The sequence below is a fragment of the Acinetobacter sp. YH01010 genome, assembly GCF_013420775.1.
Taxonomy (GTDB): Bacteria; Pseudomonadota; Gammaproteobacteria; order Pseudomonadales; family Moraxellaceae; genus Acinetobacter; species Acinetobacter amyesii.
The window spans coordinates 1-56433 of record NZ_VOYF01000001.1 but is presented as its reverse complement, the minus strand read 5'-3'; the positions used below and the strand labels follow the sequence as shown (position 1 = coordinate 56433).

The window sequence follows — 56433 nt, the reverse complement described above, 5'->3', positions numbered from 1 at the left end:
AATTGGTAGACGCACTGGATTTAGGTTCCAGCGCCGCGAGGTGTGAGAGTTCGAGTCTCTCCGTCCCCACCATTAGATTAAGCAAGGTTTTATACCTTGCTTTTTTTGTTTTTGAAATTCGAAAAAATCAGTGTCTTAAACATGATCTTTTTTGAAGACTATTCTAATAAAAAAATCTAATGAAAGAATGATGAACGAAGAGATACAGCAAGATGTCTAATCTTGCTTTTTTATTGTCAGAAATTTCACTCCTTAAAAATGTGTCAGTAAAACAAAGGTGAAAAAAAGCCCGCATATACGGGCAAATTTTGAAATGCGGATTCGAATCAATCGAATTAAATCATTTATTTCAAATCGTTCGAATAAATTATAGAGAAGATTATGCCTTTAAATGATCTTCAAACTCTTCACCGAGCTGCATGGCCAAAGCATTACCAGACAAATCTACAGTCACTAGACCATATTCTTTTTTAAAACTGAATGTAAATCCACGATTATCTGCCAGTGTACGAACAGAATATCCTAACTTTTCTAACCAAAGACGGAAGGCAACTAAATTTTTTGCTTTAACCACTTTTTTCACGAGCGAACTCCTTATCAATCATTACAATATTAAATAGGGGTGTCAAAATATTTTTTAAAGGGGAAATGGAAAACTTTTATTTAAAATATGAAATTTTGATGGATAAATAAACAGATTATCGGCTTGTAAACGGTATAAACTCATTTAACTTGCTGTTTTATAAAAAGCTAAACTTAATGTAAGTAAATATAACGTATTTTAAAAATTAGGTTTTTGGCAGTTGGATTAAAATATATCCTATGTGCATAGAGAAGCTGTGCGCAAAATAAACGATTGCTTGGCTTAGAATGCACAGCTGTTTGGGCATGCAGTTGTGGATTGCAAATAACAGCTTGTTCAAAACCTAATTCGCTGGATAGGTGAGCTTGCAATGCTATTTCTCATCAAGATTTATCGAAAAGCTTTTATACTATGTTCTATTGGTATAAGTAGATTGAACGCATGCAGAACATTGAGCACGCTGTAAAAGCAAAAATTGAACAGATGCAACAAGCGGGACAGACGCCTGTTGCGGTGATGCTTGGACATGAAGATTGGTTGGTCTTTTCAGAGCAATCCAAAGTGGCATATACACCATTTGGTAGTGCACGACGTTATCAGCCGGCATTAGGTGGTTTATTGATGGTACGTATCGATGAAATGCAAGCCGTACGAGTTGTGACTCAAGCTGAATTGGATGAGTTTGCTGCAACCAATCAAATTTTATAAACATAAAATGAAAAATCGGCCCGAAACATTCATCACAAATAAAACAGTTTATTTGTGATGAAATCTAAAATGCTTATACCTCGCAATCCAATTAAAAATTGTCTTTGAGTTCTCTTAAGCGTTGAAATGCTTCAACACTTTCTGCGCGTAAAAATGGATTGGTTTCTAGTTCTAATTCAATGCTGCTTGGCAAAGTACATTGCCCGAGCATGCGTAGGGATTCAACCTCATCAAACCGCTGTTGTATGGCAAGGTTGTCGGGTTCAACATGCCGCGCAAATTGCGCATTCGATAGGGTGTACTCGTGAGTACAATACACTTGAGTTTCAGCAGGGAATGCGGCTATACGGTTCAAGGAATCGTACATTTGTTGAAAGGTGCCTTCAAATACACGTCCACAACCCATAGCAAATAATACATCGCCACAGAAAAGTGTATGAATGTCATCGATAAAATATACGATATGACCGAGGGTGTGGCCGGGAGTTGCTGTAATTTCAATTTCAAGACCATGAAATTCAAAACGGTCATTATGATCGAGAGGATAATTCACCCATGGAATACGGCTCAATTCTGCACGGGGACCGTAAACAGCAATGTTTTTATCCTGAATAAGTTCTGGTACGCCACCAACGTGATCTTTATGCCAATGCGTTAGCCAAATTTGCGTAAGATTGAGCTGATGTTCCTGACAATAGCGCTCGACCAAGGCAGCTTCAGTAGGATCTACTGCAATGACATCATAACTTTCGGTGTGCTCAAGCAGCCAAATATAATTTTGCAGTGAATTTTTGACATCCAATGTATGTATTTTAAACGCCATATCCATTCATTCAATATTTTAAATTAAGTTAAAGTTAGCATGAAAATGCTCAAAAGGTATGATTATCCATTTTCAACCCTAAATAAACGACAGAGTTCATAGCGCTATTTTAGTTTGGTGTCTCATCTACAGATACAGGATTACCAATGGTATAAAAGTGCCCGCCAGCAACATGATGTAGGCTTTTCCATTCATCTTCTACTTCATGATAATACCAATGTCCGTTACGGAAGACGCGGTCGTCTGCATAGGCAGCAATGACTTCGCCAATAAACAGATCGTGTGCTTGTTGATTGTGCGGCTCAGGAATAAGTTTGCACAGTAGCCAAGCAGCACAACCTTCAACCACAGGAATATCTGAGGCATTAAATTGAAATAATTCCACGCCACATTGGCGTAATTTTTCTGGCGCATCACGTTGGCTCATCATACCAAGTGCATAGACCAGTTTGAGTTGTTTCAGTGTCGGTACTTGTAAGGCGAAATAGCCTGAATTCTCAATAATCTCACGTGTTTTAGTTGATTTATCCAGTACTACCGTCACTTTTGCAGGATTGAACTCTAAGGCGCATGCCCATGCTGCAGTCATGACACCAGTATGGGTTTGATCCTGAGCAGAGACGAGCACAGTCGGCCCATGATTTAAAAGTCGGTATGATTTTTCTAAAGGAACGGGGTGAATATGCGTTTTCAAAATTGTGCCTATATTTAAGTTCATCTAAAACTTAGATGTTTTATTAAAAAGTGTTGCTACATAGCATATAACGCATGAAATATTTTCAAAAGCCTTTAATATAAATCACTAAATCAGGAGTTCTATCAATGAAAATGTATCAAGTTGACGCATTTACCCAAGTGTTATTTAAAGGCAACCCAGCGGCGGTTTTGGTGTTGGATGAATGGTTAGATGAACACTTGATGCAACAGATTGCTTTGGAAAATAATCTGTCTGAAACTGCATTTGTGAAAAAAATCGACAGCAGCAATTATGAAATTCGTTGGTTTACACCGACCACTGAAGTGGACTTTTGTGGACATGCGACATTGGCCAGTAGTTATGTGCTTTTTGAGTTTTATACGGCTGAAAAAAACATCCAATTTCATGTCAAAAATCTCGGTATTTTTAGTGTAAATAAAGCTGAAGATGGAAAAATTCTGATGAATTTCCCTGTGCGTCGGGCACAGGTCGTGAGCGAATATCCTGAAGAGCTACGTCTAGGGTTGAGTCAACCTTTTAAGCAGGTTTATCTGAATGCGCAGGCGTATATCGTGGAATACGAAACGGCTCAACAAGTCTTGGACGAACAACCGAATTTTGAAATCTTAAAACGTCTTGGCAAAATCCGCACCGCAATTACAGCGCCGGGTACGATTACTGATGTTGCAATCACTGCGGCAGCCCAGCAATATGACTGCATTTCACGCTATTTTGCACCGGGTAATGGCATCAATGAAGATCCTGTTACGGGTTCTATTCATACCGGAATCGTCCCTATTTGGGCAGAACGTCTACAAAGACGTCAGATCTTGGCATATCAAGCATCAAGTCGTGGTGGTGAACTACACTGTCAAATGCTTGAAAATGACCGGATAGAAATCTCAGGCTATGCGTGTTTATATATGCAGTCGGATATTTATATCTGAACATAAATCAAATACATGCTGTCGAAATCTGCGGCATGTATTTAATAAAAAGTAACTATTAATCCTGAAAAGCTCAGCATAAAATCAAAACCAATCTGATCGACAGCACTACGCTGATCGATGCTAAATATAAAGGACACTTGAATTACATGCGTATTAAACATTTAACGCTTTCACTTTTTTTTGCAGGTTTAAGTACAAGCCTCTTTGCTCAACCTGTATTGGTTAAAACTGAACAAACCATTGAAGAATATAAATTAGATAACGGTTTTCGTGTGGTTTTGGCGCAAAACGATAAAGAAAGCAAAGTGTTTATGAATACGGTGTATTTCACGGGTTCTTTAAATGACCCTGCGGGCAAAGGTGGTTTGGCACATTTGCTCGAACATTTGGCTTTTAAAGGCACTGAAAATGTCAAAGGTGATGAATTTCAGCGTCGCTTAGACCAATTCACGCTGATGACCAATGCCAGTACGGATTATTATTCAACGAAATACACCAATGTGATTCGTCCTGAACAAAGTTCAATCGATCAAGTTTTGCATTTAGAAGCAGAACGGATGGATAAATTGGTACTTCAGGAAAAATTTGTACCGACAGAAATTGATATCGTTAAGCGTGAACGTGAAATTCGTTTAGATCAGCCATTTTCAGTGTTAATCGACCAAGTTTTAAAAGAAGCCTATGGCAATCAATCTTTAGGCCGCTTACCGATAGGTGATTTGAAAGAACTTCAATCCATCAATATGAACGAATTAAACCAGTTCTATCGCCGTTGGTATGCGCCAAATAATGCAGTGATGGTGATTTCTGGTAAGTTTGATAAAGCGGCTGTATTAAAACAAATTGATCAACAATTTAGCCCAATTGCCGCACGCCAAATTCCTGAACAGGCCAAAGTCCCTAAATTAGATGGAACGAAATTAAAGCAACGCGAATTTACAGTTTATAAGGGCAGTGACTTTGGCAAATTTAATATTTATTTAAATGGTGCAGTCGAACCAATTAAAACTGCTTTGGCGGTATCTCCAACTTTGTATACCTTACAGCCAAGTGGGCATTTGTACCAAAGCATGGTGGAAACAGGGACAGCAACCGCAGTTCAATCCACCACATGGTTAGATAAAGATTTTAATTTGGTGTTTATGGGGGCGATATATGGCCCAAGTCATGATGCAAATAAAGTGGCAACCAGTCTTGCACAAGGTGTGGAGCAAACTAAAGCATTTAATGATGTCGAGCTAAGCCGTGTTAAAAGCCTGACTCGAAATATGGCTGACAATGTCAAAAATAGCGCAACAGCACTTGGCGAGCGTCTTAGTTCTTATACTGTGGCTTATAACGGGGACTGGTCTCAATATTTCCGAGACTTAGATAAAGTACAAAAGCTGAGTGTAAGCGACGTGAATCAAGTGTATAAGAATTTTCTAAAGCCTGAATACCGTGTGACAGGAAATATTCTACCAACACCTGAAGACCAGAAGAAAGCACAGCAACAGGCTGCGTCGAAACCTGCTGAAACTTTAGATCAGCAAGCGCCTGCAGAAGAGCCATTGAAAGATGCGAGTGTTTATCGTGCTGAAGTGAAGCAATATGTTGCAGAGTCTAAGCAATATTTAAATCAGAAAGAAAAGCAGATTCAGCGCGCTAAATTTAAAAACGGCATTCAGTATGCGTTGTTTCCAACTAAAACCCGTGATGACAAAACCTATGCCACGATTGCTTTGGATTTTGGTACAGCGCAAAGCTTAATGAATAAAGGTGAATTGCTAGATTTGACAGCTTATCTCATGTTCCGTGCATCTAAAGATCAAAGTTTGCAGCAAATTGCCGATAAAATTATTGATGTTGGTGGTGGTGCAACGGTCAGTGCAAATGATAATGGCCTGATGATTCAGGTGGTTGCACGTAAAGAAAAATTTGCTGATTTTTTGCAATATGTTATTGATGTTATTAAAGCTCCGGCCTTTGAGCAGTCACAATTTGATTTAATCAAAGCGCAAAGTTTATCGAGTTTAGATCGACCTTATACAGAGCCAGATACCGTTGCAGCAATGACACTGTCGCGTATTGTCGAGATCTATGAGCCGGGGGATATTCGTTATCACTTCGAACCTGAACTTGCGAAAAAACAAATTGAGTCGGCTACACGTGATCAAGTGCAGCAGTTACATCAAAAATTCTTTAAAACACAGCATGCACAAATTGCGGTAACAGGTGATTTTGATACCAAGCAAATAGAAAAAATTCTGAAAAAAGAATTTGCAGATTGGAAAACCAGCGAGCCATATCAACGCTTAGAGTCTACATTTACAGCGTATCCTGCACAGAAAGTGCATGCATTGTCTGAACAGCGTGAGTTTGGTAGTTACCAAGCCATTATGACTCTACCTGTAGGTGTAGAGCATACCGATTCTCCTGCGTTACAAGTATTACGCCACATACTCGGTGATTCACAGTTATCTTCACGTCTAGCTCAAGAGTTACGTGAAAAGAATGCACTGGTTTATGGTTTTAGTGCAGACATTAATTTTGATGAATGGGTGAATTCAGGTGTACTGAGTATTGATGCAAACTACACTGCGGGTAAATCAGCACAAGTTTCTCAGTCTGTTCATAAAGTTTTGCAAAACTTATTGAAAAATGGCGTGACGGAACAGGAAGTAGAAGCAGCCAAAGCCAGTATTTTGAAAAAGCGTTTAACTGCACTTGAAGATGACCGTCGCATTCATAGTATGTTGATTCCACAGTTAGAAAAAGGTCGTGATTTAAACTATCGTGAAAAGCGTGATCAACGCATTGCTAGTTTGACCAAAGCGGATGTTAATGCTGTCATCAAAAAATATATTCAACCTGAGCGTTTGGTTGAGGTGATGGCTGACCAATATGGTCAAGCTGTAAAATCTACTCAAAAATAAACCGAATAAAAAAATCCTCCAGATGGAGGATTTTTTTTGAGCCGCAATGGATAGCTTGATAGCAAAATAGCTTAATGAACTTATAGGCGGTAGAACTGACGCGCATTTTGTTGGAAGACTAAAGTCAGCGCATCAGGATCATAACTCGCGACCGCATCTGAAAAGGCGTCAATAATATTCACCAAGGATGCACTCACACTATCCATCGGGAAGTTAGAGCCAAACATCACACGGTATTTCCCAAAGCATTGTAGAGCATGAGAAATAAGCGGAAAGGCGCAATCGAAAATCTCTTGTTTGGATGCAAGGCGTTGTTCTTTATGAAACTGATGACCCAGCACCGGCATGAATAATCCAGACATTTTGGTATAAACATTTGGGCAACTTGCCAGTTCAGCTAAATCATCTTTCCAACGAAACAAGATATTGTCACGTGAAGTTTGGGTTAAGCCTGTATGTGAGCCGACAGGTCCAAAGGCACCGACAGGTGTCCCAAAATGATCCAGAACGATAGATGTTTCAGGGAAAGCACGTGCTAAAGCGGTTAAATCACGAATTTGGTCTGAATAAACCCATGCATCAAAACTTAAATTCATTTGAGCAAGAGCTTCAAAACCTTTCATAAATTTTTTATTGGTATAGAGATGGGGCTCATTGGTCCATGCATGAACTTTTGGGTCTTCATGTACAGCTGCCATTTTTCGTATGCCACGAAAATGTGGGGAAGCTTGTTTATGCATTTTAAGAATTTTCTTAAAACTACTGTCACATGGGTCTGCAGTGCCGACTATGGCGCCAAGTTTAATCTTTTGAGCATTAAAGTCTAAAGATTCAATAAACTTTGTTTCACCAACCACCCCTTTGCCTTTATGGTCATGCCAGCTCGCTTCTACATGTACGATTTGATCGACCAGATAATGTCCTGCATCTTGCTTATAATTTTCAGGCAAATACGGTGTCGTCACATGTTTGGTTAAACCAACTGTGTCAATTAACTCTTGCGGCTTAACTAAGCGCATCATTTTGTCGAGCAAGTAGGGATGTTTACCCAATAATTTCACGGCAAGTGAAGCGGCATGTGGGGTATTGTATGGATCCCATTGATGTATATGTGAATCCACGATGGCAAAATCGAGCGTCTGCATTGCTATCCTTGTCCTTAAAACCATGTCCATTTCTTGCGTATTTCATTGTATTTCCGAATACGCAAGGTACTGAAAATAGTTTGAATGATGAAAATACAACGTTATGACTGAATATTAAATCAAAGCTTTGTGAAAGAGAAGTTGTATAAAAAAAGCCCCGAAGGGCTTTTGATTAATGCTGATGATCGTGGTGGTCATCATGCTTATTTGCATGGAATTCTTCGTTATGACGGAAGCGAAGATAGTTTTCAAACTGTTCGCAATATTCATCATAATTATCTTCAAGCATCATTTGAAATTGTTGAAGAATATAAGACATCACTTGGTCTTTGGCATCACGCATTTCTTTGCCATCTTTGAAGCCATTTGCAGCAACCCAAGTATTAAAGCGAGCAGTACCAAATAACATGGCAGCACTCACTTGGCCGCGCATTTCTGCAGGTTTAACTTGAGAACCTTTTTCAACACGACAAAATTCATTGGCTTGTTTAATAAATTCATCCGCACGTTCAAAGAAAGCTGCATTCAACGCTTCTTCTTCGGTTACATCAGTAGCTTCAATCTTTTGAACCATGAATGTGTCCTAGCATAAAAATCTAATGCAGTATTATAGGCAAAGCCTTGCAGAAACTAAACCTTTGACTTAATCTAAAAAATAGCCTAAGTAAAATGGAATGCTTCATGCAAGACGCAATCGCAGTGCAAAGTCTGAAAAGTGATATTGCATTACTTCGACAAAATATTTGGCCGCCCTCAACCTTAGCCAATGTAGAAGGGCTGCCCATTTATTATGGTACACAGTCTGAAGTAGCCGAATATTATGCACAGTGGACAGGCTTAATTGAACGTGCTCAAGACTTATTTCAACCCTTTGTGGAAGATGAAGTCCTTGATGCAATCCATTTGCCGAGTCATTTGAATCTGCCGCTTTTTTATTTTCATGTGGATCGTATTCGAATCAACAAAACACGTGCGAAAGAATCTAAAACCTTTCGTGGTATTGCAAGTTTGGTTGAAAAATGTGGGCAGTTTGAAGCAGATCAAATTCAAGCGATGCGACATTGGCTAGACAGCGATGACACTGCAGCCTTGGTCGGACACCGTGAATTTATTGACCTCAGAACCTATGTATTTCAACATGGGCAAAGTGATTATACCCGTACTCGTTTTTATGTGAATGGCATTGTACTTAGTGTCGAAAACGAGTTTAAATTGGTGGATGCCCGTGACAAACCACGTAAAGCCCGTAGCGATAGCTATAGTGACCCTTTAGCAGATAACAATACGTGGAAAATCTTTGGGAAATATCGTTAATTAATAAATATCGTTAATTACTGATGTTACGCAGTAACATCAGAAGCGCCATTTGATTCAAATAAAAGAGCGATACGCGGCAACGTCATCCGCAAGTGTTTGAGACAGAACTACATCTATTTAAAGATGTTTTTGCGATACTTTGAATAAGTAGACGCTAGTGAACGAGTTTTGCGGATGACAATGGTTTTGGGTACTTTTGCCGAATGAGAAACAACGTTTCGTAAGAGTACCTCCAGCCGAAGGCTAATCCCTTTATTTAAACCCTAGATGTAAGACTCCGTCGAATAGACTTAAAAATCATTTTAAAAATGCGTAATTACTTTTACGCGCGTAACATCAGTTAATTAAATATGTTGACGATATTACTTAGAATGTGAATTTAGTTCGCTGCACAAGGATGCTTTGGATTATGTAATCCACGCCCTAATGTGAAAATAGCCACTATGGCAAATGCCGAAATTGAAAGTTTGGCTCATGCAGAGCAATTGACTGATTTTTATATGACCTTATTGCAAGGGATGACGATACAAGCACGTGATGGTATGGCCTTGACACAATTACAACGCATGGTGAGTAATGCCATGAAATCATGGGGGTTATTAGCACAAGGTTAAATCAGTATGGATTATGAATTAAACCCCCAATAGCAGTGTAGCCTTAAGGCAATTTTCTTAGTTTTTTTGAATGACTGATATGCAAATACTATATTGAAGTTTATTTGCAGGGATGAATTTTAATGTCGCCCAATTCCATCACACTGATATAACCGTCAACCGCAATTAAATTGTCACTTTGACTCGATAGAGTTAGACACTCTCCAGACTTGACGCTTGACAGTAACTGACCTTGTTGCGGATTCAAGTTCATACTGTAAATACTTAGTATGCCAGCATTGGTTTTGATTTGGTAAGACTCATCACCATAGTCCTCATTATTATTGCGCAGGACTTTAAAGGTTCTTCGTGTCTGATCAAAGTTTTGAGTTGGAGAAAGCGGCTTTTCGACTTGTAAGGATGCCGTGCGCCTTAATTCGGTGCTTTGCACAGGCTTATGTTGTTCACTACAAGCACTTAGTAATGGGAAAAAGATAAAAATAAGTGAAAATGAAAATAGGGGATAAATTACAGGTATGTGACTTTTCAACATAAAACCACCCTGAATCTAAGTTTTCAGATAGCTTATTTTAAAAGTTTTTATCCAGAAAACAAAAATAATAGGTTCTCAAAATATTTCAATGTAACTGAGTCAAACTAAGGAAATGATGAATTGAAAATAGCCGACTATGAACCTGAATGTTCAACAAATGAATATCTATATGACAATGTAGGATACAAATAAAAAAGGGAGACTCATTGAATCTCCCTTAGGTTTTATTTAATGAGTTTTCGACTGACAAGGAATTGCTCGGTCGCTTCTAATAGCTTATCTGCATAAACCTCTTGTTTTGCAGTCAACCAGCCGAGAACAAACCAATCACTAGCTTCCAGCTCTGTTTGCTGAATATATTGTGCAGAAGAGGAAAGGACTTGATATTCCTGAGCCGCGACTTGTGCATCATTGAGCGCTTTACTATATTTCTGCAAGTTTTTTACATCATAAATAGACGTCAAAATTGGGAAGCTAAATTTAAGCTCTTGTATGCGCTGAGAAAGCACATCTAAGCTTTCAAAATTGTTAATGTCGGCATCATTTAAAGCCTCTTGCAGGGCTTTATATTGGTTTTGAAGGGTAGTTTGAGCATACCATTTAAAATCATGTTGTTGCGGTGCTTCATCGACTTTCAAACTAAACATTAAAAGCTCAAGATAATGATGCACATTTTGAGTCGATTTAACCAAATTGCCTAACTTCTCTTTGGCATACAAAATATCTTTGGTTAAATTTTCTGAGGTCGTTGGGTTTTGTAAAAGGCCACCCAAGGTATTTTGCATGTGCTCAAAATGGTGTAATTGTTCAAACTGCTGTTTAAATGCGCCCAATTGCACAGCCCATTTTTCAACGATATCGCTGTTCCAATCTTTAAACAGCGAAATGGTTAATTGTAAATGATGGAGTGCTTTTTGAGCTTGTGTAATGTGCTCGGCCTGAGCAACACCTGCAGAAATTGCGGCAATATTAGGCAGAAGGTGCTGCATGTCCTGTGCAATTAAAAGTCGTAAGTTTTTTGCGGCAGTGTCTTTTTTACTGAGTTGAAATTCTTTAGCCTCAACTGCTGGACTCACAGTTTGATTAAACGCCAGCAAATTCCCGATTTCCGCTTTACTGCGAACGTCTAACCACAAATGGTACTTTTTAACCCATTCAAAACTAAAGGCAAGGAGTGATTGAATAGAGCCACTTTTAAGCTCAAATTCGACTTCGTGAACCTCTGTTTCTGTATTGTTGCTACGGATACAGCCGATATCTAAGCTAACTTCGATCTTGGCATCTTCAAACTCTATGACACGATAAGTTCTCAGAATGTCAGTTTCAAACTGAAGTTGTAGAGAATTTTGCTGATCGCCTAAAGTGGTTTTTAAAACCGATTGAACTTCAGCTTCATTGGCATAGACCGATAAATCTAAAGCAGGAGCTTGTTCAACTTCACCCAAATCTAAGTTATGTTCAAAGCGTTCAATGTGACTTTTACCTGCAGCTTTCAGGGTTTGAATCCAGCGCGTTCCTTCTAAACGTTGACGCAAGGCTGCATGCTGCTGTGCCATTTTTCGATCTGGGGTATCAAAATATTTAGCTTTAAGTTGAATTTGTTCCGATTTTTTTGGATCGAGTGCTTTTAATAATGCAGTTCGACGTGCTTCTGGAATCTGGAACTTTAATTCAACTTCAACCATGGTTTTCTGTCCTGATGTCACAACTTCATGATCTGGCATGAAGCGATCTTTAAATTTTTATAAAAATGAAAAACTAAAATGTGCGTAAATTTTCTATGAGTTAAACGCGTATCGATTGTAGCGAAAAACAGTTGAGAAGTAAGACTTGACGGATTTGAAAACTCTGCTTTTGGACTAAGAAAAGTTTTAAAAGATGGATATTCCATCAATTGTATAATTCACAATGGTTCGACTTTCATGGGATCAAAATAAAATTTTACGCCTTTAACGCGGACGAATTTTAAGCTATGTTGATTAAAATAAGTTCAGGATGAGCACAACATGAATTCACAAGTACAACCCGAGTTTAATCGAGATTTAAAGCCCGAATTTCAGTTGCCTATTCGTGACTACTCGCAATTTTATCGATTTTATTTGACTGAACATCGAAATATCATGAGCCGACGTTTACATGCCACAGGCAGCAGTATAGGACTCTATTTCTTCATGAAAGCAATTTTAAAAAAACAACCAAAGTATTTTGCTTATGGTCTGGTTTCAGGCTATGCCTGTGCATGGGTCGGACATTTTTTCTTTGAAAAAAATAAGCCGGCAAGTTTCAAGCAGCCTTTATACAGCTTTATTTCCGATTGGCGCATGCTGTCTGATATTGTGAAGGGGAACTTAAGCTTAAAAGACCGTAATTTAGATAAGATTGATAGTTAACTATTTATTAATCAAACGTTTAATTTTTATTGATTTTGGTGTAGTTTTTTGAGTAAATGACTTGTAAGTTTAGAGTGATTAGTCTAATAATGTTCATATTGTTTATTCACTGTTTATCTGAAAGATAAATAGACGATAAACCCCAGTTTTCCAAGCCTAGAGTGACCTTCTCTAGGCTTTTTTTATGGCCTTAGAAAAGGTCTATTGTTTGAAAGATTTAACCACAAAAATGTTCACAAAAAAAATAGGCTAGACTTTTTGATGCTCTGAACGCTCCCCAAAACGTTTCTTACCAAGCACCAAAAAGTCTAATAGGTTACTCATTATTATTTTTATAAAGTGTTGTGTTTTTATGCGCTGCGTTTTGTGTTCTTCTGTTGCAGTATTAAATAATTTGTATCAGTTTTGTTCTATACCTGAAAATAGGTATTTTTTGCCATTTTCTACAGAAAATTCAATTAAACATTTATATAAGCAGTCCTGTGAAAAGGAATATAACTTTCTCAGCGGCAAAGCATTAAAATTTTATGCCCCAAGCAACATTTCATAGACCTAATCGTTATAATATTCAAAAGTTTTAAGTTGTGATTGAACTATGCGTGGTTTATACCTCATTACCAATGATGATCCTATCGAATTGCTTTTAGCCAAACTCGAAGGCGCGATGGCAACTTATGAAGTTGCTGTTTTGCAATATCGCCGTAAAAAAGTGGCAAAGGAAGATCAGGCTTATGAAATTGAATACATGAAAAATATGTGTAATCAATACAAAGTGCCTTTTGTTATTAATGACGATTTAGAAACTGCAGTTCAATATGGTGTGGGTGTACATTTAGGGCAAGATGACGGTTCAATTGCTGAAGCTGTAGCACGTTTACCTAAAAATGTTTTGATCGGTCGAAGCTGTAATAATTCTTTAGAACTGGCTGAGCAGGCGATTGCAGACGGTGCAAACTATGTGGCTTTTGGCGCCATTTTTGCGACTGAAACTAAGCCTGAAGCAGGCAATATTGGCTTAGAAACGCTAAAACAAGCCAAAGCGAAACTAAATGTACCTATTTGTGCAATTGGTGGTTTAACTGTAGAAAATTCTGCTGAAGTGATTGAAGCGGGTGCTGATCTTTGTGCTGTGATTAGTGATGTATTAGGTCGTTCAATGTCTGCTGTAAGCAGTCGTGTTTATGAATGGTCTGAGCTTTTTGCTGAACAAGCTTAATTTTATTTTTTAGATTGAATAAGTAGAGAATTTTTATGAGCTTATCTGCTAAGCAAGAACAATTATTTAAACAAGCCAGCAAGCATATTCCTGGCGGCGTAAACTCTCCTGTACGCGCATTTAATGGTGTAGGCGGTACACCGGTATTTATCGAAAAAGCGCAAGGCGCATATCTCTATGACGTAGACGGAAAACGCTATGTCGACTATGTCGGCTCTTGGGGCCCAATGATTTTAGGTCATGCGCAGCCCGACATTATTAAAGCGGTTCAAGAAGCGGCTGTTGATGGTTTAAGTTTTGGTGCGCCAACCGTTCATGAAACGACTTTGGCGGATATTATTTGCGAAATTATGCCGTCTATTGAATTGGTTCGTATGACTAATTCAGGGACTGAAGCGACTATGACAGCCATTCGTCTTGCTCGTGGCTATACCGGCCGTGACAAGATTGTAAAATTTGAAGGTTGCTACCACGGTCACTCAGATTCACTCTTGGTTAAAGCGGGTTCAGGCTTGTTGACAAAGGGTGAGGGTGAAGCAACTTCTGCAGGTGTTCCAGCTGATTTCGCTAAACATACCTTAACACTGCCGTATAACGATATTGCGATGCTTAAAGAATGCTTTGCAAAATTCGGTTCAGAAATTGCAGGTGTAATTGTCGAGCCAGTTGCAGGCAACATGAACTTGGTGAAACCTATAGAGGGTTTCTTGCAAGCAATTCGCGATGTGTGTGATGAGCATGGTTCGGTCTTTATCATTGATGAAGTAATGACAGGTTTCCGTGTCGGTCTTGGCGGTGCGCAAGCACATTATGGCGTAACACCTGATTTAACCACGTTGGGTAAAATTATTGGTGCTGGCCTGCCAGTTGGCGCATTTGGGGGTAAACGCGAAGTGATGGAATGCATTGCACCACTGGGCAAGGTCTATCAAGCAGGTACATTGTCTGGTAACCCATTGGCTATGCGTGCCGGTATTGAGATGTTTAAACATTTGCGTCAGCCGGGCTTCTATGAAACTTTGACTGAAAAATTGGCAGGTTTGCTTGCTGGTTTACAGGCAGCTGCAGACGAAGCGGGCATTCCGTTCTTTACGCAGCAAGTGGGCGGCATGTTCGGTATTTATTTCACTGATCAAACTGAAATCACCGGTTTTGATTCAATTCTGAAATGTGATGTAGATGCTTTCCGTACTTTCTTCCACGGTATGTTACAGCGCGGTGTAAACTTAGCACCTTCAGCATTTGAAGCAGGTTTCTTCTCAAGCGCGCATAGCGATGAAGATATTGCATTTACCATTGAAATGGCGAAAGAAGTTTTTGCCAAAATGAAGTAATTTTCATTTAAATTGGTAAATTCTGCTTTAGAATAAAGCCCGCAGCCTGCTGTGGGCTTTTTTTGTTGTTTTAAGTTCAGTTTTTTAAGAGAAGGATTTTTAAATGAAAACCAAGCATTATTTAACTTTGGCAGATGCAGAATTTTTACTAAACACAGCACATGCTTATGCAGTCGAAAATGGTTTTAATGTCAGCATTGCGGTTACGGATGAGACAGGCAATTTGTTAGCGATGAAACGCATGGATGGTGCATCGCCAATGACAGCAAACCTATGCTTAGAAAAAGCCAAATGTTCTGCGATTAGCCGCCGTCCTTCAAAACTTTTTGAAGACATTATTAAAGGCGGTCAAATGGGCTTTCTGACCATGGATACCTTTTCAGGCATGCTGGAAGGCGGTGAGCCGATTATGTATGAAGGGCAGTTGGTTGGTGCAATGGGCGTGTCTGGCGTAAAGTCTTTTCAGGATGCTGAAATTGCACAGCAGGCGATTCAAGCTTTTTTAGCGCAGCAAAACTAAATATTGTGAGCGTAATAGATACTTCAGTCTTGTCGAAATCATTGGCCTTAATATATTTTGGTTTAGATGTCGATAAATCTCGGTCATAGCATTAAGTCGAAAAAAATCTAAGATTGAGCTGAAATATTAAGCATGTTAGTAACTTATGTATAACTTTGTTGAAGTAAGATTATATCTTACTCAATTAATAGACCTCTTTTATAAGTCATTTTTACGCAGTTCCAAATTATAGATTCCAGCAATTAAATAGAATCTCTATCCTAGTTTGTTACCCCGACAACGTTCAGCAATGGTTTTTAACGGGTTTCATAACCCAATACAGCTTAATCCTTTATTCTTCTTTCATGGATTTCCTAATTATTGAACAATGGATGTGTTGTTGCCCAATTTGGATATCACACCCAATCACAGAAAAAGAGTGCTTGCTAAAAACTGCAATAAACAACTCGTTTATTTACCACAAACTTGATAAGTTAAATTTTTATATTCAGAAATAGACATGATGAAAAATATATGGATTTTAGTTGCACTGACAGCACTTATGGCGGGTTGTAGCACAACACAGCAAACTGAAAATATGCCAGAAAAAATTGGTATAGCAAATCCAGCCAGCCAATATTGTGTAGAGCAAAAAGGTAAACTTGAGATTCGTGATGAAGCAAATGGTCAGGTGGGGTATTGCCATCTGCCAAACGGGCAAGTGGTTGAAGAATGGGCATTATTCCGTAGTAGTCAGACCCAATGTGTACCTGAAAAGGCCAACACTCTGATTGGTCAAGCAAAATTGACAGAAGATCAGATCAAGGCGATTAGCCAAGCTCAAATTGTCCGTCTAGTCAAACCTGGGCAGCCTGTGACAATGGATTATCGTGTAGAGCGCGTAACTGTTACTGTAAATCCAATCAATCAAAAGATTATTCAAGCAACTTGTGGTTAATGCAAACTTATAAAAAAGGCCCGAAAGGGCTTTTTTTGTTTGTTCGGTTGCGACTAATTTAAATGACAAATCCATTACGATCTTTTATATTGCCCCTCGTAAGGAGAAGTTCATGAAAAAGTTATTTGCTTTATCCGTTATGGTGGCTTTGGTCGGCTGTGCTGAAAAAAAACCATTAACCCCTGAAGAGCAGTGGCAGGGTTACTGCCGCAGTGTAGGTAATGCTGCACGTACGATTATGTTAGATCGTCAAAATGCAATTGAAAAAGACAAAGCAGTTGAGCATGCCAACAAAATTGAGGATGAAACCACCAAAGGATTTATCCTGAACATCATTGATGAAGTTTATGCCTTGCCGCAAGCTGAGATTAATACTGATGTTGAAACAGCACGTGAAAAAATTCGTGCTGAGTTTACTGAAAAATGTATCGCAACACCGCATACCGAAATGCCAGATTATAAACCGTTCTAAGGAACGGTTTTTTATGCGAGAAAGCGCGTAAAGCAAAACCTAAAGGCTCTATTCAGCAGTGAGTAGTTACAACAGGGCAACTATCCGTTGTTTAGCCATATGATGGAGTTCATGCTTATTTTGCGAATGCATATTTATCTTCGGGTTACTTTGAATATGAGATGCTTAAAGATTTTAAAATAGCCTAAGCAGAGCGGAATACAAATTGTGACAACTTGCTAAATCATAAATATAGAAAAGCAAATCTTTTTAATGAATAATGAAATGGAGAATAAAAAACAGTAGAGGAGCAGAATATGGACGTTATAGGTTATATGCATCACTCAGATCTACTCCTAGAAGATGAACAAGGCGTAGCAATTATCGGTGGTGGGAACTACGTGCTCAGCATTGGAGATAAAGTCACATTACGCCAAAAAATAGATGAATTTTCTCAACGCTATTTGGTCGATATCAGCTTTGCAAGTAATCAACATCAAACCACATGTCAGGACGAATGGTGCCTCAGATTTACAGGCGATCGAGCGGAACTTCAGCAATATATCACTGCAACCACTGTCCACTAAGGTGGAATATCCAATACTGATAAAAACAGGCAACATTTAGTTGCCTGTTTTTTGATGGTTAATTTTAGTCAAAAGTTAATATGCGCAAGAAAAGCGTGTTCTAAGTATTGATTTTGCTTAATGTATAAACGATATGAGGATCATTTATTTATAAAATAACGGGCATCACGAAGAAACACTTGTAGTGCATTAACTTTTAACTGGAATTTTAGTAAAATTTAGCAGTCCATATTATTTGCGTAGCTTTATTTAAAGCAGGAATGCGTAAATAATTTTTTAAAAAAGAGGAATAACACCGTGCTAGAAGCTTACCGCCAACACGTTGAAGAACGTGCCGCACTCGGAGTCCCACCGAAGCCACTTGACGATGCTCAAACAGCTGCATTAGTTGAATTATTAAAAAACCCACCAGCTGGCGAAGAAGCATTTTTAGTTGATTTACTAGAAAACCGTGTTCCAGCGGGTGTTGACCAAGCTGCATACGTTAAAGCTGCTTTCTTAGCTGCTTTGGCAAAAGGTGAAGCGACTTCTCCACTAGTAACTAAAGAACGTGCGGTTTACCTACTAGGTACTATGCTTGGTGGTTATAACGTTGCTCCTTTAGTTGCACTTCTTGATGATGCAGAGCTTGCTGAATTAGCTGCTGACGCACTTAAGAAAACTCTTCTTGTATTTGATGCGTTCCACGACGTTGCTGATAAAGCAAAAGCGGGCAATGCGAATGCACAAGCAGTTATGCAATCTTGGGCAGATGCTGAATGGTTCACTAGCCGTAAAGACGTTCCTGAAGAAATCAAACTTACAGTTTTCAAAGTAACTGGCGAAACGAACACAGACGACTTGTCACCTGCACAAGACGCGTGGAGCCGTCCAGACATTCCGTTACATGCTAACGCAATGCTTAAAAACGTACGTGACGGTATCAATCCAGAAGTTCCTGGCGAAGTTGGTCCACTTAGCCAAATCAAAGAGCTTATCGCGAAAGGCAACCAAGTTGCTTACGTAGGTGACGTTGTTGGTACTGGTTCTTCTCGTAAGTCAGCAACTAACTCTGTACTTTGGTTCTTTGGTGACGAAATTGCTCACATTCCGAACAAAAAAGACGGTGGTTATTGCTTAGGTTCTAAAATCGCTCCGATTTTCTTCAACACTATGGAAGATGCTGGTGCATTGCCAGTAGAAATCGATGTTCAAAACATGAACATGGGCGACGAAATCACGCTTAAAATCGACCACGCTGCTGCTAAAGTAACGGCGTTCAAAGACGGCGTTCAAATCGCTGAATCTGAACTTAAAACTCCAGTTCTTTTAGATGAAGTACGTGCTGGTGGCCGTATCAACCTTATCGTTGGTCGTGGTTTAACAACTAAAGCTCGTGAAGCTCTTGGTCTTGCACCTTCAACTTTATTCCGTACTCCAGTTCAACCTGCAGCTACTGGTAAAGGCTTCACTCAAGCTCAAAAAATGGTTGGTCGCGCTTGTGGTCTTCCTGAAGGTCAAGGTGTACTTCCAGGTACTTACTGTGAACCTAAGATGACTACTGTTGGTTCTCAAGATACAACAGGTCCAATGACTCGTGACGAACTTAAAGATCTTGCTTGCCTAGGCTTCTCTGCTGACCTAGTTATGCAATCTTTCTGTCATACAGCTGCGTATCCAAAACCAGTTGACGTTCAAATGCAGCACACGCTTCCTGATTTCATTATGAACCGTGGTGGTGTTTCTCTACGTCCAGGTGATGGTATTATCCACTCTTGGTTAAACCGTATGCTTCTTCCAGATACAGTTGGTACTGGTGGTGACTCGCATACTCGTTTCCCAATCGGTATTTCATTCCCAGCGGGTTCTGGTCTTGTAGCGTTTGCTGCTGCAACTGGCGTTATGCCACTAGACATGCCTGAGTCTGTTCTTGTTAAGTTCAAAGGTAAAATGCAACCTGGTATCACTCTACGTGACCTAGTACATGCGATTCCTTACGTTGCGATCCAAGAAGGCGACTTAACTGTAGAGAAAAAAGGTAAGAAGAACATCTTCTCTGGCCGTATCCTTGAGATCGACCTTACAGAAATGGAAACTGACCTTACTGTTGAGCAAGCGTTCGAACTTTCTGACGCTTCTGCTGAACGTTCAGCTGCTGGTTGTTCTATCACGCTTTCTGAAGAGAAAGTTGCTGAATACCTTAAATCAAACATTACTATGTTGAAATGGATGATTTCTGAAGGTTATGGCGATGCTCGTACTATGGCGCGCCGTGTAGAAAACATGGAGAAATGGTTAGCGAACCCAAGCCTAATCAAAGCAGATCCAGATGCTGAATACACTAAAGTGTATGAAATTGACCTTTCTACAATTACTGAACCAGTTCTTTGCTGCCCGAACGACCCAGATGACGCTAAATTGCTTTCTGACGTTGCTGGTACAAAAATTGACGAAGTATTCGTTGGTTCATGTATGACTAACATTGGTCACTTCCGTGCGGCTGGTAAACTTCTAGACAAAGTTCCTGGTGGTTCTTTATCTACTCGTCTATGGTTGGCTCCTCCAACTCGTATGGACGAACGTCAATTGATGGAAGAAGGTTTCTACAACATCTATGGTAAAGCTGGCGCTCGTACAGAAATGCCAGGTTGTTCATTATGTATGGGTAACCAAGCACGTGTAGCTCCGAACACTACTTGTGTATCGACTTCTACTCGTAACTTCCCGAACCGTCTAGGTCAAGGTGCGAACGTTTACTTAGCTTCTGCTGAGCTTGCTTCTGTTGCTGCTGTACTTGGTAAATTACCAACTCCAGCTGAGTACCAAGAATACGCAGCTCAAATTGATAGCATGTCTGCTGACATCTACCAATACTTAAGCTTCGACAAAATGAGCGACTATACTGACGCTTCTAAAGATGTTGATACTAAGAAAATTGCTGCTGCTCAATTGTCTTAATTGATTAAGTAGTTGAAAATAAGGGCTGATTTATCAGCCCTTATTTTATTATTAAAAGTATATTGCGAATTTTATACGTGTTTAAATTTGATTAATTAGAATATTGTAAGTTTAATCTGTTATTAGGTTTAAACGACTTTTATAAAATATTAAGAAATAAGTGATATTGAATTCACGGATTAGTTATGAACTTTAGATTATATTTTTTACCTTTATAGCTAAATACCAAATAAATCATTACAGTAATCTTTAAATAATTTATCAATATCTTTAACTCTAAACTTAGTTCGAATCGCCTTGACTCGTGACCACATATTTTCTATTGGATTTAAATCTGGACTATATTTAGGAAGCCACACAATGTAATGGCCTGCACAACGTATCAACTCCTGAAGTCTTTTCCCTTTGTGAAAGGTCGCATTGTCCATAATCAAAACACTGCTTTCTTTCAACTTAGGTAATAAATCCTGTTCAATCCAACATTCAAATACTTCTGTATTCACAGAACAATTAAACACACCAACTGTCAACAATCTATTTTCAATGATTGCACCGATCGCATTACTGCAATTCTTCAACTGCCAGTTAAATTCACCTTCAGCACGTGTTCCTTGAAGGCTATAACTATGAGTTCTGGTACTTTCACTTTGAAAACCACTTTCATCTATGTAAATCAGAGGCAATTTCCCTTCTAAACACTCTATGAGATTTTGAAATTGCTGACGTTGATTTTGATCTGCTTTAGGATGCTTTAACGTCTTTTTTTACGCGATATTCCTGCGGCATGTAACGCATTAAATACCGCATGAGTGCTTACTCCTAAACGTTCAGCTCGCTCATACTGATAATCATCAGGATATTGTTCAACATCCTTTAATATTTGCTCTCTGCTAATTTTAGCTGGACGGCCAGGAATAGGTTTGTTTGTAGTGGACTTTTTCCAGTTCTGAATCGTCTGTATACAGATGTTAAAATGCTGTGCTGCTTTTCGCACAGACATTTCATCTCGAATCATAATTTCTATGACTTTATCTTTAAAATCTTTTGAATATCCCATATCTCTATTGTTCTATAGTTTTTAGGATTTGGCTATAGTTATAGTATTTTTTTTAAGCTCTTGTTCATCAAGCTCATCTGAACCATTAATTTTATCCGAACAGCAAGAAAAAAATATTTTGAATGAGTATAAAGGTCTGCTTGAAAAGAAAAAGTATGAAAAAGCATATAAAAAATTATTAACTTTAGAAAACGTAAATAATATTAGTAGTTATGCTAAAAATGAGCTTGGGAATTTTTATGAGAATGGAATTTATGTCGATAAAAATTTAGATTCTGCATTAAAATATTATGCTGAAGCTGGAAATGAAAATTATATTCCAGCTATTTATAATGTAGGAAGAGTTCGATTAGAGCAAGGATATTATACAGAAGCAGCATCAATTTTTAAGGAGATTGAAAATGATAATTTCGCGCCAGCCTTTAATTTAATAGGTGTGATGTATAATTATGGCTATGGTTATGATGTAGATTTAGAAAAGGCACTGAAATATTATAAGAAGGCTGCTTTGCTAGGTAATCCAGATGCGCAGTTTAATATTGGGCAAATGTATTTTGAAGGAATAGGGGTTAATAAGGATTTTAAGGCGGCTTTCAAGTGGTACACTTTATCGGCAAATCAAAATTATTCTCTAGCGGAGATCCAATTAGCAACATTATATTTTAAAGGGTATGGTGTGGGAGCTAATATTAATACAGCTATTGAAATAATAAAACCATTAGCAATAAATGGGAACCCTGATGCTATTTACAACTTAAGACTTTATTATAAAAAACTAAATAATTCAAAAGATTATGAATACTGGGATAAAGTATGTAAAAAAAACCATGATTGTGATATTTGACTTTAAATTTTTTTAAAATGGCGGATTCAAGCAGCAAGTGCAACAGTATAAAAACCAGCCATAACTTCACTCGGTGTATACCAACCTAGTGTTTTTCTAGGACGATGGTTGAGTGCAAATTCTATCTGCTCTATTTGTTCGTTTGACACGTCATCAAACGATGATGATTTTGGCAGATATTGACGGATTAAACCATTCGTATTTTCATTTCTAGCTCGCTGAATAGACTTGTAAGGGTCAGCGAAATACGCCTCTATGCCGGTATCAGTAATTCTTTTGTGTTCGGAAAATTCTTTGCCATTATCAAATGTCACGCTATAAGCATGGCTCATTCGTAAACGATCTAATGCATAAGTAATCGTTTGAGGGGATGCTCTCGTTGGCCCTAAATGAACAATATGTACGTACAGGCTCTTTCGATCAACGAGAGTTAATAAAGCACCTTTATGATGCTTACCAATCACCGTGTCACCTTCGAAATCTCCTAAACGTTGTCGTTATCAATGACCTCATCTCGGCAATGAATACTTGTTTTATCAATGATTTGACCCCTACGATCCGTGTTTTTGTAACCTCGTTTTCGATATTTCTTCTGATGCCTTAAGTGTAGATGGAGTTTACCGCCTTTTGATTTATCTTGATAAATGTACTGGTAAATCCATTCATGTGAAGGTGCATCCAGCCAACTGCGTTGTGTTAAAGCACCTGAAATTTGTTCTGGTGACCAGTCCAAGCCAATCAAATAATCAATATACGCGAAGGCAAATGCTGTCATTGATGATGAAGGACGGTACCGTCTTTGACTTGCAAATTTAGCTGCCTGTTGAGCCCTATATCCACGTTGCCCAGTATTTCTTTTTAATTCACGGTAGATGGTTGATCGTGAACGCCCTAGCTCCCGAGCAAGGGTAGTGATTGAACTTTTACTTTTCAAAGTAGCATAAATTTTGTATCTTTCATCTTGAGAAAGTTGGGTGTATTTCTTCATTGTGTGCTTTCCAATTGCGAGTTGAAAAAGTCTAATGATTCTATGAATACATCTAACTTTTTCAACTAACTACAAATGTGTCGCACTTGGGATTTGAATCTGCGATGAATAATGACTTAAACTTTGAAAATATGTGCCTTTTTTCTTGTCACCATAGCTTCGCTTTTGTTTTTAGGCTTTTATATTTGAATTCCGATGGTATCTACGATCACCACATTCTAGTCTATGTCTTCACCTTAAATACAGCGTGATGCGCTATCTTTGGTTTATTGGATTGGTGTTATTGATTGTATGGGTTTATCGCGTCATCGTGGAGAAAAAAGCCGATCAAGTCGAAGATTTTTTAAATCGTAGAAAGCGAAAATAATGCTATTCAGTAGCATAAAAAGGGAGCGTGACGCTCCCTTTTTTATTGATTTTATTCAGCTTCTGTTGGGACGAGCATGAGTACAGATTCATTTAATAGCATGGCAATATCTTCTAAAATATCAGCATCATATAAAGATTCGTCTAGCGCTAGACTTTGACCATCGGCAATGGTTTTTAAATGCAATGCAAATTCGTCTGAGATACAGATTCCTTCACCATTTGCCCAAAACAAAATATCACCATCTTGCTCTGTGTAAAGTAAGCGTGAAGCAGGTTCTAACATGAGTTGATAGCCTTGATCTAGAGCTTCCTCTAAATCATCAGTGCCGATTTCTTCTGCTTCAGGAATATTGTCAGGATATTTAGGTTCTGACATTAAGCTCATGATTGCATCTTCAAGTACGGTTGAATTTTGCAATTGTTCAAATAACTTTTCTTTTAAATACTCAAGTTCATTTTCAGTCACTTGGCCAATCGCACTGATTTGGTCACGTAAAATGTCAGTTAATGGATTTTTAAGTAGAGGATTGTCTGTGAATTTGTCTGTCACTCGATCCATCATTTCAGTGACATTTGGCATGCGGAAGCCAAATGAATACGTCAGACATTCATCTTCAGCTACGCCATAGTGTGATAGGCCTGGTGGTACATAAAGTAAGTCGCCGGGAGCAAGCACTTCATCAAAATGAACGTCCATTTCTGGCAGTAAGCGAAGCGGTTGACCTTCGACAAATGAAGTATCGGCATCACACATCTGACCTAATTGCCAACGGCGGTGACCATAGCCTTGTACGAGGAATACATCATAAAAATCAAAATGTTGCCCGACAGAGCCACCTTTTTGTGCATATGACACCATGATGTCATCACGACGCCATTGCGGAATAAATGAAAACTGCTTCCAAAGCTCTGCTAGGTCAAAAGAATAATGATCGACAGCTTGAACCAATAAAGTCCACAGTTTCGGCATTTTTTGAAAATCGGCTTTAAGTAGTGGAGAAGATTTCACTGTCCATTGGTTAGGATCACGATCTTTTTGTTTGATGAGACGTGCAGTGACATTGTCTTCTAAAGCCAATTCAAGAACGTCTTTCGGTTCAAGTATTTGGGCAATTTCAGGGAGTGCATTACGAACCAATAATGGTTTTTTTTGCCAATATTCGGCAAGGAATTGTTCAGCGCTTATGCCGCCGAGGATGTCAAGAGAATGAGCCATAGCTAAATACATACAATTTTAATGGATATATTGTCCCTTGAGATTCCTGTTTTTAGCAAGGCTCTATTTCATTAAATTATTTCGATTAGCTTGAGACTATTTTAAAGGATTGTTTTTGAGATATTGCATGACTAATTTTTCAACTTCCAAATCATAGCTATTGGCAGCAGCCGTTGTCGCTGAAAATTTCATGAATTGCTCAAAATGTGCATTGGTGTCAATTTTAGTATTTTCTTTGTCAGACATTAATTTGAAATGATTCGGCATGACTTTTGCCATCATTTCAACATTTTCGGTTTGTAGTTTTAGAAGTTTTTTCACTTCAACTGTTTGTGGTTGAATGCTTTCAAATTTTTGTTTGCCTAGAGCAACCAGTTTATTGATTTGTTGTTCTGGCGTGCTACTACCACCGGTTTTGGTTTTAGTCCCTAGCTGTTGAATGATTTGCTCCTGCATTGCAGCGCCTTGTTGTTCTAATTCAGCAAAGATAAATTTATATTGAACCCATTCATTGACTAAGTTTTTATTGTATTGCTGAGAGTTGGTCACAGTTTGATTCACTGTATTGGTATGACCGTTTGTCGAACAAAATAGAAGGCTAATGCTAATGAGGCTAGATGAAATTAAATTAAACGTTTTCATGTTTTCAGTTCTTGGTTGTAATAAATAAGTAAGTGACTTTTTAATCATTAGCCCATAAAGAGCTAATGATGTGTTTATTATGCTGTAACAGATAAAGATTTTAAAATTATGGGACTAAGATCTTAAGCTCACGCAAAATATTGCAGAGTTTAATCATCGGCATACCCATGAGTGTGGTTTGGTCTTGCCCGATCATTTCTTCAAATAAGCTAATCCCTAAACTTTCACATTTAAAACTGCCAGCGCAGTGTAGCGGCTGTTCAACCTGAACATAACGTTCAATTTCAGGCAAACTAAGTTTGCGAAATTTCACTTTATAGTGCTCGACAAGGGTTTGTTCAAAACCTGTTGATTTTTGTTGGACACTGAGTGCTGTACTGAAATAAACGATTTTGTCTGAATTGGCTTGAAGCTGCTTGATGGCTTTTTCATCGCAAAGCGGTTTACCAATAAAAATATCTGGTGCGCCTTCGCGCCATGCGACTTGGTCAGAACCAATCACAATTGCGTCTGGGTGCTGGTTTGCAATCGCAGAAGCTTTTTCAAATGCCAGTCGCTTCGCTAACTCATCGGCATGGTTTTCACCGCGAGGTGTTTCGTCTATATCTGGTACGATTGAGTGGTAATCAATCCGTAAACGGTCCATCAGGTCTTTACGGGTTTGGCTGCTCGAAGCCAAAATGATTTTGGGAGTACTCATTACACTGCATATTCCATAAGTACATCAAGCGGTACATAAGACAGCACCGCTTGGTGACACGCTTGTATTTTAATAGGTGGGGCAAATCCTTCTTGATACGCTTCCACCCAGCGAGTCACACAGATACACCAGAAGTCACCAGGTTGTAGTCCTGGAAAACCAACTTCGGGTAAGGGTGTGATTAGGTCATTGCCAACTTTTTGGGAAAAGTTTAAAAATTCAGATGTCATTTGTGCACACATCGTATGCTGACCAAGGTCTGTTGTTGCTGTATGGCAAAAGCCATTTCTAAAATATCCGGTAATCGGATCAAAACAACAGCTTGCCAAGGGTTCGCCTAAAACATTTAAACGATTAATATTTGGGTCTGGATGAATCGACATAAGCGCTGAATCTTTATAAGGCTTTTCGCTATCATAACAAAACTTTGGCTCTACATAGCTTTTCTGCAAAAGAAGCTAACGTTTTTCTGCATAATCATTTAAAATCGTCGCGTTTTGATATCAATAAAAGAGAGTAATGCATGAACTTTCAGCGTATGACTGACCTAGATTTGGCGGGTAAACGTGTTCTGATCCGTGAAGATCTTAACGTACCAGTTAAAAATGGCGTGATTACAAGCGATGCACGTTTACGTGCGGCGTTGCCAACAATTAAAGCAGCTGTAGAAAAAGGTGCTGCTGTAATGGTGTATTCACACTTAGGTCGTCCTGTTGAAGGTGAGCCTAAAGCAGAACAGTCTCTAGCACCTGTAGCCGCTTATTTAACAGACGCTTTGGGTCAAGACGTTCAACTGATCACTGACTATTTGGACGGTGTTGACGTTGCGCCAGGTCAAGTGGTTTTACTTGAAAACTGCCGTTTCAATGTAGGTGAAAAGAAAAACAATCCTGAATTATCTGCTAAATATGCAGCACTTTGTGATGTCTACGTTATGGATGCATTTGGTACGGCTCACCGTGCAGAAGCATCGACTGAAGGCGTAGCACGTTGTGCAAAAGTGGCTGCTGCAGGTCCTTTACTTGCTGCTGAGCTTGATGCGCTAGGTCGTGCACTTAAAACTCCTGCAAAACCAATGGTTGCGATTGTTGCAGGCTCAAAAGTTTCTACTAAATTAGATGTATTAACTTCACTATCTGACATCTGTGATCAATTGATCGTGGGTGGTGGTATTGCCAATACATTCTTAGCTGCTGCGGGCTTTAATGTTGGTAAATCACTTTGTGAAAATGACCTGATCGACACAGCAAAAGCCATTGCTGCAAAAGTATCTGTACCACTTCCAACAGATGTTGTTGTTGCTGATGCTGCTGAAATTGATTTTGCTGACTTCCTTGGTTCATTAGCTGCTGCAAAAGCTGTTGTGAAAAAAGTTGAAGATGTAACAGACAACGACATGATTTTGGATGTGGGCCCTGAAACTGCAAAAGCATTTGCAGAAATCTTGAAAACTTCAAAAACTATTCTATGGAATGGTCCAGTAGGTGTGTTTGAAGTTGATCAATTCGGCGAAGGCACCAAAGCATTGTCTTTAGCGATTGCAGAATCTGAAGGCTTCTCGATCGCGGGTGGTGGTGACACGCTTGCTGCAATTGATAAATATCAAGTTGCAGACAATATTGGTTACATCTCGACTGGTGGTGGTGCTTTCCTTGAATTCGTTGAAGGTAAAACTCTTCCTGCTGTAGCAGCGCTTATCGAACGTGCTTAATTTAGTATTATCAATAAGATAGTACAGTATTAAAAAAGGTTGGCTTCGGTCAGCCTTTTTTATCGCCCATTCATTTTGCCGTCATCAAAGTGCAATATTTCTGCAATAAAATTCATCGCAACACCTAATTCGCAGTAGTAGGAAACAACGATGAACTTAAAACTTGCACTTGCTGTACTTTTAATCGCACCATTAACTTTGACAGCTTGTGCTAAAAAAGAGTCCGCACCAACGGAATCAGAAGCATCTGCTGTTGCCGTAGACAATGCTCAAACAACGCCAGAACAACAAAAAGCCATTGATGAACTTGATAAGCCAGTATTGGATGAAAAGAACCAAGATGTTCCTGCTGAAATTGCAAATGCACCTGCAGACGAAGCAACAGCTGACGCTGAAACAGCCGCTTCAGCAGCAGCAGCTCACTAAGATTGTTGTCTTTATTTAAAAAGTCCCTGCAAATGCAGGGATTTTTTTTTAAATAGTGTTATTTGTTGCTGAATTGAAATGATTGAGCATGTAGAATATGCGGCATTACCTGGGAGGATATTATGGCTCTTATTTCATTGCGCCAGCTCTTGGATCACGCCGGCGAACATGCTTACGGCGTACCAGCATTCAACGTAAACAACTTAGAACAAATGCGTGCAATTATGCTTGCAGCAGATGCAACAAATTCACCTGTAATTGTACAAGCATCTGCGGGTGCACGTAAGTATGCAGGCGCTCCGTTCTTGCGTCATTTGATTTTGGCAGCAATCGAAGAATGGCCACATATTCCTGTGGTTATGCACCAAGACCATGGTACTAGCCCTGATGTATGTCAACGTTCTATTCAACTTGGCTTCTCATCAGTGATGATGGACGGTTCTTTAGGTGAAGACGGTAAAACGCCAACTTCATACGAATACAACGTAGACGTGACTCGTCGTACTGTTCAAATGGCACATGCGTGTGGCGTTTCAGTAGAGGGCGAAATCGGTTGTTTAGGTAGCCTTGAAACTGGTATGGCTGGCGAAGAAGATGGTGTAGGCGCTGAAGGCGTACTTGACCATTCTCAGCTTTTAACTTCAGTTGAAGAAGCGCGTTCATTTGTAGCAGATACCAATGTTGACGCACTTGCAATTGCAGTGGGTACTTCACACGGTGCGTACAAATTTACTCGTCCACCTACAGGTGACATCTTAGCGATTGACCGTATTAAAGAAATTCACGCTGCGTTACCAAATACGCATCTTGTAATGCACGGTTCAAGCTCTGTGCCACAAGAATGGTTGGCTGTAATTAATGAATTCGGTGGTAACATCGGCGAAACTTACGGTGTTCCAGTAGAGCAACTTGTAGACGCAATCAAACACGGTGTTCGTAAAATTAACATCGATACTGACTTACGTCTTGCATCTACAGGTGCTATGCGCCGTATGATGGCTGAAAAACCAGCTGAATTTGACCCACGTAAATTCTTCTCTGCAACTGTTGATGCAATGAAACAAATTTGTATCGATCGTTATGAAGCATTTGGTACAGCGGGTAATGCTGACAAGATTCGTCCAATTTCTTTAGAGAAAATGGTGAGTCACTATAAATAATTTGTCTTGAGATAGATTATTTTTGAAGAAAAGCCCACAATTAAGTGGGCTTTTCTTTGATTTGAACTTAGAAAAATTGCTTTAAATACAACTCAAGAATAAGAGCGTGTCATGGAATTGATCTTTGCTGCCGCGATTTGCAGTGTTCTCGTTTCAGTAATTCTAAAACTATGTCGTGATCGGGGTTTTAATCCTGCACAAATGATCACATGGAATTATGCATCTGCGAGTATTTTATGTTTTCTATGGTTTAAGCCGGATCTAGCTCATATATCGATCAATAAAACACCGTGGGTTTTAATTGCGGCTTTGGGTGTATTACTGCCGACGATTTTTTATTGCTTAGCACGCTCACTGCAAACTGCGGGTATTTTAAAAACCGAATTGGCTCAGCGCTTATCTGTTGTGCTTTCTCTTAGCGCAGCCTATTTTATTTTCAGTGAATATTTTAATGCCATTAAGCTCATTGGTATTGCACTTGGTGTACTTGCGGTGTTGTTAATTTTATTTTCACAGCGTAAGGGAAGCATTGATGGAAAGCAGGGGATTTTATTTTTATTAAGCGTTTGGGCAGGCTATGCACTGATTGATGTGCTATTAAAATTTGCCTCAGGTTTGGGCATGCAGTTTGCGGTGACTTTAAATCTGGTGTTTATTTGTGCATTTCTACTTTCGAGTATTTATAACATTGTACAACACGGCAGTCTGGGGAAGACCAAAAATATCCTCGCTGGATTGGGCTTAGGTCTCTTAAACTTTGCTAATATTGCACTGTATGTGAAAGCCCACATGTTGCTTAAAGACACACCAGCAATCGTCTTTGCTGGCATGAATATTCTGGTCGTGGTTTTAGGTGTGGTTGCGGGCCTCATCATCTTTAAAGAAAAATTGAGAGTCGCAACCGTCTTTGGTTTGATTGCAGGGATCATGAGTGTGGTTTGCTTAGCATATGCCATGTCTGTCTAAGATAACTTTTAGCAAAAACGATCGGGTGTTGTAGCAAATCATCCCACTCAGCCACGCCCATGAGCAGTCCTTGATCTCGACAGGTCGGACACTCAGGGCAGTGATGATCAGTATATTGATAAGTATGCAGATACATTTGATGGCAATGACCGCATTCAAACTTCATCGGCATTTGTAGTAAATATGACATGTCCCACCTCTGCTTGATTTGTTGTTCTGATTCAAATTATTCAGCAAAGTTCAGACCAATTTATAAATATTATATTTTCACATTGTTGCTAAATATATCGTTATAAAAAAAGCCCTCGATTTGAGGGCTTTTAGTTTTAGATGCATAGTTAACGTGTGAGTTGTTGAAAACGTTGTAAGGTGTTTTCAAAATAACATTTACCCACAGCAACAGGGTGCTTCAGGAAATCTTGAGTTTCAATGGTGCCTTGTAACTGACCCGGTTGTTTACAATTTGGGCAGTTTGGATAGCTATGGAGCATATCGCCCGCATATTTTTGTAAATAAACTGTATTGCACGCTTCGCAATGAAATTTCATAGGTAATTTTATAGCTGTAGGCATAGGGAGAAACCTGAGTATATTTTGAGCAGAATATACTCGATAATTGTTTAAATAATAAGTCCTGAAATGACAAAAAAGAGGCAAAATTGCCCCTTTCGTCGGTTTTATGGAAAGCCTAAAGATGTGTAAAAATTTCTTCAGCATTCAGACGTGATTTAGGTAATTTCGCATTGAAATCATTTTCGCTACGATAGCCTAAAGTCATCAGTACAGAAGGAATCAAGTTTTGTTCAACTAAGCCCAATTCTTCAGTGATGATCGCTTCGTCAAATCCACCAATCGGTGTTGCATCCACACCTTCAATGCCTGCTGCCAAAAGCATTTGACCTAAAGCAATAAAAGTCTGGTTTTCAGCCCAACGTTGAATATCACCTTTTTCATTACGATAATAATCGACATAACCTGTACGGCTGTCTTTTTGACCTTGTTTGGCTTTGTCATCTTTAAAGCGACCACTACGATCATCCTGATTTAAAAGATTATCTAAATGCTCTGCAGTGATGTCTGCTTTAGTACAGAATAAAATCGTATGTGATGAATCTAAAACTTTTGGAGCATTGTAGGCATATTTTCCTACTAAAGCTTTGGCAATGCGTTGTTTGGCTGCATCATGATCTGCAATAAAAAAATGCCAAGGCTGAATATTAATGGAAGATGGTGTTAAACGGAGTATTTGTAATAAACGCTCAAATTGTTCCTGTGGAATTTTTTTAGCAGGATTATATGCTTTCGTGGTATAGCGTTGTTTTGATACGTTTAACAGATCCATCGAATATCTCCAGATATAGTTTGCTGTAGTTTAGCGGATAAATGGCCAAATGGTCTAAGGAGAAAATTTTCCAAAGATAGATCTTAGTCGTATATGCTGGACTCAATGGCTAAAAATTAACAGATTTAAGCTGTATGAAGTGCGAATTAGAGTTATATAAAATCATAAGATAGATAAATGCTATTGGTAGTTTTTGCCAAAAGGCGTTTAATCAATTGTAGTTAATCATAGTTTAAGCATGAGACAGCAGCGATGGATTACACCAATCATTTCAAGAAAAAATTAAAAACCGAACAGCAGATTGGTTTGTGGGTCGGTTTAGCCGACGCTTATGGTACTGAAATAGCTGCAAATGCAGGTTATGACTGGTTGCTCATTGATGGCGAGCATGCGCCAAGTGATTTGCGGACGACATTGTCGCAATTGCAAAGTATTGCTGCATATCCTTCGCAAGCCGTGGTTCGACCTCCAATTGGTAGTGTGCAACTGATTAAACAATTGTTGGATATCGGTGCGCAAACCTTGCTGATTCCTATGGTTGAAACTGTTGAACAAGCTCAACTTATGGTTAAGGCCGTACGTTATCCACCTGAAGGTATTCGTGGAGTAGGTGCAGCATTAGCACGTGCAACACGTTGGAACAGTATTCCAGACTACTATGCAACTGCACATGAAAATATCTGTTTACTGATTCAGATTGAGTCGGTTGAGGGGATTAAAAACTTAGATGAAATACTGAAAATTGATGGCATCGATGGGGTATTTATTGGTGCGGTGGATTTGTCGGCGACGATGGGTTATCAGGGGAATTCGAACCATCCTGAAGTACAAAAAACCGTGATTGATGCAATTCAGCGTATACGTAAGGCGGGTAAAGCAGCAGGTATTTTGTCGACACAGCATGATGTGACTCAGAAGTATATCGAGTTAGGCACAGAATTTGTTGCCGTGGGTGTCGACACCAGTGTGCTCATGAATTCGTTACGTGAGCTTTTATCGAAGTATAAAACAGATACCCAAGTGATGAAAACAGAAGGTGGTTACTAAGCGGTACAGCCTTAAGCAATTGGTAACCGTCAGATCAGATTTGAGCTAGTACAGCCTTAGAAAAACCTCTGCATAACGAGTTGTATATTTGATATCTTTGTTCTTGAGTGAGATGAGTATAGTTCATGATGCAACTTTGACCGGTCGGAAGCAAAATGCGAACTCAACTTGCTTCTCTCTAATAATTTAATCTTTGTTGCTCTTCTTTTTTGAATTTAAGAGTAAAAAAGACATACCGGAGTATGTCTTTTGGGGGAGATATTGCAGCTTAGAAGTCGTAACGTAGACCAAGAGAAAGTGCAGTTGCATTTTCATCACCGATCCCTGTGATACCGTTACCGAAGCTACGACCTTCTTTCCAAGGATTGAGTTTAGAGTTTTTGTCGTTAAGCACAGTTGCTAAGTTGCCGTATACGCGTAATGTGCTATCCAACTTATGTTCTACACCCACACCGATCAAGCTTGCATTGGCATCATCAGCATCTACGTCACGGTAGAAGTATTCACCGCGTACTGAGGTTTTAGGCGTTACTTTATATTCGCCAGCTACACCGAAAACTTGCGCATCTGGGTTGGCTGTATCGTTGTCGTGTTTGGCAATTTGGTATAAGGCACCCAAGTTAAATTCTTCAGTTAATTTATATGCACCGGCAATACGGAATGCATCACGACTTGCACCACCAGCTGCGTTTGCTGCATTTTCATCATACTTTTCGTAAGCTGCTGCAAAATCAATTGGACCTTCTTTATAGGTTAGAGCAAGGTCATAGGCTTTGTTGTCATCTTTGCCTTCACCATCTGTTTCACGGTCAATTTGTGTACCTGAATGCATCGACATTGCAGCTAGTACATTGAAACCACCGCCAAATTTTGGCGATTTATATTCAATGGTGTTTTCATTACGTTCATCAAATTTTAAGTTGCCGACACGTGTTACGTTACGAACGTCACCAACCATGTCACCGAAGAAGTTCACAGGGCTACGTGCGACTTTAAATGGGCTGTCAAAACGACCTACACGTGCTTGACCATAAGTTGAACTTTTTAAACCCACGAATGTGTCACGTGTTGAAAAATCTATACCTTTGCTGTCTTGGCTACCGCTTGCAAAGTTTACTTCTTGCTCAATTTGAGCGAATACGTTGAGGTCATCATTAATTTTTTGATCTACTTTGAAGCCTAAGCGTGAAGCATTAGAAGAAAGACCAACTTCGTTGTAATCTTTACCATCATCTAGATAGTCAAGAGAGACATGTGCACGGCCATAAATTTTTACATCTGCAGCAGATGCCATCATTGGTGTAAGAATTGTTGCCCCGATTGCTAATGCACATAGAGTTTTTTTCATTTGAAGCTCCAGAAGACTTTTCCAGTCATATCAATATGTTTTATCAGTAGCTTGGCTAGAAGTAATTTCGCTATCTAATGGCGCTAAGTATTCATTACAAATAAGACAGTTCTATTAAGGAAATATTTCAAAACGGTGAAAGGTGATTTTTGGTTTAAATTGTATTTTTATTTATAAAGATTGATATTTATTAAATATTTATAGTTATTTTTAAATATTAAATTTTGCAGTTAAAATGACTTGGCACAATATTCTAAACATAAAAAAATGGAGCCGAAGCTCCATTGATCATCACTTTAAACTCAATTGAACTTAAAGTGCTGCTTTGATTTTTTCGCCAATGGCTTTGATTTTTTCCATGTCGCCCATTTGTGCGGCATGTTTACCTAATTCATGCACTGAAGTCGGAATTAGGTGGAAATGCACATGCGGAACAGTTTGACCCGCAGCAGCGCCAGACAACTGCATCAATACGATACCTTTCACGTCTAAGGCTTTTTCCATTGCTTTTGCAACTTTTTGAGCTACCTGAATGGTATAAGCAGCCGCTTCTGGATCTAAATCAAGCAGCGTAATAGCAGGGGTTTTAGGAATTACGAGCGTATGACCTTCGGCCTGTGGCATGACATCCATAAAAGCGAGTACTTGATCATCTTCATAGACTTTAAACGCAGGAAGTTCTCCGCGTAAAATCCGAGCAAAAATATTTTGATCATCATAAGTCATTGCTAAATTCCTTGAGCGAATTGAATCGTAATTATTTACAGTTCAATTCTTTCTGACGATCTTTGATCGCGTCAAGTCGTTGTTGCTCTTTTTCTGAAAATTTAGGCTTAGTTGTGTAGCAATTGTCATTGCCGAACTTCGCTTTAGCATCAGGATCTTTAAAGCAAAAACCTTTCGATGCATAAATCACGTCATGGTCATTTTTCAACTTTTGGCATTCTTGCTCAGATGCTAAAACAGCAGTAGAAGCCCCGATTAAAGTTACAGCACCTAGCAAAGTTACAAGGGTAAATTTGTTCATGCGAGTTTCCTCTGTCATTTGTAACAATGTGTGTTATGACACTAGAGTACAATATGATGGTTATTTATCGTTATTCAATGGCGAGTTATTACTCAATTGTAATTTTACTCCATTTTTCATACATAATCATAGCGCTTGAAAAATCACTGTTTTCTTCAGCTTGATCACTTGCTGCTTGGATTAAGTTTTGCGTCAAAGACAGCACAGGCGCTGAAAGTTTTGCTTGTCGCACCAGATCAACAGCAATTCCCGTATCTTTTGCAAGTAATGGAAGTGCAAAGGTTAATGGGAAGCTACGATTCAGTACGCGCTGCGGTAAAACTGTTTCAGTTACATTGCTTTTACCGCTCGACGCATTAATACAATCGAGTGCCTCATGTAAGTCCACGCCATGCGCTTTTAAGGTGGTGAATCCTTCAGCAACAGCACAAAGATTTACAGCCATTAACATGTTGTTTACAGCTTTGACGGCAAAACCCGCACCCGGTTCACCTACATGTTTAATCAGTTTGCCAAATGTTTGGATCGCAGGTAATGCACGTTCAAAGGCTGCTGCGTCACCACCAATCATGATGGTTAATGTTCCAGTTTCAGCGCCAATGGTTTGTCCACTCACAGGGGCGTCTAAGAATGCAACATTTTGTTGCTTTAAGGCAGCAGCGAGTTTTTTTGCTGATTCGGGCACACCGCTAGTACAGTCGACCCAAATCGAGCCTGATTTCAGCGTTACACTCGCAATTAAATTTTCAACATCTTGGCTGATGGGTAGGCAGGAAAAAATAATGTCCGCTTGTACTGCTTGTTCTAAAGCAACCGCTTGCGTACCAAATTCAGCAGCATGTTGCTCTGCCTTGGTAAAGTTTCGATTCCAGACATAAACCGTGTCGAACTGTTTTGGTAGGTGCGCTGCCATACGGGAACCCATTGCGCCCAATCCGATAAATGCAACTGACTGAATCATCTTTACTTTACCCTCTAAATTTTTATTTCAATAAACTGGATCTTTGTGTAAGCCACTGGGTCAAAGTTGGCCAAAATTGATTGGCACTTTTTTGACTCGACATCAGGCCGAGGTGACCACCGGGAATGAGAGTAAACGTGACATCTTGACTACTTGTCAATTCGCCTAAAGGACTTGCCGCATCGGCAGTAACGATTTGATCGGTAGAACCCGCGCCAATCAACAATGAACAGTGGATATTTTTTAATTGAATAACTTTATCTTTCAATTGAATAATGCCGTTTTTAAGCGGATTTTGCAGCCAAACATTGAATACCATGTCTTGGTTAATGCCACCAGGATAGTCAATCATGTGATTGAGAAAATCGCCCATGGTTGCATGTTCATACAGATCATGCAGATTATCTAAGTTGGAAAGAAATTGTTTTTGGCTTTTGAACCAACCCATTGGATCGACGATTTTAAAGCCAATCGCATTGAGCACACCCGGTGTATGGATAAAATGTTTAGGGATTTTCCCGGTGTAGACCGTATCTTGTAAATTCTTACTACGTGAAAGCAAGCGATTGGTTTTTTGAAATAACTTTCCGATACGACCTGAGGCATAGCTATCTATCGGCGCGCCCATCACCATTAGATTTTTAACATGTTCAGGTTGATGTAATGCGGTATACAGCGTGACAAAGACTCCAGCCATACTCCAACCGTGTAGCGAGATGTATCGACTATCTGCATGCTGACAAATTTGATCTATACAATGGGGAATCACATCATCAATAAACGATAGAAAATTTAAGAATCGATCTTGATAGTTTAATTTTCCCCATTCCAACAAATAGACATCAAAGCCACTGTGTTGAAAATGTTTCACCAATGAGCGATATGGATACAAATCATAAATCGCCATATTGATGGCCAGTGGTGCAACAAACACCAAGGGTTCTTTGTATTTACGATCAGGCGAAGCGTAATACCGAACTTTTGCATGTTTATATTCAGTAATTACTTCATAGGGTGTCGATTGAGAAAGGACCAGCGATTTTGCATTAAACACACGTGTAGACAGGTGTTTAATTTTCTTTTGCTGCGCCAGAAATTTCTGTTTGAAAGGGTGCATAACTGTCAATTGCCTAAGTCCTTGTAGGATTGGTCGAAGTCTAAGCGATAATTTCGTATTTTACCTTGACCTTAAATAGCTTAGACGCTCAAAATATTGGCAATTCTTCACAAAGGCAGTTCTTCGCGACTGAGTAATACAGATGAGCCAACAAGACGACATCGAATACCAATTAGAGACTTTAGCGATTCGTACAGGTCATACTCGTACTTTTGAGGGTGAACATAGCGAGCCAATTTTCCTGACTTCATCATTTGTTTGTGAAAGTGCAGCAGATGCCGCAGCAAAATTTTCAGGTCAAATTGAAGGCAATACCTATTCACGTTATACCAACCCAACTGTACAAACTTTCGAAAAACGTTTAGCTGTTTTGGATGGTGCTGAAGCCGCGGTTGCGACAAGTTCAGGTATGGCGGGCGTACACGCAATTACTTTGGCATATTTGAAAGCTGGCGATCATGTGGTTTGTTCACGTGCTGTCTTTGGTTCGATCATTTCTCTGTTTGAAAAATATGTCATCAAATTTGGCGTTGATGTTACTTTTGTTGATTTGGAAGATTTAGATGCTTGGAAACAAGCGATTCGTCCAACTACACGCCTATTGTTTATTGAAACACCGTCAAACCCATTAGCTCAAGTAGGTGATTTACAAGCCATTGCCGATATTGCACATGCGCATGGCGCATTATTTGCAGTCGATAATACCTTCTGTACACCAGTGTTACAGCAACCGATTAAATTTGGTGCGGACCTCGTGATCTACTCATCAACAAAATATATTGATGGTCAAGGTCGTGCGCTCGGTGGTGCAGTTGTTGGTAGTGCAAAATTGATGGAAGAGATTACAGGTGTTATTCGTACACTGGGTAACTCGATGAGTCCATTCAATGCATGGATCTTCCTGAAAGGTCTAGAAACTTTAAGCTTACGTATGAAAGCACATTGTGCAAGTGCTCAGACTTTAGCTGAATGGTTGGATGCGCACCCGAAAGTTGAAAAAGTGTACTATGCGGGACTTCCAAATCATGAAGGTCATGAGTTGGCGAAAAAGCAACAAAAAGGCTTTGGCGGAGTTGTGTCGTTTGTTGCCAAAGGCGAACGTGAAGGTGCTTGGACCGTGATTGATAATACCAAGTTCCTTTCTATTACAAGTAATTTGGGTGATGTAAAATCAACAATTACCCATCCTGCAACGACTTCTCATGGCAGAATGTCTGCAGAAGCGAAAAAAGCAGCAGGGATTAGCGAAGGTTTAATTCGCGTATCTGTTGGTTTAGAAGATATTAATGATATTATTCGCGATCTTTCACGCGGTTTAGATCTTATCTAAAGTGAATTCATCAGTTTTGTTCGGAGATTTTTATGAACATTAATATGCTCATGCAGCAAGCTCAACGCATGCAAAAAGAAGTTGAGAGCAACATTAAAAAAGCCAAGGAAGAGCTTGCACAAGTTGAAGTTCACGCTGAAGCAGGTGGTGGTCTAGTTAAAGTTACTATGACTGCGCGTCATGTGGTGAAACGTATTGAAATCAATCCTGAACTACTTCAAGATGATGCAGATATGATTGAAGACTTAATTGCAGCAGCAATGAATGATGCTTCACGTCAAGCTGAAGCGATTTCAGAAGAAAAACTGAAATCTGCAAACTCGGGTATGGGGCTTCCACCAGGTCTTTCAGGTTTATTCTAAGGAATACGTTGAATGTTTAGTGATCGTTTTGATCAACTTGTACAGGCATTGCGTATTTTGCCAAGCGTTGGGCCAAAGTCGGCTCAACGTATGGCACTGCACTTAATCATGAAAAATAGGGAAGGCGCTGTTGGTTTGGCACATGCCTTGACTGAAGCAACCAACTATATTCATGAATGTACAATTTGCCATTCATTGACTGAAGATGAAGTGTGCAACATATGCGTCTCGTCAGAACGTGATGATCAACTGCTTTGTGTGGTTGAATCTCCCGCAGATGTCATGGCAATCGAGCAAAGTGGCAGTTTTAGAGGGAAATATCATGTATTGGGTGGACATTTGTCGCCACTCGATGGTATTGGCCCAGACGAAATTGGTATCCCATATTTAATTCAACGATTAAGTGATGGTAAAGTGCAGGAAGTGATCTTGGCGACCAATGCAACGGTAGAAGGTCAAGCGACAGCACATTATTTGGTTGAAGCGACCAAGCATTTACCAATACAAATGACCCGTATTGCACAGGGTGTACCACAGGGTGGTGAGCTTGAATATGTGGATAGTCATACTTTAAGTCAGGCCGTGCATAACCGAATGCGAATGAAGTAACTATAGAGCGAAACTCGTTTCGCTTTGTATAAAATTCACCTAATTATTTATACTTAATAACGATTAAAGTTTTTGTTAATAATGAATAAAAAAGCCAAATAAAGAAAATAAGTCACTAAAATAACGTTTTTCCTTATAGATAAATAATATATATCAGTTAATATAAGCTCATAGAGCATCTAAAATTAGACTCAGCAACTTATGTATCAATTCATTCAAAATCAGCCAGATTTAAATTCTGTTTTAAATCTTATGGACCAAAGCTCGATTTACGGACTCGACACCGAGTTTATAAAAGTAGATACCCTGTGGCCCAAACTTGGACTTTTCCAAATTAATGTACAAAATCAGGTGTATTTACTTGATGGTACAACCCTCGATTTAAGCCAATTCTGGCAAAAATTATTTGCGGCTCAGCAAAACATTTTTCATGCTTGTAGTGAAGATATCGACCTGATTTATCACTATGCACAGCATAAGTCTTTAGAAAATGTCTTTGATACACAAGTTGGGATGTCATTTTTAGGGCATGGCTTACAAGTCAGCTATCAAAATGCCTTAAAAACTATGCTCGATGTAGATATAGATAAAGATCAGACACGTTCAGATTGGTTGGCTCGTCCACTCAGTGCCGAGCAATTGAACTATGCAGCGAATGATGTACATTATTTAATGAATTTAAGCCAAACGATTCAAAATGAGTTGGCTGCGAAAAGTTTATTAAATTGTGTGCTTGAGGACTGCAAAAATTTAACTTATGAAATTGGCACTGAAACGCCGATCCATTTGCTGTATCACGATATTGGTAATTATCGACATTCACGTCGTCAGCTCATGCAAATTCAGCAATTGGCCGTTTGGCGTGAGCAAATGGTGAAAGCCTTAAATCAGCCACGTAGCTTTATTCTTAAAAACTCAACCATCATTGATATGGTAGAAAAGAATCCAAAAAATAATTTTCAATTGAGTGCGGTGAAAGACATTCGTCCGAACATTGTGCGTGAGCATGGTAAAATTATTTTAGATTTGTTGAAGTTTTTACCTGAACAAGCTGAATGGCCGCTGCGTATGGCACGTCCAATTCGTCACTCTTCTCAGGATATTGGTTCACGCGTCGATACCGTTATTCAGCGTGCAGTACAAGAAACCTCTGTGCCTAAAGAAGTTTTAATGCGCAAAAAATGGTTAAATGCTTTGTATCAGCATGTGGTTTTTCATAATGATGAACAAGATTTACCGAGTTATTTGTTGGGCTGGCGCTATGATTTGCTGACGAAGCCTTTAATTGAAGTGCTGCATGCCGATGAAAGCTATCTTTCTGGTCAAATGAAAGTGTTGGAATAAGTTCTGATTGATTAAAGAACTATCACTTATACAAATTCACGACTGATGCGTTAATAAACACTAATGTATCAGTCTTTTTTTTGATGTATCCTTTGCCTTGCGTTTAATGAGTATTGATTCAATTATGTACTGTTCTATCTACAAATCGAGCAAAAAAGATGAAATGTATCTTTATATTGCTCGTCCTGAAGTTAATGAAAACGAAACTGAAGCGACAGATCCGCTTGCAGTAATGCCTGATGCTTTACGTACAGCATTTGGTCGTGCCACATTTGTCATGGATCTAGAACTCAGTGAATCACGCAAACTTGCACGTGTGAACGTATTGCATGTATTAGATTCAATTGAAACAAAAGGGTTCTTTATTCAAATGCCTCCAGAAGGTTTAATTGACCCAAATGCAGTTGAGCCAGAAGGCTTGCGCGGCGCTTAAGTTAATTCAGGAGTTGTGAAAATGAATGGTGTAGTATCGGTATTGGACTCAATTCCTGAAAGCAGTATTGCAATTACGGTTTACCTAGGTGGGGCTGTAATTGCTTTGTTGTGTTGGTATGGGCTGATGAAGCGCTTACCCAAAACGATCGGTGCCATTGGTTGGCTTATCGTATTTGCTATTTTATTAACACCAACCGTTTCTGAAGGTTCAAATGCAGCAATCGCACCTGCGATTTTTGGTTTGATTTTTGGTGTATTAACAAAAGATCAGCCATTGGTTTGGTTGAATCTATCGTTGATTCTCTTTGTGGTGGGTATTGGTTTAGTCCTCGGTTATTTTTGGACCAAATACAATGCAGCGAAACCACAGCACGTTGTAAACAAGAAAATTTCACCGCTTTAAATAAAAAAATAAGGTTATGTCATGTCTGTTGAAACTCAACAATTTACTGGTACAGATCAATATATTGCGACCGATAGCTTAAAACTTGCAGTAAAAGCTGCACGTTCATTGCAAAAGCCACTTTTGGTTAAAGGTGAGCCGGGGACAGGTAAAACACTTTTAGCCGAACAAGTGGCTGAAAGTTTAGGCCTTAAGCTCATTACTTGGCATATCAAATCGACGACCAAGGCTCAACAAGGTTTGTACGAGTATGACGCCGTATCCCGTCTGCGTGATAGTCAGTTGGGCGATGACCGTGTTTATGACATCAAAAACTATATTAAGCCGGGTAAACTTTGGGAAGCATTCACCAGTGAAGAACGTTGTGTACTTCTAATTGACGAGATTGATAAAGCAGATATCGAATTCCCTAATGATTTGCTGCATGAACTCGATAAAATGTCATTCTTTGTGTACGAGACAGGTGAAACGATTACGGCAACACAACGTCCAATCGTGATCATTACTTCAAATAATGAAAAAGAACTTCCAGATGCCTTTTTGCGTCGTTGTTTCTTCCATTATATTGAATTCCCTGATGAAGCAACCATGCGTGAAATCATCGATGTGCATTTTGAAAATATTTCAAATACCTTGGTTTCTGAAGCACTGCAAATTTTCTTTAAATTACGTCAAGTTCCGGGTTTAAAGAAACCGCCTTCAACTTCTGAGTTGATTGATTGGTTGAGTTTGCTGATGGCTGATGATATGCCAGAAGATATTTTACGCAACACAGATAAATCAAAATCAATTCCACCGCTTTATGGTGCCTTGATTAAGAACGAACAAGATGTGCAATTGCTTGAGCGTCTAGCATTTATGTCACGTCGTTAATTGATATTAATTCTTTAAAAGATTTAAAAGCCGGTTATCCGGCTTTTATTTTGAGCATTAAAAATATAAAGGTGAATTATGCAGACAAGCGCATACTTATCTCAAGTACACATAGCTGTAACTAAGAGATTAAAGCCGACCGTACTCTTGTTGGCTGCGAGCTTGTATTTATCTGGGTATAGCTATGCGATGGATGATGCTCAGTTTGAACAGCAGCATCAACAGCTACTCCAGGATGCGTATTGGGCGCAAGTTGCAGAACATCAACTTAAAGAAAAGCTCATTGATCAATCAGATCATCTCGCAGCTCAAACGACCATTCAACAAAAGGCCTGTGCTGCAACTGTACTCGAGCTGAAATACTATGATTTTGTGATCTTGAATCTAAATGACTTTAACCGCTATAGAAACCATCAAGGTTTTCATAAAATCGTATCCATTGAAAAGTTGCAGCAGGATCGTCTCGATGTTCAGCGCAAATATGAAACTCTTAAAAAATCACTTAAAGAAAGAAATGCGACTTGCGAATAAATCATGCCGTTTGTGTTTCTTTGGGTAGGTAGGGCAACGTATATGAACACACAGTAAAAGCTTTTGGCTTTACTTGTAGGAATCAATTTTTCATAATGGTGGATGTAAAGGCAAGACTCAGTTGCAGATGAAATAACAAGATCACATGCATTCACACTGGATTTGACCTCCTGATATTTAATTTTTATTGGATTTTATTCGCCTATGTTTGTGCGATTGTTTTATACCCTTCGAAAATACGGTGTTCCTGTTTCAACTCGTGAATTGATTGACTTGAACCAAGCAGTGGCAGCAGGGCTGGTCTTTGCAGATCAAAATGAATTTTATCAGCTTGCAAAAACCGTCATGGTCAAAGATGAACGTTACTTTGATAAGTTCGACCGTGCAATGAAGGACTATTTTGACGGTATTGCCACCTTTGATTTGGATGAGCTATTAAATCAGGTACATAAACTGCCAAAGGATTGGTTTGACCTTGAGCTAATCGAAAAGCATTTAACACCAGAACAACGAGAAGAATTAAAAAAAGCTGGTTCATTAGAAGAATTGATGAAAATGCTCGAAGAGCGTTTACGCGAGCAGCATAAAAAGCATCAGGGTGGTAATCGAATGATTGGTACGGGCGGTACCTCGCCCTTTGGTGCCTATGGTGACCATCCTGAAGGCGTGCGTATCGGTGGGCCTGGTCGTAAACGATCTGCGGTGAAAGTTTGGGAACAACGTCAATACCGAAACCTAGATGATGAGCAGATTCTCGGCAGTCGTCAGATGCAGATGGCATTGCGTCGTTTGCGTAAATTTGCCCGTCAAGGTGCAGCAGATGAGCTTGACATTGATGGAACCATTCGTGAAACAGCCAAGCAAGGCATTTTGGATGTACAGCTTGTTCCAGAACGACGTAACCGCATTAAAGTGTTGATGCTGTTTGATGTTGGGGGATCGATGGATTCACATATTGCCCAATGCGAGAAGCTCTTTACCGCTGCAAAAACTGAATTTAAAACCTTAGAGTATTTCTATTTCCATAACTGTTTATATGACTATGTGTGGAAAGACAATATTCGCCGTTCAAGCACGCGTATGAATACATGGGATCTATTCAATACCTATGGGCGAGATTACCGTGTTATCGTTGTCGGTGATGCAAGTATGGCACCGTATGAGTTGAACTCGGTAGGTGGATCTGTGGAATATATGAATGATGAAGCGGGTCAGGTGTGGTTACAGCGTTTACGTAATCATTTTGATAAAACAGCGTGGTTAAACCCAGAAGAAGAAAGTTATTGGCATTACACCCAAACCATTGCTGCGATTAAACAAATCTTTGAAGATCATATGTTCCCAATGACCCTAAAAGGTGTGGAAGATATGACGAAATATTTAGCGCGCTAAAGCGTTAAAAACGATACTTTTTCTTATCAATGATGTTTATATTACTTACTCCAATTTTGCATTGTTTCTTATTTTCAAAATTGGATAGTATTTAAAAGTCTTTGTTCTGCATACAACATGAAGGAAATATGATGGATCATCAAATTAATGGTATCGCATTACCTAATGAAGAAGGTTTCTTCGGTGAATACGGTGGGCAGTTCATTCCACCAGATTTAAAACAGGCAATGGATGACATTAATGTTGCTTATGAGCAAATTCGTCATACAGAAGAATTTCAAAATGAATTGAAAGAGTTGTTTGCACACTATGTTGGACGTCCTAGTCCATTGTTTTATGCAAAGCGCTTGTCTGAAAAATTAGGTGGAGCACAAATCTACCTGAAACGTGAAGATCTCAACCATACTGGCGCACATAAAATTAACCACTGCCTTGGCGAAGCTTTGTTAGCAAAATACATGGGTAAAACCAAAGTGATCGCAGAAACTGGTGCAGGTCAGCATGGTGTGGCATTAGCAACGGCTTGTGCCTTGGTGGGTATTCCATGTGAAATTCACATGGGGCAAGTGGATATTGAAAAAGAACATCCAAACGTGGTGAAAATGAAGATTTTAGGTGCCAACCTAATCTCTGTTACTCGTGGTACAGCTACGCTCAAAGATGCAGTAGATAGCGCATTTGAAGAATATTTAAAAGATCCAACCAATTTTATTTATGCGATTGGTTCAGTGGTTGGTCCACATCCATTCCCGAAAATGGTTCGTGACTTCCAGTCAATTATTGGTGATGAAATTAAAGTTCAGACCAACGAGCGTTTTGGTGCAAATCCTGACTATGTGGTTGCATGTGTGGGTGGTGGATCCAATGCCGTTGGTGCATTTACAGCATTCCTCAATGACACCGATGTTAAACTTGTGGGTGTAGAGCCGGCTGGTCATGGCTTAGATACCAATATGCACTCTGCGACGTTGACATTGGGTAAGCCAAGTCAAATTCATGGCATGGCATGTTATGTCCTTGAAGATGAACAGGGTGAACCATTACCAGTGCATTCAATTGCATCAGGTTTGGATTATCCTGGAGTGGGACCACAACATAGCTTGTTAAAAGACCTAGGTCGTGTTGAATATACAACAGCGACAGATCAAGAATGTTTAGATGCATTCATGACGCTTTCACGTGTGGAAGGTATTGTTCCTGCACTAGAAAGTTCACATGCTGTTGCATGGGCAATTCGTGAAGCGCCAAAACTTGCTAAAGATGTGAAGATTGTTGTTAACGTTTCAGGCCGTGGCGATAAAGACTCAGACTATGTGGCTGAAAAATTAGGTTTAAATTAATTATTGCCATTAAAAAAGACTAAGTTGCTCATCATCTGTTGATGGTGCAAAAATCTTTTGCAGTTGTATAGCCTGATCTATATTCGAAGTATCCCAGTTTTTAACTGGGATATTTTTTTTGACTTTTTATAAAAAGTGTGGTCAAAGCTTGATGTAATTAGAATTAACTCAGGATGTAGTGCATAAATAATTGCCTTTGCATCTAAAATTTCAGCGACAGCAGAAGCAATCTCCAAATTAATCGTACGTCGGTGGTATTGCAGCAGTTCATCGTCTTTCATAGAAACCATCAAGCGTTCCAATTCTAAAATGATGGCATCAAGGTGGGCTAATTTATCTAAAGCAGGTTTCAACATAATAAATGAAATTGAGAAAAGTAATTAATTTGTATTGTGTATGTCATTACATTTGGTGAATTATATGAAAAATTTTGATTTCTAGATTCCCCCCTTAAACTTTATTAAGGGGGGAGTTATTGAGTTTAGCCTGAAATATATTGTTGAAGTTGTTCGATCAGTTTGCGTTGATCATCCATTGCTGCTTTTACAAGGTCGCCGATGGAGATTAAGCCAGTTAATTTCTGTTCCTCAACGACAGGTAAATGACGTAAATGGCGATCTGTCATAAGCTCTAAACATTCTTCGACAGTCGCTGCACTTGTCACGGTGATTACGCTCCCAGTCATAATTTCGCTGACAGAGGTATCGAAAGATGTTCTTTCCATCAGGGCGATTTTACGTGTGTAATCACGCTCAGACAAAATACCAACGACTGTGCCTTCATGGGTCACAACGAGGGCACCAATGCCTTTTTGTGCCATCAGGGAAATGGCTTCGAGTACAGTCGCATCTGGAGTGATGGTGTAGATTTCTTGATAAGCTTTGTCTTTAAGTACTTGGGCAACTGTAGTCATATTTTCATTCCTTTATAGTAGTTTTTGTTTAATTTAAATTAGCGCGAAATTCGAAAAAAGCAAATACTTTTCAGTGCATGTTGGGGTCAAACATGCACTGAGGGTTTTATGCCATTTGAATCTTATTTTGGTTAAAAAAGAATAAACGCATTTGCGAGGTTGTGAGCTTGAGACGGATGTGACTTGAGCTATGCAACGCAGGGATGACTTTAAGGCGTGTTAATGTCGGTAATAGCGATGCCTCAAAATCTTGTGGTGTAATGCGTCGTGGAGTGTAGTTGGGCCAATGCTTTTTGGCATATTTATGCGCTTGAATGCCATTTAACCAAAACGGGAAGATAATATGATCTTGATCGCTGGTCATTGCCCAACCTTGTTGGTGGTAGAGACCCCAAAGGACTCCACAGTACATCATGGTTTTTAAAATACTAATTTTGAAAAATAAATCTTTTGGAATAGGTTTATATTGCTTTAATTTAGACATCATATGCAGCGTGTTGTTGATGTTGCTCCTATTGTAGGAAATTCTTATGAAAAAGCTGTGTAAGCTTTGAACTTGATTGTAAGAATTTATGTAGTTAAAAGTTGAAGGGTGTAAAAAACGCCACCTTAGTGACGTTTTGTTATGCTTGCAAGGTGGCCATGTTCTGCCAATATTGCGCTTTGAGTGAGTCACGTTCTACGCGGAAGCCTTGATAATAAAGTTCAGCCAAAAATAACGCTGCTTTACCATGTCCAGCACGAGCTGCATCTTCCAATTCATGAACTGCATCGCTGAAGTTCATTTGAGATTGAATTGTGTTTACCGCATTTGCGTATACATGTTCGAGTTCATGTTGAGAGAATTGTTGAATCATATTTAACTCCTTATTCTAATTATGATCATTAAGGGCCCATTCTTTAGCCCTATTAACTAATTTAACTAAGTATTATTAAACTAATATTACAATTATCTTGAATTGTCAACTATTCACGTAAATATTTCTAATTTGCTATAGTTTACATGATTAAACAATGGACAATTGTTTTCGTGAGTAAAATACTATCATAAGAAGTTGTAGATAATAAGGAGAAGTAAATGACAAGAGTTTTAGACGGTTTAACTTTAGATTATCCTCCGACATTAGCGCAAATTGTGGAGTTGGCACATCTACATCGTCGCAATCTTGATGAAGCAATTTTTCATCAAGAAATTCATTTAGGGGATTTTGGTTTGGCACAGCGCAAACGTGTATATGATTTCACACGGGATTTAGATAAGGCACAGCGCTTAGAATTTTACAATGCATATAATGGCGAATTACTCAAAATCGCCGATGATGATGATTTACATCCTGCGCATGCAGAAGGTGGAATGAGTATTTTTGCAGTATTTATCGTTTTGGCGATTATTGCATTAATTCTTTATTTTGCGGTGATACGTACCATTATTCATTAAATTGTTTAGCTAACTCACAGACTGAAAAGGTGAACTGATGCAGTTTTAAGCGCTGTGACTTGAACTTCTTGAACGTCAGCCATACACTACTTTGAACCTGAGGTAGTGTATGACTATTGATTTAGAAAAAATTACTCAATTCAAATCTAAAATACAGCTTGAGCAAATTTATAATATCTTTGTTTCAGTCATGATCGTGGTAATTTTGGTATTGGCTGTGATTGCCTTATATCGTCCTATTTCTGTACAGCAATACCAAAACGTGTCACGACTTGCTTTGCAGCAAAGTTATCCTGAAACACAGGAAATGGCGATGCTACTGAGACAGCAAGATCGCATTCGTGTGGGTGCTTATCTTAAATTGATGCATGCTTATCAGATGGAGTCTGTACGGGCACATCAACTTCCTGCTTTGGCAGAGGAACAGCTTTAGTTGCAGGGATTATCTTGGTTGGAGCTGCTTGTATATTCTCTTCCAATATCTGCTGTACTTCATTTTTATCTAAGGTTTTACTGACCACTATCACAGTCATATTTTCAGGGTGCATGTAAGTACGAACCGCATTTTGTACATCAGCTACAGTTATTTTTTCCAATAATTTCGGGTACTGGGTCAAATAATCTGGATCTTGTTGATAAAACCCTAATAGACCAAGCTGTGCATTGATCGTTGCATTACTGCTGTAATTATTTGGAAAAGCACGCAGCATGCCTGCTTTGGTTTCTTCCATTTGTTTTTGATCAATAGGCATTTTGACAAAATCATTAAAAGCCTTATGTGCCACTCGAATACTATCTATTAGCTGATCTTGACGTGTTCCATAGCTAAAGCTAAAAATACCGGGTGCTTGGCTAAAGCTAAATGCACTATAGGCACCATAAGTATAACCACGTTTAACGCGAAGCTCTTGCATGAGGATCGAGTTAAAACCTCCACCACCAAACATTCGATTAGCTACTTCTAGGGCTAATCGATCTTTGTTATCACGTGTCGTTCCTAAATGTCCAAACATGACGTTGGCTTGGGTGGAATTGTAGGGAAGATGGATGATATCAAACCCTTGTTTTTCTTCTGGTTGTGCAAGTGCCTTAGCTTTTTCACCTTGGTTTAAGTTTCCGGAAATACGTTCAGCAAGGTTTTGTGCTTCTTTTTTGCTGAGTTTACCTGTAATGGCAATATTCATGTTTTGAGCAACTAAAAATTGATCACGAAACTTCTTTAAAATGTCTGGTGTTATTTTTTTGATACTGCCATTGGTTCCCGTAATCGGTTCTGCATAAGGATGTGTGCCGTATACAGCCCGATAGAAACGAATATTCATTAAGCGACTTGGGCTTTCTTGGAGTTGTTTCTGACCAGCTTGGTTATTGCTGAGTGCTAAGTTGAGACTGGAGTTTTTAAAAGTCGCATTTTTAATCACGTCCATCATCATACTTAAAGCAGGTTCTAATTTTTTAGGGTCTGACAATACGCGTAACCGAGCGACAAACATATCTCGATGTGCTTGCACGCTAAATTGAGCACCTGTTTGGTCAAAAACCGAGGCAATTTGCGTTGCATTGTATTTTTCTGTGCCTTCATCGATTAAACGTGCAGCCATGTTGGCAACACCATACAAGCCTTTTCCGACTTCTTCATCACGAGCAGAACCTGCATTAAAGGTCAGTTGAATATCCACCATGGGTAGATCTTGCGATTCAACAAACAGGCTATTCACACCATTTCGGTTTTTCAGCACTTGAACAAGTGGAGCACGGTAGTCTTTATCAATCTGTAAATTCTTTAAACTTTGCAGCATGGGGATAGATTGTAATTGGCTCGGATTATCGTTGAGGTCAGGAACATTTTCCGTATATGTTTCTGCATGGAGGATTGAGCCAAACGCAGTGAGTAAGCTTAGGGATAAAATTTTCGTAATAGTCATCACTAATCCTTACAAGACGCTATCTGTGTTTTGGGTTGAGCTGATTTGTTGCTCTGGAATAACAACTTCCGTTTGAGCGGATTTTACTGTTTGATCTGCTTTATTTGAGGTTGTTGGAACCTCCGTCTGTTCTAGAAGTAGATACATGGTGCTTAAATTTTCTCGGACAAAATACGCATTGGCGACACGTTGAATATCCTGTGCGCTGACGTTTTCATATAATTTTGGTAATTCGTCCATTAGCCTGAAACTGAGCCCATTGACTTCTAAGTTACCGATAGTCTTGGCTTGGCTGCTGATGTCATCTTGGTTATAGACTAAATTGGAGACAAAACGTGTGGTGATACGTTCAACTTCAGGTGTTTTGACTAATTCTGTTTTTAAAGTGTCGATTTCATCTTGTATAGCTTTTTGCGCTTGTTCCATTTTGACGCCATCGGCAGGGAGTGCTGAAATGGTAAACAAGCTGTCTCCACGATTGTATGGATCATAAGAAACGCTTACAGCCGTGAGTAATTTTCTATCTCGTACCAGTTTGTCTTGTAGGCGAGATGAGATCCCACTGTCTAAAATATTGCGAATAATATTGAGTGCATAAGCATCTTGTGGATTTTTTGCGGTAGCCAGTGAGCGTACATTCCACGCCATATACAAATTGGGCACTTGTACGGGCAAATTTAGTTCCATGTGACGATAGCCCACACGTTCGAATTCCATCACATCGTTACGATCAGGTGTTTTACGTGATGGAATATCACCAAAGTATTTTTGAACTTGACGTATTGCTGCTTCGGCATCGACATCACCGACAATCACCAAAATGGCGTTGTTTGGGGTATACCAATCTTTATACCACTGTTTTAAATCTGCTAATTTGATGTTTTGCAGATTTTTCATGTGTCCAATGACGGGTTGACGATAGTGACTGGTTGGGTAAGAGATCCATTTGAAACGTTCATAAGCCAAAGAACGAGGGTTATCATCTGTACGCTGTCTGCGTTCTTCCATAACCACTTTAATTTCAGGCTCGAAATCTTGTTGTTGCAATCGTAAATTACTCATACGATCCGCTTCGAGCTCCAGCGCCATAGGAAAATAGGCTTTTGGATACAACTGATAATAATTGGTGTAATTGGTAAAGGTTGCAGCGTTGATGCTGCCGCCATAGATACGGCTGAGACGTGTAAATTCATCATTAGGAACTTTGGTGGTTCCTTTAAACATCATATGTTCGAGCGCGTGGGAGATCCCTAATAGATTGCCCGACTCATCACTACTGCCAACACGATACCAAATATGGGTCATTACCATCGGCGCACGGTGGTCTTCACGGATAATGACCTTTAAGCCATTTTTAAGTGTGGTTTCAAAGGTGCTACGTGTTAATTGGGTACGTGTGTCTGCATGTAGATGAGTTGCAGACCAAAGGCAACTGCTAATGACACAGATAGGAAGCGCAGAGCGAAATAAAGTTTTAAAAAGACAAGGAGAAAATCTGTTTTTATGGGACACAAAGGAATCCATTAAAATGCATTTTATAGCTATCTAGTTTTCCTAAAGTTAATTTTGATTGCAAGTTCAACATGTTGTTTTTTAGTGTGCTTCGCTCTGACAGGCGTGTAGCGACTCAATTTAAGATAACTTATGATAGAATCGGTTTTTTTAACGCAGTGCTTTTCAAGGATTCGGCATGCAACAGCAATCTCATGGGCAGAATAAATTTTTGATTGATGCTGATATCGGTGATGACGATGTCACGCTACCGAGTTTACCTGCGGTAAATGTGCCGATTATCGAGACACCGAAAGTGCAGCAAGAAGTTGCTGCACCATTACAAGAAACAGAGTCAGAAACTGAAGATTCGAAGGTGAAAGGCGGCTTCTTTAGTCGTATGAAAGAAGGTCTAGCAAAGTCACGTAAGAACTTGGCAGACGGCATGGTGAATATCCTGATCGGTGGGAAGGAAATTGACGATGAACTTTTAGAGGAAGTTGAAGAGCAACTTTTGGTTGCTGACATTGGTGTCGATGCAACCAAAACGATTATTGCGAACTTAACTGAACGTACTGAACGTGGCGATTTAATCTATTCGCACTCTTTATATAAAGCGCTTCAAGAAGAACTGGTGGCATTACTTGCACCACGTGTTAAACCGCTACATATCGACAGCAATAAAAATCCGTATGTGATTTTGGTTGTTGGTGTAAATGGTGTGGGTAAAACCACCACGATTGGTAAATTAGCGAAACGCTTACAAGGTGAAGGTAAAAAAGTAATGTTGGCTGCTGGTGATACATTCCGTGCAGCAGCCACAGAACAATTACAAATTTGGGGCGAACGCAATAATATTGCCGTTGTGGCGCAAGGTCATGGTGCAGATTCTGCATCTGTTATTTTTGATGCATTTGAAAGTGCTCGTGCAAAAGGCGTAGATGTGCTGATTGCAGACACTGCAGGTCGTTTACACAACAAAGGACACCTCATGCAAGAGTTGTCTAAAGTAAAACGTGTAATGCAAAAAATTGATGCTACAGCTCCGCATGAAGTGATGTTAGTGGTAGATGCAGGCACAGGTCAAAATGCCATTAACCAAGTTGAAATGTTTGACGAGGCAGTAGGCCTTACAGGTCTAACTATTACTAAGCTTGATGGTACAGCAAAAGGTGGTGTGTTATTTAATATTGCAAGCCGGACCCATGTGCCAATTCGTTTTATTGGTGTAGGTGAGAAAATTGATGACTTGCGTCCATTCTCAGCAAAATCATTTGTCGCAGCATTATTTGAAACTGATAAATAAAATGCGTTAAATGTCACATAAACTCCGCAAAATGCGGAGTTTTTTGTTTTTGAGCTTACTGATTGATTTAAAAAGCAACATGTGAATAAATCATAGTCAAAATTCAGCCTGATATACCCTTAGAATAAGTAAGGAATTATTGTTATATATAAAAATTGCTTTGGGGTGTTTAGGGTGGCGTTACTCGATAAAATTGGTCATGTATTGACTGCGGATATCACTAAAGATTTTAAATTAAAAAAGAAAACTACCGAACAAGAAGTAGAAGCGTCATTTGTCGACCAACTAAAGAAACGTCGTAGTATCTACAAGCTTGGAAAGAAGGTGCATTACAGTCAGGCTTATTTGGCGGAACTGATTCAAGAATCCGTAAGAAGCTGTCCATCTGCATATAATTCGCAAAGCACACGTATTGTGGTTTTATTTGGCGAATCTCATCAAAAATTTTGGGACATTGTAAAAGACGTACAACGCAAGAATGTTGCGAGTTATATTTTTGAAGGTGTGGCGCTCAAAATAGATCAGTGTGCAGCTGGCCTGGGAACTGTACTTTTCTATGAAGATCAAGTTGTGATTCAACAATTACAAAAGAAAGTGCCATTAAGTGCAGAAGATTTTCCAGTGTGGTCGGAGCAAACGTCTGGCATGGCGCAATTCGCAGTATGGACTTCGATCGCAGATGCAGGTTTAGGCGCATGTTTACAACACTATAATCCACACATTGATTATGCCGTTGCCGAACACTTTGATATTTCAAAACAATGGCTGCTTCGTGCGCAGTTAGTCTTTGGTTCAATTGAAGGTCAAGCGCCTGAACGTTTAGAACTCGAAGATCAAGATCAGTTTAGAATTTATGAGTAATTTCTATGTTCTGTAAGTTGCTTTGATCTCTGCATTCTAAATCAGTGAAACCAAAATCTGAATGTAAGTGAGTTGTAGGTATTTAGATGCTTATAACTGATTGTTCTAGAAATAAGACACAATGTTGTAAATATAGTCATGCAACTGTTAAAAACATCACCTATTATAAATCACAACTTAGTAAGCTAATTGAAAATAAAAAGAGGTCTTGTAATGTCATTCTTGAATCAAATCGAACAACGTCGCACAATCTATTCTATTGGTAATAACGTGAGTTTATCGCAAGATGAAATTGAGCAAACCATTAAAAATGCTGTACGTTTAAGTCCATCATCATTTAACTCTCAAACATCTCGTGTTGTTATTCTGTTTGGTGATGCACATCAAAAATTCTGGAATATCGTACGTGAAACTTTACGTAAAATTGTACCTGCAGATGCATTTGAAGGAACCAATGGCAAGATTAATAGTTTTGCAGCAGGTTTTGGTACAGCATTATTTTATGAAGATCAGGCTGTAGTAAAAGCACTCCAAGAACAATTTGCACTTTATGCAGATAATTTCCCAGTATGGTCTGAACACTCAACGGCGATTGCTCAATTTGCTACTTGGACGGCATTGGCTGAAAAAAATATCGGTGCATCATTGCAACATTACAATCCAATTGTTGATGCTGAAACAGCTGCGGCATTTGATGTGCCAGATCAATGGAAACTACGTGCACAGCTTGTTTTTGGTTCGATTGAAGCGCCTGCAGGTGAAAAAACCTTTATTGCAGATGAAGAACGATTCAAAACTTTCAAGTAATGATGGTGTGATGAATTAAAAAAGGATGCTTTAAGCATCCTTTTTTTATATGCAAAATTCTTGAATGAATATCTAAATAATGTCTTGAAACTAAATATACAGTGATTGTTAGATGTCATAAGATTGTCACATATGCATTGCATAGTGCAATCGAAACTAAATAATTGATAAAGAGTGATAATGATGACTTTAAGATTAACTGTTGCAGCTACAGCGCTGATGTTAAGTAGTGCAGGATTTGCAGCTGTAACTTTGACTGTTCCGGAAGAAATCAAAATAGTTGCAGTTAATGATCAAGAAGTTACAGGTGGTTTATTTCGATCTACAGAGAAATATAAGCTAGATGCAGGTGAAAACCTATTAACTGTACGTTATAGCGAATTTTTTCAACATGCTGATAATTCTCACGATATTTTAAAGTCAGGTGTGGCCGCTATTCGTACTCCAGCACTGATTGATGGTCAAGAGTATCGTTTGGGTCTAGTCAATGCACCAAAAGATTTTGATGCTGCGCAAAAATATAAAGACCAGCCGATATTTGGTTTGTATGACAGATCTAATCAATTACTTGTGCAGCAAGCTGGGGCGAAGAAAGAACAAAAAACGATTTTCTCCAATGGTGTTTTAGGTAATGCAGTAGATTTTACGAAGAAAGAAGCTGTGCCAGAAAATCAACCAGCACCTGTTTATGCGCAATCTGTAACTGCAAAACCAACGAACGTAGTATCTCCTGTAGTAGCTTCAAAAAATGTGATTATTAATGAAAATGGGGCAGATCAACAATTAATTCAGCTTTGGCAGAAGGCTAGTAAAGCTGAACGACAAAAATTCATGAGTTGGTTGGCTGAGCAAGCAAACTAAAGCCACTTTCATAACTTCATTGGTTTTCTTAAAATTCGTATTATTCGAAAAGTCCGTTGAAATACGGGCTTTTTAGATTGAAGAATATAAAAATTACCAAGAATTATAAAATTCGTCTTTCATAAGGCAAAATATGTGGATATATTGATCTTTAAATAAGCAATAAATTGCATTTAGTTTAAAAAATACACACTCAAGCACAATATCATAGAAATTTCTATGATAGGGGCTTGTGTTTGTTTTGAAACTCTATAGAATACGCTGCATACCAACGCAGACAGCGATAAACGTAAGTTTTTAAGTTGTTTGATGTTGTTTCTTATTTGCTGACGAAGCATTAAGAAGATCATTAAGAGATTATGAAGAACAACTTGTGTGGATTTTTACTAGTTGATTGATCGAAATTATTTTCATTGATTGATGGTAGAAATTACTCGAAGTTTATTTGAGCAAATTTTTGTCAGTAATTGATGAGCCAAGATTGGCACCCTTTAAGGTGCTACAAAGTATTAAACTGAAGAGTTTGATCATGGCTCAGATTGAACGCTGGCGGCAGGCTTAACACATGCAAGTCGAGCGGGAATAGGTAGCTTGCTACCGATTTCTAGCGGCGGACGGGTGAGTAATGCTTAGGAA

Annotated in this window: 60 protein-coding genes, 1 tRNA gene, 1 rRNA gene and 2 pseudogenes (1 of these 64 only partly in view); 37 read left to right on the top strand and 27 right to left on the bottom strand. The window is 39.1% G+C overall.

The features are described from left to right. A tRNA-Leu gene (locus FTT77_RS00320) sits at positions 1 to 72 on the top strand (it extends 13 nt beyond the left edge of the window). A gap of 307 nt (positions 73 to 379) precedes the next feature. On the opposite strand, the gene FTT77_RS00315 is transcribed toward FTT77_RS00320, so the two are convergent. After that, positions 380 to 583, bottom strand: coding sequence for a hypothetical protein (locus FTT77_RS00315; RefSeq protein WP_078188846.1), 204 nt, complete (start codon positions 581 to 583; stop codon positions 380 to 382). A gap of 441 nt (positions 584 to 1024) precedes the next feature. On the opposite strand from FTT77_RS00315, the gene FTT77_RS00310 reads away from it, so the two are divergent. Then, positions 1025 to 1291 (top strand): hypothetical protein, encoded by a 267-nt coding sequence (locus tag FTT77_RS00310; protein ID WP_111883866.1) that lies wholly within the window; start codon positions 1025 to 1027, stop codon positions 1289 to 1291. Positions 1292 to 1382: 91 nt separating this feature from the next. On the opposite strand, the gene gloB is transcribed toward FTT77_RS00310, so the two are convergent. Then, positions 1383 to 2114, bottom strand: coding sequence for a hydroxyacylglutathione hydrolase (gloB, locus tag FTT77_RS00305; protein ID WP_180108729.1), 732 nt, complete (start codon positions 2112 to 2114; stop codon positions 1383 to 1385). 109 nt (positions 2115 to 2223) lie between these two features. Continuing rightward, complete coding sequence (locus tag FTT77_RS00300; protein WP_180108728.1) at positions 2224 to 2832, bottom strand: flavin reductase family protein; 609 nt, start codon at positions 2830 to 2832, stop codon at positions 2224 to 2226. 104 nt (positions 2833 to 2936) lie between these two features. On the opposite strand from FTT77_RS00300, the gene FTT77_RS00295 reads away from it, so the two are divergent. Together FTT77_RS00295 and FTT77_RS00290 are read left to right on the top strand one after the other, a co-directional pair. After that, positions 2937 to 3758: a PhzF family phenazine biosynthesis protein gene (locus FTT77_RS00295; RefSeq protein ID WP_180106599.1), complete on the top strand. Its 822-nt coding sequence runs from the start codon at positions 2937 to 2939 to the stop codon at positions 3756 to 3758. Between the two features lie 149 nt (positions 3759 to 3907). Next, positions 3908 to 6676, top strand: coding sequence for a pitrilysin family protein (locus FTT77_RS00290; RefSeq protein ID WP_180108727.1), 2769 nt, complete (start codon positions 3908 to 3910; stop codon positions 6674 to 6676). 80 nt (positions 6677 to 6756) lie between these two features. Here the strand turns inward: FTT77_RS00290 and FTT77_RS00285 are convergent, their stop codons facing one another. Then, positions 6757 to 7821, bottom strand: a complete 1065-nt coding sequence (locus FTT77_RS00285; RefSeq protein ID WP_180007295.1) for an amidohydrolase — start codon at positions 7819 to 7821, stop codon at positions 6757 to 6759. Positions 7822 to 7993: 172 nt separating this feature from the next. Beyond that, positions 7994 to 8395, bottom strand: coding sequence for a DUF3144 domain-containing protein (locus FTT77_RS00280; protein WP_180007294.1), 402 nt, complete (start codon positions 8393 to 8395; stop codon positions 7994 to 7996). Positions 8396 to 8502: 107 nt separating this feature from the next. Between FTT77_RS00280 and FTT77_RS00275 the strand changes: the two genes are divergently transcribed. Further along, positions 8503 to 9135 carry a hypothetical protein gene (locus FTT77_RS00275; protein WP_180007293.1) on the top strand — a complete coding sequence of 211 codons (633 nt, stop codon included), beginning with the start codon at positions 8503 to 8505 and terminating at the stop codon, positions 9133 to 9135. Positions 9136 to 9581: 446 nt separating this feature from the next. Then, entirely contained in the window at positions 9582 to 9752 is a 171-nt protein-coding gene (locus tag FTT77_RS00270) for a hypothetical protein (RefSeq protein ID WP_180002979.1), read from the top strand. A gap of 100 nt (positions 9753 to 9852) precedes the next feature. On the opposite strand, the gene FTT77_RS00265 is transcribed toward FTT77_RS00270, so the two are convergent. Both FTT77_RS00265 and FTT77_RS00260 read right to left on the bottom strand, forming a co-directional pair. Beyond that, on the bottom strand, positions 9853 to 10284 hold the full coding sequence (locus tag FTT77_RS00265; RefSeq protein ID WP_180108726.1) for a hypothetical protein: 432 nt from the start codon (positions 10282 to 10284) through the stop codon (positions 9853 to 9855). Between the two features lie 224 nt (positions 10285 to 10508). Then, complete coding sequence (locus tag FTT77_RS00260) at positions 10509 to 11969, bottom strand: inorganic triphosphatase (RefSeq protein ID WP_180049435.1); 1461 nt, start codon at positions 11967 to 11969, stop codon at positions 10509 to 10511. Between the two features lie 321 nt (positions 11970 to 12290). On the opposite strand from FTT77_RS00260, the gene FTT77_RS00255 reads away from it, so the two are divergent. The 8 genes from FTT77_RS00255 (at position 12291) to FTT77_RS00220 (ending at position 20656) form a co-directional block, all read left to right on the top strand. After that, the gene (locus FTT77_RS00255) at positions 12291 to 12674 is read left to right on the top strand and encodes a DUF962 domain-containing protein (protein ID WP_180049401.1); all 384 of its coding nucleotides are present in this window, start codon (positions 12291 to 12293) and stop codon (positions 12672 to 12674) included. A 595-nt stretch (positions 12675 to 13269) separates the two neighbouring features. Beyond that, positions 13270 to 13890 carry a thiamine phosphate synthase gene (gene thiE, locus FTT77_RS00250; protein WP_078188828.1) on the top strand — a complete coding sequence of 207 codons (621 nt, stop codon included), beginning with the start codon at positions 13270 to 13272 and terminating at the stop codon, positions 13888 to 13890. 35 nt (positions 13891 to 13925) lie between these two features. Continuing rightward, positions 13926 to 15224, top strand: a complete 1299-nt coding sequence (gene hemL / locus FTT77_RS00245; protein WP_180007291.1) for a glutamate-1-semialdehyde 2,1-aminomutase — start codon at positions 13926 to 13928, stop codon at positions 15222 to 15224. Between the two features lie 103 nt (positions 15225 to 15327). Beyond that, positions 15328 to 15744, top strand: coding sequence for a heme-binding protein (locus FTT77_RS00240; protein ID WP_180007290.1), 417 nt, complete (start codon positions 15328 to 15330; stop codon positions 15742 to 15744). Between the two features lie 499 nt (positions 15745 to 16243). Further along, entirely contained in the window at positions 16244 to 16681 is a 438-nt protein-coding gene (locus FTT77_RS00235; protein WP_180007289.1) for an I78 family peptidase inhibitor, read from the top strand. 112 nt (positions 16682 to 16793) lie between these two features. Beyond that, positions 16794 to 17153: a hypothetical protein gene (locus FTT77_RS00230; RefSeq protein WP_180007288.1), complete on the top strand. Its 360-nt coding sequence runs from the start codon at positions 16794 to 16796 to the stop codon at positions 17151 to 17153. 296 nt (positions 17154 to 17449) lie between these two features. Further along, a complete protein-coding gene (locus FTT77_RS00225) occupies positions 17450 to 17719 on the top strand; it encodes a hypothetical protein (protein WP_078193937.1) in 270 nt (89 codons plus the stop codon). A gap of 297 nt (positions 17720 to 18016) precedes the next feature. Next, positions 18017 to 20656: a bifunctional aconitate hydratase 2/2-methylisocitrate dehydratase gene (locus FTT77_RS00220; RefSeq protein ID WP_180007287.1), complete on the top strand. Its 2640-nt coding sequence runs from the start codon at positions 18017 to 18019 to the stop codon at positions 20654 to 20656. Between the two features lie 218 nt (positions 20657 to 20874). Here FTT77_RS00220 and FTT77_RS00215 read toward each other — a convergent pair whose 3' ends face one another. Continuing rightward, positions 20875 to 21360, bottom strand: coding sequence for a transposase (locus tag FTT77_RS00215; RefSeq protein ID WP_227554803.1), 486 nt, complete (start codon positions 21358 to 21360; stop codon positions 20875 to 20877). 47 nt (positions 21361 to 21407) lie between these two features. Then, the gene (locus tag FTT77_RS00210) at positions 21408 to 21713 is read right to left on the bottom strand and encodes an IS630 transposase-related protein (protein ID WP_087547287.1); all 306 of its coding nucleotides are present in this window, start codon (positions 21711 to 21713) and stop codon (positions 21408 to 21410) included. 28 nt (positions 21714 to 21741) lie between these two features. Here FTT77_RS00210 and FTT77_RS00205 point away from each other — a divergent pair, with 28 nt between their 5' ends. Further along, entirely contained in the window at positions 21742 to 22557 is an 816-nt protein-coding gene (locus FTT77_RS00205; protein ID WP_180108725.1) for a tetratricopeptide repeat protein, read from the top strand. A 26-nt stretch (positions 22558 to 22583) separates the two neighbouring features. Here FTT77_RS00205 and FTT77_RS00200 read toward each other — a convergent pair. The 5 genes and pseudogenes from FTT77_RS00200 to FTT77_RS00180 form a co-directional block, all read right to left on the bottom strand. Then, a pseudogene (locus FTT77_RS00200) lies at positions 22584 to 23545 on the bottom strand (IS30 family transposase). A 418-nt stretch (positions 23546 to 23963) separates the two neighbouring features. Next, on the bottom strand, positions 23964 to 25130 hold the full coding sequence (locus tag FTT77_RS00195; protein ID WP_180007285.1) for a cupin domain-containing protein: 1167 nt from the start codon (positions 25128 to 25130) through the stop codon (positions 23964 to 23966). 96 nt (positions 25131 to 25226) lie between these two features. Next, the gene (locus FTT77_RS00190; protein ID WP_180108724.1) at positions 25227 to 25772 is read right to left on the bottom strand and encodes a hypothetical protein; all 546 of its coding nucleotides are present in this window, start codon (positions 25770 to 25772) and stop codon (positions 25227 to 25229) included. A gap of 106 nt (positions 25773 to 25878) precedes the next feature. Next, a complete protein-coding gene (locus tag FTT77_RS00185) occupies positions 25879 to 26472 on the bottom strand; it encodes a nucleoside triphosphate pyrophosphatase (protein ID WP_180027243.1) in 594 nt (197 codons plus the stop codon). Continuing rightward, positions 26472 to 26855, bottom strand: a complete 384-nt coding sequence (locus FTT77_RS00180) for a DUF2237 family protein (RefSeq protein ID WP_078193708.1) — start codon at positions 26853 to 26855, stop codon at positions 26472 to 26474. Before FTT77_RS00180 ends, FTT77_RS00185 begins: the two co-directional genes overlap by 1 nt. 140 nt (positions 26856 to 26995) lie before the next feature. Here FTT77_RS00180 and FTT77_RS00175 point away from each other — a divergent pair, with 140 nt between their 5' ends. The 4 genes from FTT77_RS00175 to FTT77_RS00160 all read left to right on the top strand — a co-directional run bounded on the left by FTT77_RS00175 (position 26996) and on the right by FTT77_RS00160 (position 30735). Beyond that, positions 26996 to 28183, top strand: a complete 1188-nt coding sequence (locus FTT77_RS00175; RefSeq protein WP_180108723.1) for a phosphoglycerate kinase — start codon at positions 26996 to 26998, stop codon at positions 28181 to 28183. 150 nt (positions 28184 to 28333) lie between these two features. Next, positions 28334 to 28609, top strand: a complete 276-nt coding sequence (locus FTT77_RS00170) for a hypothetical protein (protein WP_078193510.1) — start codon at positions 28334 to 28336, stop codon at positions 28607 to 28609. Between the two features lie 122 nt (positions 28610 to 28731). Next, positions 28732 to 29769 (top strand): class II fructose-bisphosphate aldolase, encoded by a 1038-nt coding sequence (gene fba, locus FTT77_RS00165; RefSeq protein WP_078188695.1) that lies wholly within the window; start codon positions 28732 to 28734, stop codon positions 29767 to 29769. Positions 29770 to 29880: 111 nt separating this feature from the next. Beyond that, complete coding sequence (locus FTT77_RS00160; RefSeq protein ID WP_180108722.1) at positions 29881 to 30735, top strand: EamA family transporter; 855 nt, start codon at positions 29881 to 29883, stop codon at positions 30733 to 30735. A 338-nt stretch (positions 30736 to 31073) separates the two neighbouring features. On the opposite strand, the gene FTT77_RS00155 is transcribed toward FTT77_RS00160, so the two are convergent. After that, entirely contained in the window at positions 31074 to 31307 is a 234-nt protein-coding gene (locus FTT77_RS00155; RefSeq protein WP_078188692.1) for a hypothetical protein, read from the bottom strand. A gap of 115 nt (positions 31308 to 31422) precedes the next feature. Continuing rightward, positions 31423 to 32076, bottom strand: a complete 654-nt coding sequence (gene nfsB, locus FTT77_RS00150; RefSeq protein ID WP_111883737.1) for an oxygen-insensitive NAD(P)H nitroreductase — start codon at positions 32074 to 32076, stop codon at positions 31423 to 31425. Between the two features lie 252 nt (positions 32077 to 32328). Between nfsB and hpaI the strand changes: the two genes are divergently transcribed. After that, on the top strand, positions 32329 to 33123 hold the full coding sequence (hpaI, locus tag FTT77_RS00145) for a 4-hydroxy-2-oxoheptanedioate aldolase (RefSeq protein WP_168379673.1): 795 nt from the start codon (positions 32329 to 32331) through the stop codon (positions 33121 to 33123). Positions 33124 to 33391: 268 nt separating this feature from the next. Here the strand turns inward: hpaI and FTT77_RS00140 are convergent, their stop codons facing one another. The 5 genes from FTT77_RS00140 to FTT77_RS00120 all read right to left on the bottom strand — a co-directional run bounded on the left by FTT77_RS00140 (position 33392) and on the right by FTT77_RS00120 (position 37576). Further along, entirely contained in the window at positions 33392 to 34471 is a 1080-nt protein-coding gene (locus FTT77_RS00140; protein ID WP_180007281.1) for a porin, read from the bottom strand. 312 nt (positions 34472 to 34783) lie between these two features. Then, positions 34784 to 35197, bottom strand: coding sequence for an HIT family protein (locus tag FTT77_RS00135; RefSeq protein ID WP_078188511.1), 414 nt, complete (start codon positions 35195 to 35197; stop codon positions 34784 to 34786). A 31-nt stretch (positions 35198 to 35228) separates the two neighbouring features. Beyond that, positions 35229 to 35498 (bottom strand): YARHG domain-containing protein, encoded by a 270-nt coding sequence (locus tag FTT77_RS00130; protein WP_180108721.1) that lies wholly within the window; start codon positions 35496 to 35498, stop codon positions 35229 to 35231. An 88-nt stretch (positions 35499 to 35586) separates the two neighbouring features. Further along, on the bottom strand, positions 35587 to 36459 hold the full coding sequence (locus tag FTT77_RS00125) for an NAD(P)-dependent oxidoreductase (protein WP_180108720.1): 873 nt from the start codon (positions 36457 to 36459) through the stop codon (positions 35587 to 35589). 22 nt (positions 36460 to 36481) lie between these two features. Further along, a complete protein-coding gene (locus FTT77_RS00120) occupies positions 36482 to 37576 on the bottom strand; it encodes an alpha/beta fold hydrolase (RefSeq protein WP_180108719.1) in 1095 nt (364 codons plus the stop codon). Between the two features lie 142 nt (positions 37577 to 37718). Here FTT77_RS00120 and FTT77_RS00115 point away from each other — a divergent pair, with 142 nt between their 5' ends. The 10 genes from FTT77_RS00115 (at position 37719) to trpB (ending at position 46195) form a co-directional block, all read left to right on the top strand. After that, complete coding sequence (locus tag FTT77_RS00115) at positions 37719 to 38906, top strand: O-succinylhomoserine sulfhydrylase (RefSeq protein WP_168379669.1); 1188 nt, start codon at positions 37719 to 37721, stop codon at positions 38904 to 38906. Positions 38907 to 38938: 32 nt separating this feature from the next. Further along, positions 38939 to 39268 carry a YbaB/EbfC family nucleoid-associated protein gene (locus FTT77_RS00110; protein ID WP_180074039.1) on the top strand — a complete coding sequence of 110 codons (330 nt, stop codon included), beginning with the start codon at positions 38939 to 38941 and terminating at the stop codon, positions 39266 to 39268. 12 nt (positions 39269 to 39280) lie between these two features. Continuing rightward, positions 39281 to 39877 (top strand): recombination mediator RecR, encoded by a 597-nt coding sequence (recR, locus tag FTT77_RS00105; RefSeq protein WP_180005090.1) that lies wholly within the window; start codon positions 39281 to 39283, stop codon positions 39875 to 39877. 201 nt (positions 39878 to 40078) lie between these two features. After that, positions 40079 to 41221: an HRDC domain-containing protein gene (locus tag FTT77_RS00100; protein WP_180007280.1), complete on the top strand. Its 1143-nt coding sequence runs from the start codon at positions 40079 to 40081 to the stop codon at positions 41219 to 41221. Positions 41222 to 41345: 124 nt separating this feature from the next. After that, positions 41346 to 41654 (top strand): YcgL domain-containing protein, encoded by a 309-nt coding sequence (locus FTT77_RS00095; protein ID WP_078188503.1) that lies wholly within the window; start codon positions 41346 to 41348, stop codon positions 41652 to 41654. A gap of 21 nt (positions 41655 to 41675) precedes the next feature. Then, positions 41676 to 42059 (top strand): hypothetical protein, encoded by a 384-nt coding sequence (locus tag FTT77_RS00090; RefSeq protein WP_078193907.1) that lies wholly within the window; start codon positions 41676 to 41678, stop codon positions 42057 to 42059. A gap of 21 nt (positions 42060 to 42080) precedes the next feature. Then, positions 42081 to 42932: a MoxR family ATPase gene (locus tag FTT77_RS00085; protein WP_078188501.1), complete on the top strand. Its 852-nt coding sequence runs from the start codon at positions 42081 to 42083 to the stop codon at positions 42930 to 42932. 78 nt (positions 42933 to 43010) lie between these two features. Continuing rightward, on the top strand, positions 43011 to 43463 hold the full coding sequence (locus tag FTT77_RS00080; protein ID WP_180007279.1) for a hypothetical protein: 453 nt from the start codon (positions 43011 to 43013) through the stop codon (positions 43461 to 43463). Between the two features lie 204 nt (positions 43464 to 43667). Next, positions 43668 to 44855 carry a VWA domain-containing protein gene (locus tag FTT77_RS00075; RefSeq protein WP_180007278.1) on the top strand — a complete coding sequence of 396 codons (1188 nt, stop codon included), beginning with the start codon at positions 43668 to 43670 and terminating at the stop codon, positions 44853 to 44855. A 131-nt stretch (positions 44856 to 44986) separates the two neighbouring features. Then, entirely contained in the window at positions 44987 to 46195 is a 1209-nt protein-coding gene (trpB, locus tag FTT77_RS00070) for a tryptophan synthase subunit beta (RefSeq protein WP_180007277.1), read from the top strand. Between the two features lie 77 nt (positions 46196 to 46272). Here the strand turns inward: trpB and FTT77_RS00065 are convergent, their stop codons facing one another. The 4 genes from FTT77_RS00065 to FTT77_RS00050 all read right to left on the bottom strand — a co-directional run bounded on the left by FTT77_RS00065 (position 46273) and on the right by FTT77_RS00050 (position 47965). Next, a complete protein-coding gene (locus FTT77_RS00065) occupies positions 46273 to 46551 on the bottom strand; it encodes a hypothetical protein (protein WP_180007276.1) in 279 nt (92 codons plus the stop codon). Positions 46552 to 46676: 125 nt separating this feature from the next. Continuing rightward, on the bottom strand, positions 46677 to 47108 hold the full coding sequence (locus tag FTT77_RS00060; protein ID WP_078193901.1) for a CBS domain-containing protein: 432 nt from the start codon (positions 47106 to 47108) through the stop codon (positions 46677 to 46679). 106 nt (positions 47109 to 47214) lie between these two features. Continuing rightward, positions 47215 to 47592, bottom strand: a complete 378-nt coding sequence (locus FTT77_RS00055) for a DUF2750 domain-containing protein (protein WP_180007275.1) — start codon at positions 47590 to 47592, stop codon at positions 47215 to 47217. A 139-nt stretch (positions 47593 to 47731) separates the two neighbouring features. Beyond that, positions 47732 to 47965 carry a hypothetical protein gene (locus FTT77_RS00050; RefSeq protein ID WP_078188494.1) on the bottom strand — a complete coding sequence of 78 codons (234 nt, stop codon included), beginning with the start codon at positions 47963 to 47965 and terminating at the stop codon, positions 47732 to 47734. Between the two features lie 221 nt (positions 47966 to 48186). Here FTT77_RS00050 and FTT77_RS00045 point away from each other — a divergent pair, with 221 nt between their 5' ends. Both FTT77_RS00045 and FTT77_RS00040 read left to right on the top strand, forming a co-directional pair. Beyond that, positions 48187 to 48546: a hypothetical protein gene (locus tag FTT77_RS00045; RefSeq protein ID WP_111884936.1), complete on the top strand. Its 360-nt coding sequence runs from the start codon at positions 48187 to 48189 to the stop codon at positions 48544 to 48546. A gap of 109 nt (positions 48547 to 48655) precedes the next feature. Next, entirely contained in the window at positions 48656 to 48979 is a 324-nt protein-coding gene (locus FTT77_RS00040) for a hypothetical protein (protein WP_180049421.1), read from the top strand. Here FTT77_RS00040 and FTT77_RS00035 read toward each other — a convergent pair. After that, the gene (locus FTT77_RS00035) at positions 48903 to 50471 is read right to left on the bottom strand and encodes a pitrilysin family protein (RefSeq protein WP_180108718.1); all 1569 of its coding nucleotides are present in this window, start codon (positions 50469 to 50471) and stop codon (positions 48903 to 48905) included. The two genes, FTT77_RS00040 and FTT77_RS00035, sit on opposite strands and share 77 nt — an antisense overlap. 126 nt (positions 50472 to 50597) lie before the next feature. Next, positions 50598 to 51911, bottom strand: a pseudogene (locus FTT77_RS00030) (M16 family metallopeptidase); the annotation flags it as partial. Positions 51912 to 52161: 250 nt separating this feature from the next. Here FTT77_RS00030 and ftsY point away from each other — a divergent pair. The 5 genes from ftsY to FTT77_RS00005 form a co-directional block, all read left to right on the top strand. Beyond that, on the top strand, positions 52162 to 53268 hold the full coding sequence (gene ftsY / locus FTT77_RS00025; RefSeq protein ID WP_180007272.1) for a signal recognition particle-docking protein FtsY: 1107 nt from the start codon (positions 52162 to 52164) through the stop codon (positions 53266 to 53268). A gap of 174 nt (positions 53269 to 53442) precedes the next feature. After that, positions 53443 to 54129, top strand: a complete 687-nt coding sequence (locus tag FTT77_RS00020; protein ID WP_180007271.1) for a nitroreductase family protein — start codon at positions 53443 to 53445, stop codon at positions 54127 to 54129. A gap of 213 nt (positions 54130 to 54342) precedes the next feature. Then, positions 54343 to 54936 (top strand): nitroreductase family protein, encoded by a 594-nt coding sequence (locus FTT77_RS00015; RefSeq protein WP_180007270.1) that lies wholly within the window; start codon positions 54343 to 54345, stop codon positions 54934 to 54936. Positions 54937 to 55119: 183 nt separating this feature from the next. After that, on the top strand, positions 55120 to 55797 hold the full coding sequence (locus FTT77_RS00010; protein ID WP_180074048.1) for a DUF2057 domain-containing protein: 678 nt from the start codon (positions 55120 to 55122) through the stop codon (positions 55795 to 55797). A gap of 511 nt (positions 55798 to 56308) precedes the next feature. Beyond that, positions 56309 to 56433 (top strand): 16S ribosomal RNA (locus tag FTT77_RS00005); the annotation flags it as partial.

What these genes read in the sequence shown, in the direction of transcription:
- FTT77_RS00180 (WP_078193708.1), bottom strand. Translation starts at nt 26,855, where the DNA reads ATGTCGATTCATCCAGACCCAAATATTAATCGTTTAAATGTTTTAGGC.
- FTT77_RS00300 (WP_180108728.1), bottom strand. Translation starts at nt 2,832, where the DNA reads ATGAACTTAAATATAGGCACAATTTTGAAAACGCATATTCACCCCGTT.
- gloB (WP_180108729.1), bottom strand. Translation starts at nt 2,114, where the DNA reads ATGGCGTTTAAAATACATACATTGGATGTCAAAAATTCACTGCAAAAT.
- FTT77_RS00115 (WP_168379669.1), top strand. Translation starts at nt 37,719, where the DNA reads ATGAGCCAACAAGACGACATCGAATACCAATTAGAGACTTTAGCGATT.
- FTT77_RS00015 (WP_180007270.1), top strand. Translation starts at nt 54,343, where the DNA reads ATGTCATTCTTGAATCAAATCGAACAACGTCGCACAATCTATTCTATT.
- FTT77_RS00055 (WP_180007275.1), bottom strand. Translation starts at nt 47,592, where the DNA reads ATGTCTAAATTAAAGCAATATAAACCTATTCCAAAAGATTTATTTTTC.
- FTT77_RS00190 (WP_180108724.1), bottom strand. Translation starts at nt 25,772, where the DNA reads ATGAAAACGTTTAATTTAATTTCATCTAGCCTCATTAGCATTAGCCTT.
- FTT77_RS00170 (WP_078193510.1), top strand. Translation starts at nt 28,334, where the DNA reads ATGAACTTAAAACTTGCACTTGCTGTACTTTTAATCGCACCATTAACT.
- FTT77_RS00040 (WP_180049421.1), top strand. Translation starts at nt 48,656, where the DNA reads ATGACTATTGATTTAGAAAAAATTACTCAATTCAAATCTAAAATACAG.
- FTT77_RS00270 (WP_180002979.1), top strand. Translation starts at nt 9,582, where the DNA reads ATGGCAAATGCCGAAATTGAAAGTTTGGCTCATGCAGAGCAATTGACT.
- FTT77_RS00195 (WP_180007285.1), bottom strand. Translation starts at nt 25,130, where the DNA reads ATGGCTCATTCTCTTGACATCCTCGGCGGCATAAGCGCTGAACAATTC.
- fba (WP_078188695.1), top strand. Translation starts at nt 28,732, where the DNA reads ATGGCTCTTATTTCATTGCGCCAGCTCTTGGATCACGCCGGCGAACAT.
- FTT77_RS00265 (WP_180108726.1), bottom strand. Translation starts at nt 10,284, where the DNA reads ATGTTGAAAAGTCACATACCTGTAATTTATCCCCTATTTTCATTTTCA.
- FTT77_RS00285 (WP_180007295.1), bottom strand. Translation starts at nt 7,821, where the DNA reads ATGCAGACGCTCGATTTTGCCATCGTGGATTCACATATACATCAATGG.
- FTT77_RS00100 (WP_180007280.1), top strand. Translation starts at nt 40,079, where the DNA reads ATGTATCAATTCATTCAAAATCAGCCAGATTTAAATTCTGTTTTAAAT.
- FTT77_RS00140 (WP_180007281.1), bottom strand. Translation starts at nt 34,471, where the DNA reads ATGAAAAAAACTCTATGTGCATTAGCAATCGGGGCAACAATTCTTACA.
- FTT77_RS00230 (WP_180007288.1), top strand. Translation starts at nt 16,794, where the DNA reads ATGAAAAAGTTATTTGCTTTATCCGTTATGGTGGCTTTGGTCGGCTGT.
- trpB (WP_180007277.1), top strand. Translation starts at nt 44,987, where the DNA reads ATGGATCATCAAATTAATGGTATCGCATTACCTAATGAAGAAGGTTTC.
- hpaI (WP_168379673.1), top strand. Translation starts at nt 32,329, where the DNA reads ATGGATTACACCAATCATTTCAAGAAAAAATTAAAAACCGAACAGCAG.
- FTT77_RS00050 (WP_078188494.1), bottom strand. Translation starts at nt 47,965, where the DNA reads ATGATTCAACAATTCTCTCAACATGAACTCGAACATGTATACGCAAAT.
- FTT77_RS00010 (WP_180074048.1), top strand. Translation starts at nt 55,120, where the DNA reads ATGACTTTAAGATTAACTGTTGCAGCTACAGCGCTGATGTTAAGTAGT.
- FTT77_RS00290 (WP_180108727.1), top strand. Translation starts at nt 3,908, where the DNA reads ATGCGTATTAAACATTTAACGCTTTCACTTTTTTTTGCAGGTTTAAGT.
- FTT77_RS00310 (WP_111883866.1), top strand. Translation starts at nt 1,025, where the DNA reads ATGCAGAACATTGAGCACGCTGTAAAAGCAAAAATTGAACAGATGCAA.
- FTT77_RS00035 (WP_180108718.1), bottom strand. Translation starts at nt 50,471, where the DNA reads ATGACTATTACGAAAATTTTATCCCTAAGCTTACTCACTGCGTTTGGC.
- FTT77_RS00255 (WP_180049401.1), top strand. Translation starts at nt 12,291, where the DNA reads ATGAATTCACAAGTACAACCCGAGTTTAATCGAGATTTAAAGCCCGAA.
- FTT77_RS00175 (WP_180108723.1), top strand. Translation starts at nt 26,996, where the DNA reads ATGAACTTTCAGCGTATGACTGACCTAGATTTGGCGGGTAAACGTGTT.
- FTT77_RS00075 (WP_180007278.1), top strand. Translation starts at nt 43,668, where the DNA reads ATGTTTGTGCGATTGTTTTATACCCTTCGAAAATACGGTGTTCCTGTT.
- thiE (WP_078188828.1), top strand. Translation starts at nt 13,270, where the DNA reads ATGCGTGGTTTATACCTCATTACCAATGATGATCCTATCGAATTGCTT.
- recR (WP_180005090.1), top strand. Translation starts at nt 39,281, where the DNA reads ATGTTTAGTGATCGTTTTGATCAACTTGTACAGGCATTGCGTATTTTG.
- FTT77_RS00090 (WP_078193907.1), top strand. Translation starts at nt 41,676, where the DNA reads ATGAATGGTGTAGTATCGGTATTGGACTCAATTCCTGAAAGCAGTATT.
- FTT77_RS00155 (WP_078188692.1), bottom strand. Translation starts at nt 31,307, where the DNA reads ATGCCTACAGCTATAAAATTACCTATGAAATTTCATTGCGAAGCGTGC.
- ftsY (WP_180007272.1), top strand. Translation starts at nt 52,162, where the DNA reads ATGCAACAGCAATCTCATGGGCAGAATAAATTTTTGATTGATGCTGAT.
- nfsB (WP_111883737.1), bottom strand. Translation starts at nt 32,076, where the DNA reads ATGGATCTGTTAAACGTATCAAAACAACGCTATACCACGAAAGCATAT.
- FTT77_RS00085 (WP_078188501.1), top strand. Translation starts at nt 42,081, where the DNA reads ATGTCTGTTGAAACTCAACAATTTACTGGTACAGATCAATATATTGCG.
- FTT77_RS00225 (WP_078193937.1), top strand. Translation starts at nt 17,450, where the DNA reads ATGGACGTTATAGGTTATATGCATCACTCAGATCTACTCCTAGAAGAT.
- FTT77_RS00275 (WP_180007293.1), top strand. Translation starts at nt 8,503, where the DNA reads ATGCAAGACGCAATCGCAGTGCAAAGTCTGAAAAGTGATATTGCATTA.
- FTT77_RS00045 (WP_111884936.1), top strand. Translation starts at nt 48,187, where the DNA reads ATGACAAGAGTTTTAGACGGTTTAACTTTAGATTATCCTCCGACATTA.
- FTT77_RS00065 (WP_180007276.1), bottom strand. Translation starts at nt 46,551, where the DNA reads ATGTTGAAACCTGCTTTAGATAAATTAGCCCACCTTGATGCCATCATT.
- FTT77_RS00240 (WP_180007290.1), top strand. Translation starts at nt 15,328, where the DNA reads ATGAAAACCAAGCATTATTTAACTTTGGCAGATGCAGAATTTTTACTA.
- FTT77_RS00095 (WP_078188503.1), top strand. Translation starts at nt 41,346, where the DNA reads ATGTACTGTTCTATCTACAAATCGAGCAAAAAAGATGAAATGTATCTT.
- FTT77_RS00135 (WP_078188511.1), bottom strand. Translation starts at nt 35,197, where the DNA reads ATGACTTATGATGATCAAAATATTTTTGCTCGGATTTTACGCGGAGAA.
- FTT77_RS00280 (WP_180007294.1), bottom strand. Translation starts at nt 8,395, where the DNA reads ATGGTTCAAAAGATTGAAGCTACTGATGTAACCGAAGAAGAAGCGTTG.
- FTT77_RS00125 (WP_180108720.1), bottom strand. Translation starts at nt 36,459, where the DNA reads ATGATTCAGTCAGTTGCATTTATCGGATTGGGCGCAATGGGTTCCCGT.
- FTT77_RS00185 (WP_180027243.1), bottom strand. Translation starts at nt 26,472, where the DNA reads ATGAGTACTCCCAAAATCATTTTGGCTTCGAGCAGCCAAACCCGTAAA.
- FTT77_RS00080 (WP_180007279.1), top strand. Translation starts at nt 43,011, where the DNA reads ATGCAGACAAGCGCATACTTATCTCAAGTACACATAGCTGTAACTAAG.
- FTT77_RS00235 (WP_180007289.1), top strand. Translation starts at nt 16,244, where the DNA reads ATGATGAAAAATATATGGATTTTAGTTGCACTGACAGCACTTATGGCG.
- FTT77_RS00120 (WP_180108719.1), bottom strand. Translation starts at nt 37,576, where the DNA reads ATGCACCCTTTCAAACAGAAATTTCTGGCGCAGCAAAAGAAAATTAAA.
- FTT77_RS00295 (WP_180106599.1), top strand. Translation starts at nt 2,937, where the DNA reads ATGAAAATGTATCAAGTTGACGCATTTACCCAAGTGTTATTTAAAGGC.
- FTT77_RS00160 (WP_180108722.1), top strand. Translation starts at nt 29,881, where the DNA reads ATGGAATTGATCTTTGCTGCCGCGATTTGCAGTGTTCTCGTTTCAGTA.
- hemL (WP_180007291.1), top strand. Translation starts at nt 13,926, where the DNA reads ATGAGCTTATCTGCTAAGCAAGAACAATTATTTAAACAAGCCAGCAAG.
- FTT77_RS00060 (WP_078193901.1), bottom strand. Translation starts at nt 47,108, where the DNA reads ATGACTACAGTTGCCCAAGTACTTAAAGACAAAGCTTATCAAGAAATC.
- FTT77_RS00260 (WP_180049435.1), bottom strand. Translation starts at nt 11,969, where the DNA reads ATGGTTGAAGTTGAATTAAAGTTCCAGATTCCAGAAGCACGTCGAACT.
- FTT77_RS00110 (WP_180074039.1), top strand. Translation starts at nt 38,939, where the DNA reads ATGAACATTAATATGCTCATGCAGCAAGCTCAACGCATGCAAAAAGAA.
- FTT77_RS00210 (WP_087547287.1), bottom strand. Translation starts at nt 21,713, where the DNA reads ATGGGATATTCAAAAGATTTTAAAGATAAAGTCATAGAAATTATGATT.
- FTT77_RS00130 (WP_180108721.1), bottom strand. Translation starts at nt 35,498, where the DNA reads ATGAACAAATTTACCCTTGTAACTTTGCTAGGTGCTGTAACTTTAATC.